56 protein-coding genes and 1 pseudogene are annotated in these 57,280 nt (G+C 66.1%); 38 read left to right on the top strand and 19 right to left on the bottom strand.

The window, feature by feature from the left end; all coding sequences use genetic code 11:
* Both CNO20_RS23125 and CNO20_RS21380 read left to right on the top strand, forming a co-directional pair.
* Positions 1–1,118, top strand: a 1,118-nt coding sequence (locus CNO20_RS23125; protein WP_101298241.1) for a right-handed parallel beta-helix repeat-containing protein, incomplete at its 5' end; no start/stop codon positions are given.
* Between the two features lie 219 nt (positions 1,119–1,337).
* Positions 1,338–1,664: a DdfA family disk-determining factor gene (locus CNO20_RS21380; protein ID WP_158237462.1), complete on the top strand. Its 327-nt coding sequence runs from the start codon at positions 1,338–1,340 to the stop codon at positions 1,662–1,664.
* A gap of 52 nt (positions 1,665–1,716) precedes the next feature.
* Here the strand turns inward: CNO20_RS21380 and CNO20_RS21385 are convergent, their stop codons facing one another.
* Positions 1,717–1,923 carry a hypothetical protein gene (locus CNO20_RS21385; RefSeq protein ID WP_101298242.1) on the bottom strand — a complete coding sequence of 69 codons (207 nt, stop codon included), beginning with the start codon at positions 1,921–1,923 and terminating at the stop codon, positions 1,717–1,719.
* A gap of 208 nt (positions 1,924–2,131) precedes the next feature.
* Here CNO20_RS21385 and CNO20_RS21390 point away from each other — a divergent pair, with 208 nt between their 5' ends.
* Together CNO20_RS21390 and CNO20_RS21395 are read left to right on the top strand one after the other, a co-directional pair.
* Complete coding sequence (locus tag CNO20_RS21390; RefSeq protein WP_233204285.1) at positions 2,132–2,320, top strand: antitoxin VapB family protein; 189 nt, start codon at positions 2,132–2,134, stop codon at positions 2,318–2,320.
* Complete coding sequence (locus tag CNO20_RS21395) at positions 2,317–2,712, top strand: PIN domain-containing protein (protein ID WP_143423313.1); 396 nt, start codon at positions 2,317–2,319, stop codon at positions 2,710–2,712. Before CNO20_RS21390 ends, CNO20_RS21395 begins: the two co-directional genes overlap by 4 nt.
* A gap of 87 nt (positions 2,713–2,799) precedes the next feature.
* Here CNO20_RS21395 and CNO20_RS21400 read toward each other — a convergent pair whose 3' ends face one another.
* The 3 genes from CNO20_RS21400 to CNO20_RS21410 form a co-directional block, all read right to left on the bottom strand.
* Entirely contained in the window at positions 2,800–4,413 is a 1,614-nt protein-coding gene (locus tag CNO20_RS21400; RefSeq protein ID WP_101298244.1) for an alkaline phosphatase family protein, read from the bottom strand.
* A gap of 347 nt (positions 4,414–4,760) precedes the next feature.
* Positions 4,761–6,710: a hypothetical protein gene (locus tag CNO20_RS21405; protein WP_101298245.1), complete on the bottom strand. Its 1,950-nt coding sequence runs from the start codon at positions 6,708–6,710 to the stop codon at positions 4,761–4,763.
* Between the two features lie 176 nt (positions 6,711–6,886).
* Positions 6,887–7,972, bottom strand: a complete 1,086-nt coding sequence (locus tag CNO20_RS21410) for a glycosyltransferase family 2 protein (protein WP_101298246.1) — start codon at positions 7,970–7,972, stop codon at positions 6,887–6,889.
* Positions 7,973–9,002: 1,030 nt separating this feature from the next.
* On the opposite strand from CNO20_RS21410, the gene CNO20_RS21415 reads away from it, so the two are divergent.
* From CNO20_RS21415 to CNO20_RS21425, 5 genes are all read left to right on the top strand, one after another.
* The gene (locus CNO20_RS21415) at positions 9,003–9,296 is read left to right on the top strand and encodes a winged helix-turn-helix transcriptional regulator (protein WP_101298247.1); all 294 of its coding nucleotides are present in this window, start codon (positions 9,003–9,005) and stop codon (positions 9,294–9,296) included.
* A gap of 247 nt (positions 9,297–9,543) precedes the next feature.
* Positions 9,544–9,810 carry a HalX domain-containing protein gene (locus CNO20_RS21420; protein ID WP_101298248.1) on the top strand — a complete coding sequence of 89 codons (267 nt, stop codon included), beginning with the start codon at positions 9,544–9,546 and terminating at the stop codon, positions 9,808–9,810.
* Between the two features lie 39 nt (positions 9,811–9,849).
* Positions 9,850–10,002, top strand: coding sequence for a hypothetical protein (locus tag CNO20_RS23980; RefSeq protein ID WP_233204279.1), 153 nt, complete (start codon positions 9,850–9,852; stop codon positions 10,000–10,002).
* 21 nt (positions 10,003–10,023) lie between these two features.
* On the top strand, positions 10,024–10,230 hold the full coding sequence (locus CNO20_RS24465; protein ID WP_143423323.1) for an ATP-binding protein: 207 nt from the start codon (positions 10,024–10,026) through the stop codon (positions 10,228–10,230).
* Between the two features lie 64 nt (positions 10,231–10,294).
* Positions 10,295–11,650, top strand: coding sequence for a glycosyltransferase family 4 protein (locus tag CNO20_RS21425; RefSeq protein WP_101298249.1), 1,356 nt, complete (start codon positions 10,295–10,297; stop codon positions 11,648–11,650).
* Here CNO20_RS21425 and CNO20_RS21430 read toward each other — a convergent pair.
* Positions 11,647–12,936, bottom strand: a complete 1,290-nt coding sequence (locus tag CNO20_RS21430; RefSeq protein ID WP_143423314.1) for a right-handed parallel beta-helix repeat-containing protein — start codon at positions 12,934–12,936, stop codon at positions 11,647–11,649. The two genes, CNO20_RS21425 and CNO20_RS21430, sit on opposite strands and share 4 nt — an antisense overlap.
* On the opposite strand from CNO20_RS21430, the gene CNO20_RS22790 reads away from it, so the two are divergent.
* Positions 12,901–13,257, top strand: a complete 357-nt coding sequence (locus tag CNO20_RS22790; RefSeq protein WP_143423315.1) for a hypothetical protein — start codon at positions 12,901–12,903, stop codon at positions 13,255–13,257. The genes CNO20_RS21430 and CNO20_RS22790 overlap by 36 nt on opposite strands.
* A gap of 176 nt (positions 13,258–13,433) precedes the next feature.
* Here the strand turns inward: CNO20_RS22790 and CNO20_RS21435 are convergent, their stop codons facing one another.
* The 3 genes from CNO20_RS21435 to CNO20_RS21450 form a co-directional block, all read right to left on the bottom strand.
* Complete coding sequence (locus CNO20_RS21435; protein WP_101298251.1) at positions 13,434–13,754, bottom strand: hypothetical protein; 321 nt, start codon at positions 13,752–13,754, stop codon at positions 13,434–13,436.
* Between the two features lie 967 nt (positions 13,755–14,721).
* Positions 14,722–15,309 carry a metal-dependent hydrolase gene (locus CNO20_RS21445; RefSeq protein ID WP_101298253.1) on the bottom strand — a complete coding sequence of 196 codons (588 nt, stop codon included), beginning with the start codon at positions 15,307–15,309 and terminating at the stop codon, positions 14,722–14,724.
* Entirely contained in the window at positions 15,309–16,322 is a 1,014-nt protein-coding gene (locus tag CNO20_RS21450; RefSeq protein ID WP_101298254.1) for a DUF1616 domain-containing protein, read from the bottom strand. The genes CNO20_RS21445 and CNO20_RS21450 overlap by 1 nt, the downstream gene beginning before the upstream one ends.
* Before the next feature lie 366 nt (positions 16,323–16,688).
* Between CNO20_RS21450 and CNO20_RS21455 the strand changes: the two genes are divergently transcribed.
* From CNO20_RS21455 to CNO20_RS23590, 14 genes are all read left to right on the top strand, one after another.
* Positions 16,689–17,822, top strand: a complete 1,134-nt coding sequence (locus tag CNO20_RS21455; RefSeq protein WP_101298255.1) for a DegT/DnrJ/EryC1/StrS family aminotransferase — start codon at positions 16,689–16,691, stop codon at positions 17,820–17,822.
* Positions 17,823–17,961: 139 nt separating this feature from the next.
* On the top strand, positions 17,962–18,912 hold the full coding sequence (locus CNO20_RS21460; RefSeq protein ID WP_233204286.1) for a Gfo/Idh/MocA family oxidoreductase: 951 nt from the start codon (positions 17,962–17,964) through the stop codon (positions 18,910–18,912).
* A 306-nt stretch (positions 18,913–19,218) separates the two neighbouring features.
* Positions 19,219–19,434 carry a hypothetical protein gene (locus CNO20_RS21465; RefSeq protein ID WP_101298257.1) on the top strand — a complete coding sequence of 72 codons (216 nt, stop codon included), beginning with the start codon at positions 19,219–19,221 and terminating at the stop codon, positions 19,432–19,434.
* 3 nt (positions 19,435–19,437) lie between these two features.
* Positions 19,438–20,022, top strand: a complete 585-nt coding sequence (locus CNO20_RS21470; RefSeq protein ID WP_101298258.1) for an acyltransferase — start codon at positions 19,438–19,440, stop codon at positions 20,020–20,022.
* Positions 20,019–21,416 carry a nucleotide sugar dehydrogenase gene (locus tag CNO20_RS21475; RefSeq protein WP_101298259.1) on the top strand — a complete coding sequence of 466 codons (1,398 nt, stop codon included), beginning with the start codon at positions 20,019–20,021 and terminating at the stop codon, positions 21,414–21,416. Before CNO20_RS21470 ends, CNO20_RS21475 begins: the two co-directional genes overlap by 4 nt.
* Positions 21,409–22,737 (top strand): nucleotide sugar dehydrogenase, encoded by a 1,329-nt coding sequence (locus CNO20_RS21480; RefSeq protein ID WP_101298260.1) that lies wholly within the window; start codon positions 21,409–21,411, stop codon positions 22,735–22,737. Before CNO20_RS21475 ends, CNO20_RS21480 begins: the two co-directional genes overlap by 8 nt.
* A gap of 67 nt (positions 22,738–22,804) precedes the next feature.
* Positions 22,805–23,932 carry a DUF354 domain-containing protein gene (locus CNO20_RS21485; protein WP_101298261.1) on the top strand — a complete coding sequence of 376 codons (1,128 nt, stop codon included), beginning with the start codon at positions 22,805–22,807 and terminating at the stop codon, positions 23,930–23,932.
* 9 nt (positions 23,933–23,941) lie between these two features.
* Positions 23,942–24,880: a glycosyltransferase gene (locus CNO20_RS21490; protein WP_101298262.1), complete on the top strand. Its 939-nt coding sequence runs from the start codon at positions 23,942–23,944 to the stop codon at positions 24,878–24,880.
* A gap of 151 nt (positions 24,881–25,031) precedes the next feature.
* Positions 25,032–26,831, top strand: a complete 1,800-nt coding sequence (locus tag CNO20_RS21495; RefSeq protein WP_101298263.1) for an aldehyde ferredoxin oxidoreductase family protein — start codon at positions 25,032–25,034, stop codon at positions 26,829–26,831.
* A complete protein-coding gene (locus CNO20_RS21500; RefSeq protein WP_101298264.1) occupies positions 26,824–27,612 on the top strand; it encodes a DUF7124 domain-containing protein in 789 nt (262 codons plus the stop codon). The genes CNO20_RS21495 and CNO20_RS21500 overlap by 8 nt, the downstream gene beginning before the upstream one ends.
* 94 nt (positions 27,613–27,706) lie before the next feature.
* Entirely contained in the window at positions 27,707–27,967 is a 261-nt protein-coding gene (locus CNO20_RS21505; protein ID WP_101298265.1) for a hypothetical protein, read from the top strand.
* Positions 27,964–28,107: a hypothetical protein gene (locus tag CNO20_RS23130; protein WP_158237464.1), complete on the top strand. Its 144-nt coding sequence runs from the start codon at positions 27,964–27,966 to the stop codon at positions 28,105–28,107. The genes CNO20_RS21505 and CNO20_RS23130 overlap by 4 nt, the downstream gene beginning before the upstream one ends.
* Positions 28,104–28,442 (top strand): hypothetical protein, encoded by a 339-nt coding sequence (locus tag CNO20_RS21510; RefSeq protein ID WP_101298266.1) that lies wholly within the window; start codon positions 28,104–28,106, stop codon positions 28,440–28,442. The genes CNO20_RS23130 and CNO20_RS21510 overlap by 4 nt, the downstream gene beginning before the upstream one ends.
* Positions 28,443–28,506: 64 nt before the next feature.
* Positions 28,507–28,677, top strand: a complete 171-nt coding sequence (locus tag CNO20_RS23590; RefSeq protein WP_199174957.1) for a hypothetical protein — start codon at positions 28,507–28,509, stop codon at positions 28,675–28,677.
* Between the two features lie 10 nt (positions 28,678–28,687).
* On the opposite strand, the gene CNO20_RS21515 is transcribed toward CNO20_RS23590, so the two are convergent.
* The gene (locus CNO20_RS21515; protein ID WP_101298267.1) at positions 28,688–29,917 is read right to left on the bottom strand and encodes a DUF7405 family protein; all 1,230 of its coding nucleotides are present in this window, start codon (positions 29,915–29,917) and stop codon (positions 28,688–28,690) included.
* Between the two features lie 98 nt (positions 29,918–30,015).
* On the opposite strand from CNO20_RS21515, the gene CNO20_RS23135 reads away from it, so the two are divergent.
* The 3 genes from CNO20_RS23135 to CNO20_RS21525 are packed head-to-tail and all read left to right on the top strand — an operon-like array spanning position 30,016 to position 30,727.
* Positions 30,016–30,168: a hypothetical protein gene (locus CNO20_RS23135; RefSeq protein WP_158237465.1), complete on the top strand. Its 153-nt coding sequence runs from the start codon at positions 30,016–30,018 to the stop codon at positions 30,166–30,168.
* A 36-nt stretch (positions 30,169–30,204) separates the two neighbouring features.
* Entirely contained in the window at positions 30,205–30,501 is a 297-nt protein-coding gene (locus CNO20_RS21520) for a hypothetical protein (protein ID WP_199174958.1), read from the top strand.
* Positions 30,494–30,727 carry a hypothetical protein gene (locus CNO20_RS21525; RefSeq protein ID WP_101298268.1) on the top strand — a complete coding sequence of 78 codons (234 nt, stop codon included), beginning with the start codon at positions 30,494–30,496 and terminating at the stop codon, positions 30,725–30,727. Before CNO20_RS21520 ends, CNO20_RS21525 begins: the two co-directional genes overlap by 8 nt.
* 14 nt (positions 30,728–30,741) lie before the next feature.
* Here CNO20_RS21525 and CNO20_RS21530 read toward each other — a convergent pair whose 3' ends face one another.
* Entirely contained in the window at positions 30,742–31,371 is a 630-nt protein-coding gene (locus tag CNO20_RS21530) for a TorD/DmsD family molecular chaperone (protein WP_101298269.1), read from the bottom strand.
* Positions 31,371–33,494, bottom strand: a complete 2,124-nt coding sequence (locus CNO20_RS21535) for a hydrogenase iron-sulfur subunit (protein WP_101298270.1) — start codon at positions 33,492–33,494, stop codon at positions 31,371–31,373. The genes CNO20_RS21530 and CNO20_RS21535 overlap by 1 nt, the downstream gene beginning before the upstream one ends.
* Before the next feature lie 243 nt (positions 33,495–33,737).
* Between CNO20_RS21535 and CNO20_RS21540 the strand changes: the two genes are divergently transcribed.
* Genes CNO20_RS21540 through CNO20_RS21555 form a run of 4 tightly spaced genes read left to right on the top strand, consistent with a single transcriptional unit; the run spans position 33,738 to position 39,114 of the window.
* Entirely contained in the window at positions 33,738–36,974 is a 3,237-nt protein-coding gene (locus CNO20_RS21540) for a molybdopterin-dependent oxidoreductase (protein ID WP_101298271.1), read from the top strand.
* Between the two features lie 42 nt (positions 36,975–37,016).
* Positions 37,017–37,655, top strand: a complete 639-nt coding sequence (locus CNO20_RS21545) for a 4Fe-4S dicluster domain-containing protein (protein WP_101298318.1) — start codon at positions 37,017–37,019, stop codon at positions 37,653–37,655.
* The gene (locus CNO20_RS21550) at positions 37,655–38,098 is read left to right on the top strand and encodes a hypothetical protein (protein ID WP_199174960.1); all 444 of its coding nucleotides are present in this window, start codon (positions 37,655–37,657) and stop codon (positions 38,096–38,098) included. The genes CNO20_RS21545 and CNO20_RS21550 overlap by 1 nt, the downstream gene beginning before the upstream one ends.
* Positions 38,095–39,114: a cytochrome b/b6 domain-containing protein gene (locus CNO20_RS21555; RefSeq protein ID WP_101298272.1), complete on the top strand. Its 1,020-nt coding sequence runs from the start codon at positions 38,095–38,097 to the stop codon at positions 39,112–39,114. The genes CNO20_RS21550 and CNO20_RS21555 overlap by 4 nt, the downstream gene beginning before the upstream one ends.
* A gap of 53 nt (positions 39,115–39,167) precedes the next feature.
* Here the strand turns inward: CNO20_RS21555 and CNO20_RS21560 are convergent, their stop codons facing one another.
* A complete protein-coding gene (locus CNO20_RS21560) occupies positions 39,168–39,569 on the bottom strand; it encodes a hypothetical protein (RefSeq protein WP_101298273.1) in 402 nt (133 codons plus the stop codon).
* 110 nt (positions 39,570–39,679) lie between these two features.
* Between CNO20_RS21560 and CNO20_RS21565 the strand changes: the two genes are divergently transcribed.
* The 6 genes from CNO20_RS21565 (at position 39,680) to CNO20_RS21590 (ending at position 46,869) form a co-directional block, all read left to right on the top strand.
* The gene (locus CNO20_RS21565; RefSeq protein WP_101298274.1) at positions 39,680–39,859 is read left to right on the top strand and encodes a hypothetical protein; all 180 of its coding nucleotides are present in this window, start codon (positions 39,680–39,682) and stop codon (positions 39,857–39,859) included.
* 179 nt (positions 39,860–40,038) lie between these two features.
* Positions 40,039–40,692, top strand: a complete 654-nt coding sequence (locus CNO20_RS21570; protein WP_101298275.1) for a DUF7344 domain-containing protein — start codon at positions 40,039–40,041, stop codon at positions 40,690–40,692.
* A gap of 309 nt (positions 40,693–41,001) precedes the next feature.
* Positions 41,002–41,196, top strand: a complete 195-nt coding sequence (locus CNO20_RS21575; protein WP_101298276.1) for a DUF7563 family protein — start codon at positions 41,002–41,004, stop codon at positions 41,194–41,196.
* A 617-nt stretch (positions 41,197–41,813) separates the two neighbouring features.
* Positions 41,814–43,622 (top strand): glutamine--fructose-6-phosphate transaminase (isomerizing), encoded by a 1,809-nt coding sequence (gene glmS / locus CNO20_RS21580; protein WP_101298319.1) that lies wholly within the window; start codon positions 41,814–41,816, stop codon positions 43,620–43,622.
* A 177-nt stretch (positions 43,623–43,799) separates the two neighbouring features.
* Positions 43,800–45,368 (top strand): asparagine synthetase B family protein, encoded by a 1,569-nt coding sequence (locus CNO20_RS21585; RefSeq protein ID WP_233204280.1) that lies wholly within the window; start codon positions 43,800–43,802, stop codon positions 45,366–45,368.
* Between the two features lie 187 nt (positions 45,369–45,555).
* Positions 45,556–46,869 carry a CapA family protein gene (locus CNO20_RS21590; RefSeq protein WP_101298278.1) on the top strand — a complete coding sequence of 438 codons (1,314 nt, stop codon included), beginning with the start codon at positions 45,556–45,558 and terminating at the stop codon, positions 46,867–46,869.
* Between the two features lie 515 nt (positions 46,870–47,384).
* Here the strand turns inward: CNO20_RS21590 and CNO20_RS21595 are convergent.
* The 6 genes from CNO20_RS21595 to CNO20_RS21620 all read right to left on the bottom strand — a co-directional run bounded on the left by CNO20_RS21595 (position 47,385) and on the right by CNO20_RS21620 (position 55,240).
* Positions 47,385–48,032: a DUF7344 domain-containing protein gene (locus CNO20_RS21595; RefSeq protein ID WP_101298279.1), complete on the bottom strand. Its 648-nt coding sequence runs from the start codon at positions 48,030–48,032 to the stop codon at positions 47,385–47,387.
* Between the two features lie 347 nt (positions 48,033–48,379).
* Positions 48,380–49,903, bottom strand: coding sequence for an oligosaccharide flippase family protein (locus CNO20_RS21600; RefSeq protein ID WP_101298280.1), 1,524 nt, complete (start codon positions 49,901–49,903; stop codon positions 48,380–48,382).
* A 67-nt stretch (positions 49,904–49,970) separates the two neighbouring features.
* Positions 49,971–51,152, bottom strand: coding sequence for a bifunctional sugar-1-phosphate nucleotidylyltransferase/acetyltransferase (glmU, locus tag CNO20_RS21605; protein ID WP_101298281.1), 1,182 nt, complete (start codon positions 51,150–51,152; stop codon positions 49,971–49,973).
* Positions 51,153–51,389: 237 nt separating this feature from the next.
* Positions 51,390–52,826, bottom strand: coding sequence for a phosphopentomutase/phosphoglucosamine mutase (locus tag CNO20_RS21610; RefSeq protein ID WP_101298320.1), 1,437 nt, complete (start codon positions 52,824–52,826; stop codon positions 51,390–51,392).
* Between the two features lie 270 nt (positions 52,827–53,096).
* Complete coding sequence (locus CNO20_RS21615; protein WP_158237466.1) at positions 53,097–54,182, bottom strand: polysaccharide deacetylase family protein; 1,086 nt, start codon at positions 54,180–54,182, stop codon at positions 53,097–53,099.
* Between the two features lie 854 nt (positions 54,183–55,036).
* Positions 55,037–55,240, bottom strand: coding sequence for a hypothetical protein (locus CNO20_RS21620; protein WP_143423316.1), 204 nt, complete (start codon positions 55,238–55,240; stop codon positions 55,037–55,039).
* Between the two features lie 169 nt (positions 55,241–55,409).
* Here CNO20_RS21620 and CNO20_RS21625 point away from each other — a divergent pair.
* A pseudogene (locus CNO20_RS21625) lies at positions 55,410–56,055 on the top strand (IS6 family transposase).
* A 193-nt stretch (positions 56,056–56,248) separates the two neighbouring features.
* Here the strand turns inward: CNO20_RS21625 and CNO20_RS21630 are convergent.
* Entirely contained in the window at positions 56,249–56,950 is a 702-nt protein-coding gene (locus CNO20_RS21630) for a hypothetical protein (protein ID WP_143423317.1), read from the bottom strand.
* Between the last annotated feature and the right edge of the window lie 330 nt (positions 56,951–57,280).

Raw genomic sequence — 57,280 nt, forward strand, 5'->3', positions numbered from 1 at the left:
CGATCGAGGCCGCCTGGAACGACGCGCAGGACGGCGACAAGGTCTACGTCCACTCGTCGTACGACGCCCAGGAGGCGGGCGAGCAGTTCCCGATCGTCCTCGACAACCGGGTCAAGGAAGTCACGCTGACCGGCGGTCACCCGTCGGGGACGGTGATCGACGCGGACGACGCCGACGCGAACGTGATCGAGGTCATCGGCCGGGGTCAGAGCGACTACCGCAACAACCCGATCGTCCAGAACCTCAAGATCACGGGCGGGAACGTCGGCCTGCGGATCCGCGCGGCCCCCTACTCGATGTACCAGAACCTCATCCTGTACCAGACGGGGTCCCACGGGGTGCAGATCGACGATTTCACGTCCGAGGACGGCCTCGACAAGAACACGTTCGGCGTCAACTTCCGGTACTGCGTCGCGTGGGGCTGCGACGGCAACGGCTTCCGTCTGGAGACCGCCGCCGCCCCGAACAGCACGACGTTCTACGGCTGTCACGCCATGTTCAACGGGCGGTACGGGAACAGCACCTACCCCGGCGTTCAGATGCGCGGGTTCGCGACGCGGTGGCACGGCGGTACCATCCAGGGCAACGGCGGCTTCGGCGTCGACGCCCGCGGCGGATCGGCGCAGAGCATCTACGGCGCGTACTTCGAAGGAAACGGCGCGAGACGACAGTACCCGAGCGACGTCTACCTCTCCGGAACGGCGGTCGGACACGCGATCGAGGCGTGTTACTTCCAGGGGGCGTTCTTCAGGGATCCGCCGAACGGCCGGTCCCAGGAGTACCGCGCGATCGTCGTCTCCGGCGCGCCGAACGTGTCGATCAAGAACTCGACGTACCGGAACTACGAGGACGCGTTCGTCCTCGTCCGGGACGCCCGCGACGTCGACGTCCACGAAGCGTCGCACGTCGGACTCGACGACACCGCCTTCCTCAGCACGTCGGGAGCGCTGCGGCTGCGGAGCGACGGTGTCGTCCTGGAAACCGATCTGCGCGACGTATCGGGCGTCTATCGGGGCGATCTCGGGATCCACGACGGGTCGGGCGACGCCCTGTGGGGGCTCGCCATCTGGAACGGTCGGAACTGGATCAGCGTCATGGATCCGACCGTGATCGAGTGAGGTGCCGGCGCCCGGTTTCGAAAGCGCGTCGCCCGCGCCGAGCGAGCTAGCGCGACGGCGGAGACCTCGGTTGACTCGCCGGTTGCCGTCCGGCACGGGGCAGAAACAGTATCGATATCCGTCAATCACCCGGATATGTACCAGATAATATATATGGGGGCAGTTCTTTCGGAGTACTGGTAAGTACTCGTGAAATTCAGAACGATAGGGTAGTTTCGAATGACTGGGGGGTTGAATTCGGACCGACGAGGCGGGGGGCTCACGTACGATCAGCGGACGGAGACGTACTCGTTGCAGCACGACTGGCACGGAGACCGGTCGGTCAGTTCGGCGGTCGTCTGGATGGTCGCGGAGATCGAGGGCGTCGATCCGATCGAACTCAATCCGCTGCACGACTGCGTCGATCCGGACGCGCTGGATCGGCTGTTGGCCCCGACGAGGGGCGGTACGCGCCGCACCGGGGCGCACGTCTCGTTCATCTACAGCGGCTACCACGTGACCGTTTACGGCGACGGGGAGATCGCCGTCAGCCACCTCCGCGACTGAGGCCGCGCGAACGCGCCGGTCCGGGCGCCCGCGGCGCGTCCCCGACGGTCGGCTAGCGAATCCGTTCTAACGGAACGTACCAGCCCGCCTCGGCCGACACCCAGTGAGTTCCTCCCTTCTTCGTCGGGTCGAAGACGATCACCTCGTCCGGTTCGAACGTCCCGTCGATGTCAGAGGCCGGCGAGCCGAAGGTGTACCGCAGGGTGAACCGCGGCCACTCGTCGGTCGAGGCCGGCCCTTGCGCCGGGTCGGTGCTCACCCGCGTTCCCCTCCCCGAACGCCGCGTCCTGGTTCGCTCATGGCCCGATCGTCACCTGCACCGTTTCCACAGTCTCATCTCCTTGTCGCCTCCCGGTCGGCCGTTTCTGTCCGACCCACATATATACAAACTAACCGACACGTGATGCGAGGGGCTTACCCGGGGGTAAGCGTCGGAGCCGTCGGCCCTCCGCCGCGTTGGGATCGGCCTGAAACGGCGCAAGAAAGAGGGAGAGTCGTTCTCCGACACCGTCGATCGGCTCACCGACGAGCGATCGCTCCTCGATCCGGTCGGACTGCTCGCCGAAGACGACGTCGACGAGATCGAGGCGGAACTCGCCGACCGATACGAGGGGTACGGTCGGACTCTCCGACGGGAGTGGGGCGACGGCGCGTGATCCTCGATACGACGGTCATCTTCGATCTCCTGAAAGGTGAGATGACTGCCGTCGCGGCGGTCGAGCGCGCAGAGAACCGACGAACGCCGATCCGGCTCTCTGCGATGACTCTCTACGAGATCTACGGGGGAATCGGCTACGGTACCGACGCAGCGGACGAAAAGCGCGAAATCGAAGCGATCGTCGGATCCAAGGAGATCTACGACGTATCGCGGAAAATCACGCGGAAAGCCGGCCGCCTCGCCGGCGAGCTCGCACGGAGGGGAGAGCCACTCGACGACGTCGGCGACGAAGTCGTCGGAGCGACGGGCGTCGTCCACGAGGAGCCGGTCTTGACGCGAAACGTCTCCCGTTTCGAGCGTACTCCCGGGCTCGAGGTCGAATCGTACTGAGGAGGCACCTCACGCGCGAAGAAGGGCGTCCTACTCGCGGTTCGGCTTCTCGCGTCCGGGGAATCGCCGTAACGGCCTCCGAGAAGTTCACTCCAGGTAGCCGAGGTCGGCGAGGCGGTCCTGCACCCCGTCGTCCGCCAGCGAGTCCGCCTCCTCGTGTTCGTACGGATCGTACTCGCGCGCGCCCGCGTCGGCCACGACGGGCAGCGACCGTCCGTCCATCCGGTCGCTGTAGGGGATTCCGAGGGCGGACATGATCGTCGGCGCGACGTCGAACAGGTGCGCGCCCTCCAGGGCCGCACTCCGGTCGATGTCGACGCCCTTCGCCGCGAACACCCCGTCGAGCTTGTGGTTCCACGGTTCGGTCGGCGGGGCGAAGTACCCGTCGAGCACCTGCGCGGAGAGGAACTGCTCGAAGTCGTTCGGGACCGTGACGATGTCGACCGCCTTCTCGACGTACGGGCCGTGGAAGTACTCCTCGCGCGGCGCGACATCCTCGAACATGGGGTCGCCGTCGGGCGTCGACACGCCGCGGAGGTACTCGATGAGGTCCGCGCGGACCGAGTCGTACTCCTCCGCCGGGACGACGCCGTTCGGCTCTCTCCCTTCGAGGTTGATCCGGATCCCGAGCTCGGTTCGGGCCCGCATGTACGCCTTCGAACTGGGGAAGTCGACCTGTTCGTTCGCGGTCCGGGTGACGTTCCTCGGCGCGTACCGTCGGGCGACCCCGTCGAGACCGACCGTTTTCAGCCCCTTGCCGACGCGTTCGGCGGTGAGGCCGAACTTCGCGGCGTAGGCGGCGATGCGCTCGACGGTGCTCGGCTCCCACGTCTCCTCGTGGTGCCCCTCGCGGAGCTGGTTGCGGATGGGGTTCCACGACGGCATTCCCTTGCCGCCCTTCCTGGTTTCGACGTACCCCTTATCGCGGAGGTACTCGTTGATGCGGAACTCGTACTTCTCGTACGGCCCCATCCCGTGGTCGCTCGCGATGAACACCCGCTTCGGGTCGGCCTCCTCCAGGATCTTCCCGATCTCCTCGTCGGTCACCCGGTAGACGCGTTCGACCTTCTCGGCGTCGCCGGCGAACTCGTGGAACACCGTGTCCGTCTTCTGGAACTGCACGAACCCGAAGTCGGGCCGGTGTTTGTCGGCGAGGTATCGGAACGCCCCGCCGCGCATCCGGACCAGCCGGCAGTACTCGTCCATCTTCTCGTCGTCCGTCACCTTGTCGTCCCCGCGGGAGTAGGCGGGGTAGACGCGGTACTCGCCGAGTTCGCGCTTGAGTTCGTCCAACGTGCCCTCGGGGTGACAGACCGGGTTCTCCGGCCCGATGAACCCCGGAACGATCGCCCCGTCGATCTCGTCGGGGGGGTGCGTCACCGGAACGTTCACGACGACGCTCGACATGCCGTGCTCGTCGAGCAGCTCCCAGATGGCGTGTTCTCTCACGTCGTCCGCGGTGACGACGCTCCAGTCGTAGCCATCGAAGTCTACGAAGCCGTAGACGCCGTGTTTGCCCGGATTGACGCCCGTGTACATCGACGGCCACGCGCTCGGCGTCCACGGCGGGATCTGCGACTCCAGCGGGCCGCAGACGCCGCCCTCGCAGATCTCTTTGATGTTCGGGATCGCGTCCTTCTCGTACAGCCGTTCGAACACCGGCAGACAACCGGCGTCGATACCGATGAGGAGTGCCTCCATTCGTTCGCTCACGCCGACTCACCTGCCTCTCTCGGTCGCCACCCGACAGTCGGCTTCGGCGTCACGCACCACAACAGTAGCCCAGCTGGAGCGTGAACGTACCTGCTGTCCCTCCGCGCTCATCGAGTCCGAATTTACCTTCCCCTTCATTTTGTTATGACCCTGTTAATCGACGGTACCGTTTGTTTCGGAACCGGCGAACGTTCAAACTGATTGACCGGAACGTCCGCGCCGCTCGACCGCACCGCTCTTTCCGCTCCCCGACGGGAGGCGCTGCTTCTCGCCTTCGTGATCCGCAGCCGTTCTCGCATTTCCGGCGCGTTCGCCGTCGGAGCGTCCGCGGGCATCTAGCTCGCCCCCGCGCTCGTGCAGAGGCGCACGTCGCCGTTGTTGTACGTCACGTCGCGCGGGCCGCCGCACAGCTGCTCTTCGGTGACCGCGGGCGTAGTGGCCGGTCCGCTCGGGTTCCTGAAGTACGCCGCGCCTTTGCCCTGGTACTCCCGGTAGATGACCGTCTCGTTGACCGCCGTTCCGTTGTCGAGCATCGCCGGTCTCACGTTCTCGTCCTGCCAGCGCTCGTACACCGTGTGGTAGGGGTGGTCGGTGTTCATCCGCTCGCCTTCCTCCTGCACCGTGATGTCGCTGATCGTCTGCGCGCCGGTCAGCTCGGCGTCGGTGTAGCTGTAGCGCGTCTGCGTGTGCTCGAACGGCGGGCTGTCGAGCGTTCCGTGGCTCGCCAGCACGGACACGGTCGGGAACGCGATGATGAACACGAGCAGCAGCACGACCGTGCCGCGAGGCGTGAGGTTTCTGACGAGGAACGCGAGCCCCAGCGCCGCGATGACCGCCATCGGGGCGGCGAGGAACGCGAACCACCTGCCGGGGAGGAACGTCTCGATGCCGAAGAGCGGGAACCCGAACACGAACACGAGCATCACCACGGTCGCGACGACGCCGGTGAACGTCGCGTGCGAGGCGTTCTCCCGCCGGAGGATGTAGATGCTGCCGACGATGGTGAAAAGCAGCAGGACCAGAAAGCCAGTCACGTCGATGTACGTGACGAGCTGCTCCACGAGCGTCGGCGCGGCCTCGGCTCCGACCGCGCTGCCCTCGCCGACGCCGCTGCCGAAGCCCCCGCTCTCCGTGACCGTCGTCACGAAGTAGCTGAAGATCGTCGAGAGGAACGTCCCGCCCTGGTATGGGGTCAGCGACCACATGAAGGTGATCAGCCCGAGGTCGAACGCCAGGAGTCCCGAGAGATTCACCGTGTCCTGGGAGTTGAACTCGAACGGACTCGAAAGCCGGGGGTTGAACAGCCCGAAGCTGAGCGCGAACTGCGCGAGCAGGCCGGCGCCCGTGAACACGAGCATGATGAACGCCGACACCTGGTGCGTGAGGATCGTCCCGACGCTGAAAAACACCACCAGCGCGAAGTCGCGGAACTTGTAGTCCAGGTGGAGCACCCGCGTCAGGCTGTAGAGAATCCCGAGAAAGAACACGAGCCCGAGGCTCGTCGGGATGATGTGGATCCCCCACTCGACGACGTGGCCGGCGATCGAGTAGACCGCGGCCGCGAACACCGCCCAGCGGAGGCCGACGAAGTACCGCGCGGTGGCGTACACGAAGATCACGGACAGCGGCATCGCGACGCCGAGAGACAGGTACAACGCCTGCCGGACCGGCACGTCGAGAAGCAGGCTCGCGCCCACGACGAGCAGGTGGTACAGCGGCGACGCGTAGTACTTCCGGTGGGAGATGGGTTCGAGCGACCCCTGCTCTAAGATCGCCGCCGACCACGTCGGCGTGTGCGTCCAGATGTCGATACCGATGTAGCCGGGCGTCGTCGTCAGCGCCGCGAAACGGACGACGAGTCCCAGAAGGACGATCTGCAACAGGAGAAGGGCGGGCGAGAACTCGCGCTCGTCGGTGAACAGTACCTGCGCGAGCAGGAGCATCCCCGTCGCCGCCGCCACGTCGTAGAACAGGAGCGTCCGCTCCCCCTGGATCGTCGCAAGGAGCGCCAGAAGCGCCATGCCGAACACCGTCACCGCGGGAAGCGCGAGCGCGATGTCCGGCCTGAGCGTCGCTAACGCCTGTCCCCGCTCGTTTCTGGACGCGAGGAGGTACAGGACCGACGCGATGCCGAGGACGATCGGCAGCGTCTGTATGTACACCTGCGAGAGGACGAATCGAAGCGGCAGCGTGACGAGCGCGATCAGGAGCACGAGTGTCGCGCCTATCACGTCTAACCGTCCGCTCCGCAGCATGCCCGTCACCGAGTTGGTCGTGTTGCTCATACCGGGGTGCCTCCGTTCAACGGCGGACCGTCGCCGTCTCGTTCGTCGTGCTGTCCGTCCTCGGCTCGTCCGTCGCGCCGTCCGACGCGACCCCGTTCGTCGCATCGTCCGCACCCGCCTCGGCTGCCCGGACCGTCGCGGCGGGGGGCGCTTCCGAACGGCGCCGTGCCGTCCGCTCAGTCATCGCCTGCGGCCGCCAGCCGCTCCGGCCGCGCGTCGGCTTCCTCTCCGTCGGCGGTCGCGAACGCGTCGTCCGCCGCCGCGACGCCGTCGCGCTCGTCGTCGACCCGGACCTCCCGGTCGCGGTTCTCCTGCATGTCGAACACCATCGCGAAGAGCAGGAGCGAGACGCCGAGGAACAGCGACAGCAGCCAGCTGCCCGTCTCCTCGCGGCGCTTTCGCAGCGACGCGGCAATTCCGGCGAGGCTCAGCGCCGACACGCCCGCCCCGAAGTAGTAGAAGAACGCGAGGGGGTGGAAGTCGCGCACGAGGTACTTGCGGTTCAGCCGCCAGAGGAAGTTCCGAAGGAGCATCGCCGACACCTTCGGGATGTACTCGTCGTACTCGATGTGGCTCTTCCAGTCCTCCTCGTCGTAGACGCTCTCCGCCGAGTGGGCGACGTCCGCCACGCGGAGGTTCTCCGCGTTGAGTTTGACGAGCAGGTCGTTGCAGTACCCGTAGTACTCGTACATCCCCTCGACGTCGATCCGCTCCAGCGCCTCCCGGGAGATGACGGTGTACCCGTTCTGCGGATCGGCGATCTTCCAGTAGCCGCTGGCGATCTTCGTCAGAAGCGAGAGGACGGAGTTGCCGACGAGCCGGAAGCGCGGCATCGCTTCGAGATCGTCGCTTCGCATGAAGCGGTTGCCCTTCGCGTAGTCGGCCACCCCGTCGACGACGGGGTCGACGAACTTCGCGAGGACCTCCGGATCCATTTGTCCGTCCCCGCCCATGACGGCGGCGACGTCGATCCCGTCTTCGAGCGCCTGGAGGTAGCCCGTCTTGATCGCGCCCCCGACGCCGCGGTTCTCCTCGTGTTGGATCGGCACGATACACTCGTCGAACTCCGGCGCTTCGGGCGGATTCTCGGCGTTGTACGACGCCGCGTGCTCCCGTATCTCCCGCCACGTCCCGTCCGTCGAACCGTCGTCGACCACGTACACCCTGTCGACGAAGCCGGGCATGGTGTCGATGACTCCACCGACGTAGCCCTCCTCGTTGTACGCGGGCACGACGACGCCGATCGTGTTGTCTTTGTACATCGTTGATCGCTCTCCGGGTCAATCGACCCGACTATCGCTCGTGCCGACTACTCCCCCCACAGTCGCTTTATAATACACCGCCTAAGCGGGCCGGATCGGAACTATGGTGTGTATAGTCGCCGCGTTCCCGGCCCCGTATTCGGGTTTTGTGCGAGTCGTTCGCAGGGCGACGGGAGGGCGGTGGGTATAAGAAGCGGCGTCGGCGGAACCCGCGGGCGCGAAGGACAACCTTCTGAGACTCATCTATATTTAAGCAGAGAATCCCGGCCTTGAGGCCGGGCGGGAATGCGACTACCTACTGGACAACCGCCGTCAGTGGTCGGGGCGGAACTCGACCGGAAATATTTATCGTGCATGAGAGTGTCTCATGGGTTGACGCAGGCTGTCCTGTGTCGCGTGACACAACCGAACCACCTTCGTCCGGTTCCCCGCCGGATGACGCCTTGGGTGAGAGCCGTCCCGAAAAACCGGACGGCGATGACACGCTTGGCGATGGGAACACTCGTGACAGCGCCACAGGACGCCCACGTGCCGAGGGAGGGACCCTCCCGTCTGAGGCCGTCGGAGAGGGTCCTGAAACCGGCCCGGCATGCTGGGTTCCTGCTGTGCAGGAAGCCCCGTCGTTTACGGCGGGCGAGGATGTCACGAACGTTCGCCGTTTCAGCTCCTCCGATCCGTCGCGTGGGTTGCAACCATTGTTGCTGCCTAAATAACGAAAATATAACATTCAATATTATAGAACAGTACCATTTCGGTAACTCGCCATCCTTACCTGCTGGTACCCCCGCAGATCAGACCCGAGATTGGCGACTCCAAGCGTCTGCGGCGAACGCAGACGCTCGCGGTGCGTCGCGGTGCGTCGACCAATTGAGGGGCGTCGATCGCGTTTACCACCGACGAGGCGGGTTTAGGATGCTCGTAAGGTGGGGTGAGGTAGTCCAGACCCCGCGGTTCCCTCGATCTCGTGGGCTTGTCACCTAGATGGCGAATACGAGATGATGCGTCGCCTCGACAACGGAGCGAATATCCGGTGAGAGGAGACGAAACCGATGCCGAGACGGTCGTCGAAACCGTCAATCTCATCTCGAAGAAGTGGTACCCGGTCATCATCCAGACGCTGCTGCCGGATGGGTCGATCCGGTTCAACGAGTTGAAATGCCGGCACGACATCTCGGTGGAGGTGTTGACCAACAGCCTGGACGACTTGGCCGAGAACGACCTTGTGGACCGCGTCGTGCTGAGCGAGCCGCCCCGGCGGGTCGAGTACGACCTGACCCGCCACGGACGGGATATGGAGTCGGTCATCGAGGCGCTGGCGGCGTAGGGAGAGAGAAAGACACCTCGGAGAGGACACCCGGCCGCTCGTGCTCGTCGTCAACAACGACCCGCGGCTAGTCCGCATGCACAGCGGGCTGGCTCGAAGAGGAGTACCGCGTCGAGCGCACCTACGACGGGAAGGCGGCCCTCACGAAGGAGTCGACATCGTCCTCCTCGACCGGCGCATGCCGGGGCTGTCGGGCGAGTAGGTGCTCGATCGGATCCATGGGCTCCGCCTCGATTGCCGCGTCGTGATGCTCAGTGCCGTCGAGCCGGACTTCGACATCCTGGAGATGGGGTTCGACGATTACGTCGTCAAGCCGGGTGACAGGGAGCGCCTCCTCGAAACGATCGCCGACGTGCTGGCACGGAACGCGTACGACGACGCGGTCTATGAATACCTCACCCTCAGCGCGAAGCGGGCGCTCCTCGAAGCGGGCAAGCCGACGGAGTCGCCGCGCAACGCGATCGTCATAGCGTCCGTACTCGAATCCGAACTGCAGACGGCGGAGCGGCTGTAGGGCGGAATCGAGCTCTCGCCCGACGGCGACGTCCGCGACGTGGTGGTGCGGGCGAATGAGATCCTCGCCTTGATGTTAAGCAACGCTGTCCGCTACACCGGCAAGGACATGCCGGCGGAGCGCGTGAGCGTCAAGGCCGACGTCGGCGTGGATTCTGATTCCGACACCGACGCCGATCGCGAGACTGTCTGAGTCGCGGACAACGGACCCGGGATTTCGGACCGGCGGAAGGAGTCGACCTTCGGCGAGGACGAGCGGGGGCCAGACAGCTCCGGGATGGGCATTGGGCTGTATCTCGTCGAGCAACTGGTCGCGCAGTACGGCGATCGAATCTGGTCGAGGACAACGAACCTGAGAGATCGGTGTGCTGCGTCGAACTCCGGTACGCCTGACGCACGCCGCGTATTACGAGGCCGATAATAATGCTCGCCGGAAGGGTACACCCGGACATGAGAACGCGAAGTGGAACGGGAGTCGGTCCGACGTGACCGAGCGGCTCAACGTCGGGTTCGTCCCGGCGGAGTGTCCTGGCGCGGCCGGGACCGGGGCGGTCCGGACCTCGACACTGCTCATCGAACGGCTCTCGCGGCGGCACGACCTGACGGTGTACGTGTCGAGCCAGATGGACGCCGCCGAGGCGGACCTGCCGGCGCAGGACCGCGTGGAGTACGTGCTCCACGACAACCTCTCGAAACTCCCGCATCCGATCACGGCGAAACACCGGGCGCTGCGGAAGGAGCTCGACGCACTGACCCGTCACGATCTCGTCCACTCGTACTCGTCCGCGTTTGTCCCGGTGCTCGCCGACCTCAACACGCCGACGCTGTCAACGCTCAACTCCTACGTGCCAGTTTGCCCAAAAGGCGACATGATGTATCACGGCGAGCGGAAGTGCGGGGGTCCGTCGCCCCTGAAGTGTGTCGGCTGTGTCGCGGCGACCGGGCTCGAACGGCGGCAGGGGCTCGAACGGGAGCTCCGAAGCGCCTATTCGTCGCTCGGGAAGCTTGACCTCGTCCGGAAGTCGATGGCGCGCGCTGATGAGATCGATGCGTACCACGCGCTCTCGCCGCACATGAAGGCCGACTACGCCGACCTCGGCTTTCCGGCGGACCGGATCACCGTCATCCCGCACTTCTACGACGAGGCGTTCCGCCGCGAGTTCCGCCGATCCATCCCTGCCGACGAAGCATCGGAGGTAGACCTCGACGGCGGTTCTGCCGCTCTCGAAGGCGATTCGACCGCATTCGAAGACGGCCCAATCACGCTGCTGTACGTCGGCGCACTACAGGATATCAAGGGCGTCCACGTGCTCGTCCGTGCGCTCCCGCACATCCGATCGCGCGGGCACAATGCGCGGCTTCAGATCGCGGGCGCGGGGCCGTTCGGCGACCGGCTCCGGGCGCTTGCGCGCGAGGTCGGCGCGGACGAGCACATCGACTGGCTCGGCTACGTCGACCACGGTGACCTCCCGGAAGTCTACGGGTCCGCCGACGCGTTCGTCTATCCGGGCCTCATCGACGAACCGTTCGGACGGGTCGTCTTGGAGGCGCTGTCGACGCGGACGCCGATCGTCGTCTCCGACGTCGGCAGCATGGACTACATCGTTGGCGACGCTGGCGAGCTGTTCAAACCGGGCGACGAGCTGTCGCTCGCGGACGCCTTCGACCGACTCGTCGCCGACTACGACGCGCACTACGGCGCGATCCCCGACGAACTTGACCGATTCGCACCCGAGACGGTCATCGAGAAGTTCTCGGAGTTATACAGGAAAGTCACCGCCGGGAGGCAGAACCATGACGCGCAATCCCGCGGTGAGCTACCGACTTTCGGCGCTCGCTAGGGCGTCTGATTGCCTTCCAGCTGGAGGTTCGTCGTGCCCCGGTCGTCGATGCCGTTGTACAGCACGCTGTCGACGATGGTGACGTCGCTGTTGCCGGCGAGGAGTTTGACCGCCTCGGCACCGTTGTACGCCCGCGCGGTGACGCCGCTAATCGTCGTCCCGCTGGCGTCGTTGACGATCGCGTGGTGCGTCGACTCGTATGTGCCGGACTCGATCGTGCAGTTGTCACCGGTGAGGGTGATCGCGCGGCGGTAGCCGCCGCCGGGCTGGTCCACCGTCAGGCCCACGAACTCGCTGCCGCCGCGATCGCACCGGATTGCGCTGCGGCCGCCAGAGGCGCCGGAGGCGTCGCCCGTGACGGTGACGCCCTCAACTTGGACCTGGCCGTTGCCGTCGCGGATCTGGATGGCCTGCCCGCCGCTGTCCATCGAGATGTCCGTGTCGCTGATTTCAATGTCGCCGCTGCCGTCTTTGAGAACGATCCCGTCGTTGATCACACCACTTGCGATGGTGATCGAACTATTCGCGATCTGCGCCGACGATACCTCGCTCAACACCGAAATCGCGTCCCCGTTAGGCGCGTCGAGCTTAATCGTCGTGTTCTCGACGACCATGTTCTGACCGGCGTCGAGGCGGATTCCCGGCTGATTCTGATCGCGATTCCGATTCTCGTCGATGATGATCGTGGCGTTTCTGACGGCGCTCCCGTCGCCGGCGAGGCGGATGTTCGCGACGTTGCTGTTCTTGAACGTGCCGCCGTCGACGATCACGCGCCCGTTTGTCCCTGAGACGTACAGCCCGTTGTCTGGGAACGCCCCGATCTCCGTGTCACGGACGGTGAGTTCGCCGCGGTGGTAGGGGCTCAGGAGGAGTCCGGTCGGACCGGTTTCAACCGTCGGGTCGGCGTCGTCCGACGCGTTGGCCGTGAACAGTCCACCGTCCGGCATCCGTACCCGCTCCACGAGTCCCGTTCCCGCGGAGTCGACGATGTCGACGAGCATCGGGCCCCACGTCCCGCTATCGTGTTCGCCGATGAACTCCACGTCGTGGATACAGCACCCGTTCACCTGCGCCTGGATGCCGCGGAGTCCGGTATTCGACGCGGTGAAGTCGAACGTGAACCCGCCGACTTCGAGCCACTCGCCCGGGCTGTAGTAGGTGCCAAGCTTGAAGAGGCGGGCCTGCCCCGAGAAGTCGTCCCCAGAGGCCGGAACGATCGTCGTCTCGCCCGCTTCGCCCTGCAACCAGAGATGGTCGAAGTCGGTGAAGCGGATCTGCTCGTCCATATAGTACTCACCCGGCGGGAAGTACAGCTGGACGTTGTCGGCGAGGAGCTCTTGGAGTCCCGACACGATCGATTCATTTCCGGTATTGTCGAGGCCACCGTCCTCGACGACGTTGATGCGCTCGTATCCCCCCTCGGGTTCGACGTCGCACGAGGCCTCTTCCGGGGAGGACGGCTGCTCTTGCTCCGGTTCCGAGTGATCGGGGGTATCGGCCGGGTCCGTCGGACAGAAGTCGGCGGCAGACGCCCGATTCGAAACCGCGCCGGCACCGACTGCCGCGCCCAGTACGCCGAGGAAAGACCGGCGAGCATACGATCGTGAACTCGAGTCCGAATTCCGTTCTGGAGTCCCAGACATAATCGTCTACTGGACACTCTTTCACTGAGAAAAGTGTTTTGGACGAGCGTTCGTATATCGGCCATAAAAGTCATAAGTGATGAAATCTAGCTTATCGTAATCATATAAAATATACAGGAGAAAACGAATTACAACTTCTGCTATCGATAAATTCTCGTAAAATAGCGCGAATCGTGGAGGCCGAGCGACCTGCGCCCGAGCGGTTCGAATCTCGGCGGCGACCGGGCACCGCGCGGCGGCTTCCGCCGCTTAGTCGACGAGTCGCTGTTTCCGTCGAGGAGATTGACGGCAGCGTAGCCGTCGTAGGACTTTACAGTGAGGTCGTAGATGACCGTCTCGCTGGCGTTGTTGACGATCGGATGGTACGTCGACTCGTACTCGCCGTAGACGACAATGCAGTCGTCACCGTTAATACTGAGCGCGTGGCGATAGTCGTCTCCGGGTTGTCTCATCGTGTTCACAGAGAACTGACAGTCGTCGCGATCGTAGCGGATGGTGTTTCGGCCGGCGTCGACGACGTGCCCGTTCGCGCCCGAGACGTACAGGCCGTTGTCCGGAACGGTCCGATCTCGAAGTCGTCGACCCAAAATTTCCCGCTGTAATAGGGGCTCAGGATGAAACCGGCCGGACCGATGTCGACCGTCGGAGTCCCGCCACCGGACGTGTTGATCGTGGACTTTCCACCGTCCGGTATCCGAACCCGTTCGACGGAGCCGATCCAATCGGGATCGACGATGTCGACGAGCATCGGCCCCCACGTCTCGCTATCGTGTTCGCCGACGAACTTCACATTGTGGATGTAATAATCTTTTACCTGTGCCTGGATCGCCTGGAGCCGGGCGTTAGGTGCCGTGAAGCTGAACGTGAGGCCGGCGAGTAGAATCAGTCGCCCAGGCAGTAGCAGATGCCGAACTTAAATAGCCAGGATTCGCCGGAAAACCCGTCCGCCGGCGCCGGGACGGACGTCGTCTGGCCGGCGTACCCTTACAGCCAGAGCTTCTCGAATCCAGTGAAGCGGATCTGCTCGTCCAGGCAGTACTCGCTCGGCGGGAAGTACAGCCGCACGGTGTCGTCGAGAAACTCTCGAAGCCCCGGGACGATCGACTCGCGACTGGTGTTGTCGAGGCCGCCGTCCTCGACGACGTTGATGTGTTCTACCCGCTGCCGGCCGAGGCGCGGCCTGCCGCCGCACCGGCGCCGAGCGTCGCGCCCACCGCTTTGAGGAAGGAGCGACGGCCGAGCGACGGGGTTTCAAGCTCTGTTCTATTACCTCAAAATATTTGATTTTTAAAGCTTCTGCGGCAGAAACCTGCTTCGAAAATGAATCAGTCAAATGACCATAAGAGTAAGAACTAGTGAGAAAGAAGCCGATCGGATCGGAGTGCAAGTGCAGTAGGACGAAACGTGAATTTCGAGGGTTAGAGCTGGTCAGCGTCCACGACAGTCGATCCCGACAACCGCCCGACGTAGCGTTGCGACCCCCGGTGCGCCGTCGACGATCCAAAGCACGAACGCCGCGAGAAACGGCCCGAAGTACACCATCAGAACCCCAATCTGTTCCGAAGTTGAAAGGAGTTCGAGGAAGGCAGAGAGGTAGACGTTCACTCGTTCGAACATCGTGTACTCCGTCCCGTACTCGGGGAGCGTGACGAGCGGCCACAGCACCCGTTCGACGCCGAACCCGTCGCCCGTCGCGAGCGGGGCCACGACGTCGCCGGCGAGGTGCGACCAGTAGCCGATGACGAACGCGACGCCGAGTTCGCGCCGGTCGACACGGACGCCGAGCAGAAGCGCGAGGAGGCCGACCGGAACGGCCACGAACGCCGAGTGCCCGACGGCGTACCCCTGTGGGAACAGCCCGAGTCCCCAGGCGAGCGGCTTATCCACGAGATCCGGTAGCTGCGTCGCGATCAGCAGTACGAACACGGACGGTCCGTCGGGCGGTCGCCCGCGGACGGCGCGCGAGCCCAGCGAGTACAGGATGTAGCCGAAGGCCGCGTGCCCCCACGGCCACATTACGTCCGGGCCTCCGCGGGTGACGAGACCGCCTCACGGCTCTGCGACTGCTGGCCGTCGGGGGGAGTCAGCCAGACGTGGACGGTCCGGTACGCGTCGTCCCGGGTCGCTTCGCCGGGGTCGCCCTTGAACAGGAGGAACGCGACACGCGTCCGCTCCCCGTCGGCGGAGGCGGAAACGTCGTAGGGCACGCGCTTCGTCTGGCCCTCCCGGACGGTGGTGCTGAACCGATCCAGCTCGGACGCCTCGGCGACGCTCCCGTCCGGGTTCACGCGTTCCAGCCGCACGACCGTCGTGTACGTCGTCTCCTCGCCCTCGTGGTTGCCGATCGCCACGTGGACCGTTCCGCCGTTGCGGACGGCCTCGGCGGCGTTCTCGTTCGTGAAGTTGCCGTCCTGTTCTGTGACGAGGTAGTACTCGGTGAGCGGATCGCTGTCGATGGGGCTGGCGATGGCGTACGCGCCCGTCCCCGCCAGCAGCAGCAGGCTCGCAGCGAGCGCGAGGCTGTACACCCCGCCTCCGCCGAGCGCGCCCTCGGCGCTCGCGCCGAGTTCTTCGAATGCGTGGTACCGGTCTGCCGGATCGAGCCACGCGCGTCGCGCCATCGCGACTGCGAGACACATCAGCGTGAACCCGGTGAGCACGTACAGGAGGGGAACGGCGCTGATCCCGGACGGCGTAAAGTTGAGTCCGAGGAGGACCAGCGGGACGATCGCGAGGCTCAGCGCCACGGAGAGCACGGCGCGCTCGCCCGTTCCGATTTGGAAGTACTCGCGCCCGGTCGGATCGACCACCTGCGCCCGATCGAGCGCTCGAAGCGTCCTGGACGGCGCGTATCTGTCGGGGAAGAGGACGGCGAGGAAGGCGTAGCCGGGGACGAACAACACGACCGGCAACAGCAGCACGATGCGGGGGAAGCCGCTGACGCCGAGAACGAGAACCGCGCCGGCGGCCACGAGCGTCACGAGGGCTGCCAGCACGAGGTCTCCGGCCCACCTGTACACAGCTGTCATCGGGTCACAATACCGCGCCGCGCGATAAAAAACCCTTCAGACTGTTTATCTCAGGAGCGTCGATTTCGCCGGTCTAAACGGTACCTAAACGCGATTCGCGCGCACGGACCGCCCCACGTGGTACCGAATAGCACGATACGTCTGCGGCACACATGATCTGTATCTGTCACCTATTCCCCCTCTTATCGAACGGATATCCGCCCTCTTAGCGGACCGATAATAAAGCGCCTGTGAGGGCAGCGACTAGGTGATGCAAGGACTGGGTCAATCGGGCGCACCGCCGTCGCGGACCGGCGGTCGGCGGCGCGCTACGTTCCCGGCACCGACGGGCGGGAACCGGCGCGGAAACGACGGGGGGGTGGCCCCGTGACCATCCCCATTGCGGATCCGGACATCGGCGACGCGGAGCTGAAGGGCGTCGTCGACGTGCTCGAATCGGGCATGCTCGCCGACGGCGACGTGGTTCGGGAGTTCGAGGACCGCTTCGCCGAGTACTGCGGGACGGAGTACGCCGTCGCCACCTCGAACGGGACGACGGCGCTGCACGCCGCGCTGGTCGCCGCCGGAATCGGCGAGGGCGACACGGTCGTCACGACGCCCTTTTCGTTCGTCGCCACGGCGAACACGATCCACTTCGCCGGGGCGACACCGCTCTTCGCCGACGTCGATCCGGCGACGTACAACCTCGATCCGCGCTCGGTCGAGGAAGTCGCGCGCGAGCGCGGCGGGGACGTCGACGCCATCCTCCCCGTCCACCTGTACGGGCTGCCGGCCGAGATGGATCGCCTCCGCGAGATCGCCGACGAGTACGACGCGACGCTCGTCGAGGACGCGGCGCAGGCGCACGGCGCCGAGTACCGCGGCCGTCGGGCCGGCTCGCTCGGCGACGCGGCGTGCTTCTCGTTTTATCCCACGAAGAACATGACGACGGGCGAAGGCGGGATCATCACCACCGACGACGAGGAGATCGCGCGGGCCGCAGCGAGCTTCGTCAACCACGGACGCGGCCCGGACGGCGGCTACGCGCACGTCGACCACGGGCACAACTTCCGGATGACGAACCTCGCGGCCGCGATCGGTCTCGGCCAGCTCGACCGGCTCGACGAGTTCGTCGAAGCGCGGCGAGCCAACGCCGCCGCCCTGACGGACCGACTCGACGAAACGCCGGCAATCGCGCCCGTCGAGCCCGACGACCGCCGCCACGCGTACCACCAGTACACGGTCCGGTGCGGCAACCGCGACGCCGTCCGCGACGCGCTTGGGGAGCGCGGGGTCGGCAGCGCGGTGTACTACCCGACGCCCATCCACCGGCTCGAAGCGTTCGAGTGGTACGAGGGACCCGCCGCGCCGGTTGGCGACGCTGTGGCGGAGCAGGTGCTGTCCCTGCCGGTCCACCCGAAGCTCTCGAAGGGGGACCTGGAGACGATCGGCGACGCGGTCTCGGAGATCGAGATCGAACCGGCGGCCGCCGCCGACGAAGCGGAGGCGCACTATGTCTGACGACGGCCGTCTCGATCGGGAGACAGCGGGCGGCCGTCCCGATCGAGAGTCCGAGGAGGGTGGTCTCGACCGAGAACCCGAGGGCGACTGCTTCGACCGAGAGAGGGAACTCCGCGCCGGAGTCATCGGCGTCGGGAGCATGGGACAGAACCACGCCCGGGTGTACCGTGATCTCCCGGGCGTGACGCTCGAAGGCGTCTACGACGCCGACATGGAGCGGGCCGAGGAGGTCGCCGCGGAGTACCACACCGAGGCGCTCAAACTCGGCGACTTGCTCGATCGGATCGACCTCGTCTCGATCGCGGTCCCGACCCAGTACCACTACGACGCCGCGCGCGAGTGCATCGACGCCGGCGTGCACGTGCTCGTCGAGAAACCGTTCGTCGACGATCCCGAGGACGGCCGACAGCTCGTCGAGTTCGCCCGCGAGCGCGGCGTGGTCCTCCAGGTCGGACACATCGAGCGGTTCAACCCGGCCGTGCTCACGCTCATGGACCTCGTCGACGACCTCGATATCATCGCCATCACCGCCGAGCGGCTCGGCCCGCCGCTCGACCGGGAGATCGACGACAGCGTCGTGCTGGACCTGATGATCCACGACGTCGATGTCGTGCTCTCGATCGTCGGCGACAAGGTGACGGACGCGAACGCCGTCGGGACGCGCGACGGCAACTACGCCGCCGCGAACCTCCGCTTCGGAAACGGCGTCGTCGCCGAACTCACCGCCAGTCGGGTGACCCAGGAGAAGGTCCGAAAGCTCACGATCTCGGCGGCCGACTCGCGCGTGAAGGTGGACTACATCGACCAGACCATCGAGATCCACCGCCGGTCCGTCCCCGAGTACGTCCGGGACAACGGCGACGTCCGCTACCGCCACGAGAGCGTCGTCGAACAGCTCACGGTCGATCGGGGGGAACCGCTCAAAAAGGAGCTGACCTCGTTCGTCGAGGCCGTCCGAACCGGCTCCGAGCCGGCCGTCACCGGCGAGGACGGCCTGCGCGCGCTCGAACTGACCCACCGACTCGACGAACTCGCGCTCCCGACCGATCCCGACCCGGACGAAAACCGCCCGCCGCTCGTCCGGGACTGAGCCGCGGGGGAGTTTCCCCTATTCATATTGTGATATTTCATCTTTTTATATTGTGATATTATGGAATCGACTACCTCGCTGCGATTGCAACCGTGAAGAGCCTGTTGTGAATTAGAATCAAACCGGAGATCGGTCGTGAGAAACGCCTCTGTGCCTCCAATGCGACCCCCGAACGAGGAGTGGCGAAATACCACCATTCGAAACCGCCGCTAAAACCCTCCTAAGCCCGTTTACCACGCCTATAATAAAGCCGCTTCCTCCACACTGATTGGGCTGAGAACCGCGTATGAACGCAGTGATCCAGCCATGAACGGAAAAACGAAACTTCTCGTCGCGGTCGGTCTTCTGGCGGTGGCGCTGACGGCGATCGGGTTCGTCGTCAGCCGACGCGACTGGGCGGCGGACGACGCCGACGGCAGAGACGCCGCCGCCGACGGGGACGACTCCGACGGCGGCGAGGAGACGACGGACGGTTCCGAGGACAGCGCGGGAACGAGGGTCGCGGAGGGCGCGGAGGCGTAGGCGATGGGCTGGTACCACGCGGGCACCGACTGCCAGATAGACGACGGCGCGACCGTCGGGTACCTCCACCGCGAGGACGTGTCGCCGGCGGAGCTGGGCGACAGAGCGCGGGTCCGGCAGGGGACGATCATCTACGCCGACGTGCGGATCGGCGACGACTTCGTCACCGGACACAACGCCCTGATCCGGGAGGACACGACGATCGGCGACGGCGTCGTCGTCGGGACGGACGCCGTCATCGACGGCACGACGACCGTCGGGTCGCACGTGAGCATGCAGACCGGCGTGTACGTGCCGACGCACACGACGATCGGCAGCAACGTCTTCCTCGGCCCGCGGGCGACGCTCACGAACGACCCGTACCCGGTCCGCCGCGACGTCGAGATGCGGGGGCCGACCATCGAGGACGGCGTCTCGATCGGCGCGAACGCGACGATCCTGCCGGGCGTGACGGTGGGCGAGGGCGCGTTCGTCGCCGCGGGGGCGGTCGTGACGAAGGACGTCCCCCCGAACGCGCTCGCGGTCGGCGCGCCGGCCCGGCACGAACCGCTTCCGGACGAACTCGACGCGGAGAACACGCTCGCATGAGCGAGGCACGAATCCACGAAACGACGGCACTGTACGGCAACGACGCCCCGGCGGACGAACAGCGCCGCGCGCTGACGAGCGGCGAGGTGCCGGTCGCGGTGTACGGCCTCGGCAAGATGGGCCTGCCGCTCGCGGCCGTCTACGCCGACGTGACCCGGAACGTGATCGGCGCGGACGTCGACGAGTCGGTCGTCGAATCGGTCAGCGCCGGGCGGAGCCATATCGCCGGCGAACCGGGGCTCGACGACCTCGTCGGCGACCTCGTCGACGCGGGCGCGCTCCGGGCGACGAGCGACACAGTCGCGGCCGCCCGCGACGCGCGGATCCACGTCGCGATCGTCCCGACGCTGATCGACGCGGACGGGTCGCCGGATCTGTCGGTGATCGAGTCCGTGATGTCGGACGTCGCCGCCGGGCTCGAAGCCGGCGATCTCGTCGTCGCGGAGTCGACGCTCCCGCCGCGGAGCTGCGTCGACCGGCTGCTCCCGCTTTTGGAGCGCGAGTCGGGGCTCGAACTCGGCGAGTTCGGGCTGGCGTTCTGCCCCGAGCGCACGTCGAGCGGCCGCGCCCTCGAAGACATCCGCGGCGCCTACCCGAAGATCGTCGGCGGGGCGGACGAGGAGAGCGCGCGCGTCGCGACACTCGTCTACGAGCAGATCAACGAGAACAAGGTCATCACCGTCTCCGACACGACGACCGCGGAGGCGGTCAAGGTGTTCGAGGGAGTCTACCGCGACGTCAACATCGGGTTGGCGAACGAGCTGGCGAAGCACGCCGCGGAGATGGAAATCGACGTGACCGAGGCGATCGAGGCGGCGAACACCCAGCCGTTCTGCGACATTCACGCGCCCGGCGCGGGCGTCGGCGGTCACTGCATCCCCTACTACCCGCAGTTCATCATGAAAGGGTTCGAGACCGAGACGCCGATCATGTCGGCGGCCCGGGAAACCAACGAGAGGATGCCCGTGTACACCGCCGAGCACGCCATCGACGGCCTCCGGGCCGAGGGCGTCGACCCCGCAGACGCGCGGGTACTGGTGCTGGGGCTCACCTACCGACCCGGCGTCGACGAGATCCGCGCGACGCCGTCGCTGCCGCTCGTCCGCCGGCTCGTCGAGGACGGCGTCGACGTGACGGCGGTCGATCCGGTGAACACCCACGCTGAACCGTTCGAGGAGGCCGGCGCGACCCTCGCGGACCTCGACGAGCTGGACGAGACGTACGACGCGGTCGTGCTCGTGACGCCGCAGGAGGCGTTCGACGGGCTCGATCTGACCGCGTTCGGGCCGGACGGCGGGGATCGGCGGCTGGTCGTCGTGGACGGCCGCCAGGCCCTCCGAGAGCTGCGCGATCACGACGCGGTTCACTACAGGGGGATCGGAATCAATGTCTGAAGCGACCGCGAAGCGGACCGAATCGGGAGAATCGTGCGCCGAAACCGCCAGCATCTGCGTGGTGGGGCAGGGGTACGTCGGCCTGCCGCTGTCCGTCGCGTTCGCGGACGCGGGACACCGGGTCGCCGGCTACGACATCGACGAGGACAAGATCGACGCGCTGTCGAGCGGCGTCGACACGACGGGCGACCTCGGAGACGACGCCGTCGCCGAAAGCGGCGTGGACTTCACGACCGACCCGGCCGTCATCGCCGAGGCCGACTACGTCATCGTCACGGTGCCGACGCCGGTCGACGAGATGAAGAACCCGAACCTGGCGTTCATCGAGGGCGCGGCGAGAACCGTCGGAGAGCACGTCTCGCCGGACACGACGGTGGTCCTCGAATCGACCGTCTACCCCGGCGTCACCCGCGACGTCCTCGGCCCGATCCTCGAAGCGGAGTCCGGGCTGACTATCGGCGAGGACCTGTTCCTCGGCTACTCGCCCGAGCGCCTCGCGCCCGGCACCGACCGCACACTGCAGGAGGTCGTGAAGATCGTCAGCGGTTCGGACGACGAGGTGCTCGCGGACCTCGCGGCGCTGTACGAGTCGATCGTCGACGCGGGCGTCTACCGCGCGCCGAACATCGAGACTGCGGAGGCCGCGAAGGTGACGGAGAACGTCCAGCGCGACATCAACATCGCGCTGATGAACGAGCTGTCGATCATCTGTGACCACCTCGACATCGACACGCACGAGGTGATCGAGGCGGCCGGGACGAAGTGGAACTTCCACAAGTACCACCCCGGCCTGGTCGGCGGCCACTGCATCCCGGTCGACCCGCTGTACCTCGCCCACGGCGCGGAACGAGCCGGCTACCAGCCGAAGCTCATCCTGCAGAGCCGCGAGATAAACGAGTACATGCCGAAGCACGCGGCGGAGCTCGCGCTGAAGGCGCTGAACCGCCAGGGGAAGGTGCTCAGGGACTCCCGCCTGCTCGTGCTCGGTCTCGCGTACAAGCCGAACGTCGGTGACATCCGAACCTCCGAGGTGAAGGGCGTCGTCAACGCGCTCGCGGAGTACGACGTCGAGGTCGTCGGCTACGACCCGCACGCGGACGACGACGCGATGCGCGACTACTTCGGCATCGACGTGCAGGAGGAGCTGTCGCTCTCGGGGTTCGACGGCGTCGTCCTCGCCACCCCGCACGACGAGTTCGCGGACCTCGACGTCGAGACGATGGCCGCGGCGCTGAACGAAAGTCCCGTGCTCCTCGACGTGATGAGCGCGCTGAACGAGGAGGAGGCCGCGTCCGCCGGCTTCGCCTACGAGAGCCTGTGATCCGAGAGCGCTGGACCGCGGACCCGAGCGTGCGGGAGCGCGAGAGCGCGAAACCGTGGGGGACGAGATGGACTACGTGATCACGATTCAGCACCCGGCGCACGTCCACTTCTTCAAGCACGTGATCCGGGCGCTCGAAGCGGACGGCCACGACGTGCACGTGTTCGCCAGGGACAAGGAGGTCGCCATCGACCTCCTCCGGGCGTACGACATCGACCACGAGGTGCTCGTCGGCGGCCAGGGCGGGGGCGTCGTCGGGATGGTCCGGTCGCAGCTCCTGTACGAGGCGCGGCTGCTCCGGCGGGCCCGCGCCGTCGACCCCGACGTGATGGCCGCCATCGGCGGAACGGCCGTCGCCCACGTCGCGCCGCTCGTCGGCGCGCGGAGCGTCGTCTTCACGGACACAGAGCACGCCCCGGCGAACCGCATCACGTTCCCTTTCGCGGACGAGGTGTGGACGCCGGAGTGCTACGCGGACGACGTCGGGCCGAAGCAGGTCCGCTACCCCGGCTACCACGAACTCGCGTACCTCCACCCGAACCGGTTCGAGCCCGATCCCGACGTGTTGACGGCCCGCGGCATCGATCCCGACGAGCGGTTCGTCGTGCTCCGACTGGTCTCGTGGGAGGCGTCCCACGACGTCGGGCAGGGTGGCTTCGACGACATCCGGGACGTGGTCGAACGGCTGGAGGCGACGGGCGCGCGCGTGCTCGTCACCTCCGAGGCGCCGCTCCCCGAGGAGCTGGAGGATCGACGCGTCACCGTCGAGCCCCACCTGATCCACGACGTGCTCGCCTTCGCCGACCTGTTCGTCGGCGAGGGGGCGACGATGGCGGTCGAGAGCGCCGTGCTGGGCACGCCGGCGCTGTACGTCAACACGCTCCGGATGGGGTACACCGACGAGATCGAGGCGAAGTACGGCCTCTTGTACAACTTCCAGGGGGCGTACCGTCACGGCAACGCGCTGGACCGGGCGCTTTCGATCCTCGACGGCGAAGAGAGCGCCGACTGGGGCGCTCGGCGGAGCCGACTGCTCGCCGACAAGGGGGACACGACCGAGGTCGTCCTCGCCGCGCTCCGCGGCGACGGCCGGCCGCCGGCGCTCGAACGTCCGACGGAGGCTACCGAGCCGGAGACCGCCGAAGGGGAAGTGGCCGGAGCGGCCGAACCGGCCGCGCCCGAAAGCGACGACTGAGCCGGGACCATGACGGGATACGACGGCGAGGGCGAAGAAAACGGCCTCCGCGTCCTCCAGCTCGCCACGTCGCCGCGGTCGTTCTTCACCCAGCAGGTCGAGGCGCTCGAAGCGCGGGGCGTCGACTGCACGACGATCACCGTGCCGACGCCCGAGGAGGGCGGGCGCTCGCCGCGCGAGTACGCCCGCTTCTACGCCGACGTGCTGCGCGAGGGAGTGGGCTCGTACGACCTCGTCCACGCGAACTACGGGCTCGTCGGGCCGGCCGCGCTCGCCCAGCCGACGCGGCCGATCGTGCTCACCCTCTGGGGGTCCGACGTGATGGGGCCGGCGTGGCTGAAGCGGTTGAGCGCGTTCGTCGCGCGCCGCTCCGACGCGGTGATCGCGCCCTCCCGGCCGCTCGCGCGCGAACTGACCTGCCCGCACCACCTCATCCCCTTCGGCGTCGACACGGACCTGTTCCGCCCGATCGACCGCGCGGAGGCGCGCGAGCGCGTCGGCTGGGACCCCGACGCCCGCGTCGTGCTCTTTCCGTACGACGCGGGGCGGGCGGTGAAGAACTACGACCTCGCGCGGCGGGTGGTCGACGGCGTCGGTCCGGGCGTCGAGCTCGAAACCGTCTCCGGCGTCGACTACGAGGAGATGCCGTACTACATGAACGCGAGCGACGCGCTGCTCGTGACCTCGGTCCGCGAGAGCGGACCGATGGTCGTCCGGGAAGCGGCGGCCTGCAACGTTCCGGTCGTCTCGACGCCGGTCGGCTTCGTCCCCGACGTGCTCGCCGGGGTGGAGAACTCGGTCGTCGCCGACTCCGAGGCCGACCTCGTCGCCGGGCTGAAGGCGGTGCTCGCGTCGGACGGGCGCTCGAACGGGCGCTCCGCCGTGGCGGGGCTCAGCGTCGACGAGATGGCCGACCGGCTACTGGCCGTCTACCGCGACGTGTGCTGAGCCGCATCGGGGCGCGTGCCGAGCCCCGGCGGGGACGGTCAGCTCGATCTGAAGCGTGGTACCTCGCGGACGGAACCCGTCCGCCTCGACGCCTCCGCTCGGTAACCGGTTGGCGAACCCTTATCACCGTGAGCGCGATACGTGGCACGTAATGGCACACCGGACGCGAGACCGCGTCCTCCGGGTCGACCTCTCCGACGGGACCGTCCGGCGCGAGCGTGTCCCGCAGTCGTGGCGCCGACGGTTCGTCGGCGGGAAGGGGCTCGGTGCGCGGTACCTGTACCGGGACGTCCCCGCCGGCGCGGATCCGCTCGGGCCCGAGAATGTCCTCGGATTCATGCTCGGTCCCCTGTCGGGCTACCTCCCGGGAGAATCGCGGTACGCGGCGGTGACCAAGTCGCCGCTCACGGGGGCGTTTCTCGACTCGTACAGCGGCGGGGAGTTCCCCGACAGGCTCGCCGGAGCCCTGGCCGACTGTCTCGGGCTGCTCGTCGCGGGGCGGGCGTCTGATCCCGTCGCGATCGAGGTCGAAAACGGGACGGCGACGGTCGAACCGGCGGACTGCTGGGGCGAAGACGCCGTCTCGACGGACGAGCGCTACCCCGACGCCGCCGTCGCGTGCGTCGGACCGGCCGGCGAGCGGACGGTGAGCTACGCGACCATCGCCTCCGACGGGGGCGACCACCACGCGGGGCGCGGCGGCGCTGGCACGGTCATGGGCGCGAAGCGGCTGAAAGCGGTCGTCGCCCGGGGAGAACCGCCGGAGGGGCTACCCCGGCTCAGGGAGGCGTACGACGAGGCGTACAGGGAACACGACACCGGGCGCTGGCAGGCGGCGGGCGCGACCATCGAGAGCGTCGACTTCGCCAACGAGGTCGGCGTGCTCCCCACGAGAGGGTGGCAGACGAGCCAGTTCGACGGGGCGTCGGACATCGGCGTCGAGGCGGCGCGGGCGGCCGCGATGGGGCGTGAGCGCGACGGCGCGGTCCCCGGCGGTTTTCGCGTCGAAACGGACGACGGCGAGAGCGTCCCCCGCGGCGCGACGCCGATGACGCTCGGGGCGGGTCTCGGAATCGACGAGTTCGACGCGGTGGCGACGTTAGGCGCGGCCTGCGACCGGCTGGGCGTCGACGTCATCGACGCCGGCAGCGCCGTGGCGTGGGCCATGCGGGCGAGCGAGGACGGGCTCGTGGAGCGCGATCTCGCGTTCGGCGACGCCGCGGGCGCGCGCGACCTCCTCGAAGAGATCGCCCACCGCCGGGGACCGCTCGGGGACGCGCTCGCGGACGGCGTCGAGGCCGCAGCGGAGCGGTTCGGCGGCGGGGATCGAATCCCGACGGTCAAGTCGATGGCGCTCCCGGCGTACGATCCCCGGGGAGCGGTAGCGATGGCGCTCGCGTACGCGACGAGCGACCGCGGCGGCTGCCACCGTCGCGCTCGACCGATAGAGCGGGAGGTGTTCGCGGCCGACTCGTGGGACGCCGACGATCGCGTGACCGCGGTCGTCGACGCGCAGGACGCGCGATCCGTGCTGTGGAGCCTCGTCGTGGACGACTTCGCGGGCGAGACGCTCCGCGAGGACCTCGGAGCGGAGTGGCTGTCGGCGGTCGGTCTGTCGTACGATCCCGACGACCTGCGGACGGCCGGCGAACGGATCTGGACGCTCGTGCGCCTGTTCAACGCGCGCGAGGGGTTCGCGCGCGACGACGACAGGCTTCCCCAGTTGCTGCGGGAACCGCTCGCCGACGGACCCGCCGCGGGGCGCGCCCTCGATCCGGACGGCTTCGAGAGACTGCTCGACGCGTACTACGCGGCCCGGGGGTGGAGTCCCGACGGTGTCCCCGCGAGGCGGACGGTCGAACGACTCGGCCTCGACGGCGTCGTCGACGCCGACACGCCGGTCGCGGACACCGTGGCCGTCGATCCGACGGAGGTGGCGTCCGGTGACTGATCGGATCGACCTGGACGAACTCGACGCCGGCGGCGAGGCGGACGAGAAGTCGACGCTGAACCGGGGCGACTGGTTCTGGAAGGGCGAAGGAGATCCCGAGGACGAACCCGCTCCGGAGACCGGGTCCGCTCCCGAGAACGAACCCGCACCGGAGGTCGAATCCGATCCGGAGGGCCGAGTCGATTCGGCGGACTCCGAGGAGGGGACCGACCCCGGGACGAGGAGGGGGACGACTGACGCGACGACCGGCGCGGAACCGACGCACAGACCCCGCCCCCGCGTCCCCCGACGGAACGACGACAGGCCGGTCGGAATCCCGATCGAGCGAGGCGGAGGCGGCGGATCGGCCGCGGCGGAGCGCGAGCGGCGGTCCGAGACGGCTCCGCAAGCCGAGGCGAGCGGACCGCACGGCGGGGGAGCCGACGGGATGACGCTGGCGTTCACCTACGGGGCGCTCAGACGGCTCTCGAATCCGCGAGCGGCGCTCGCCGACGCCGAGCGGTGGACGGACTGGATCGGGCTCGTCGGCGGCGTGGACGCCCACGTGCTGAACAAGTTCCAGCGGGACAACGGTGTCGACGTCGACTTCTTCAACGGAACCGGAACCGATCCGGTGGAGCGGCTCGCGGAGATCGACGAGCGCTCGATGTTCTTCGCCGAACGGATGGCGCTCGTCGGGGTGACGGAGTCGGACGAGCCGATCGCCGACGCCGCCGGCTGGGAGTTCGTCCCGCTCGAAGTCGCCGCGGAGAAGGCCGGGTGGGAGGTGCTCGACGATTGAGCGCCACCCGCTGACCGGGAAGCGCCGGCGACGGCGGCGGGACACGCGTACCTTTTTGTTCGTGCGTGCGACATCATCACACAGGTGAGTCAGAATGAGTCTCAAAACCGCGCTCGGACAGTCCCGCGTCCTCACCTTCGCTGTGCTCGCGATCGCGGCGTGGCTCCTCCTGACGACGTTGAACGTCGTCGAGTCGATGGAGTCCGTCTGGAACCCCACGACCGTCGGCCAGACGGCCGCGGGCGGAATCGCGGGGGTGCTGGTGATGGCGGGCATACTCGCCCTGCTCGTCTTCCTGTACAGCGAGATCGGCGAGTCGTCGCCGGCCCCGCAGCGGTGGCCGCCGGAGGAATGACGCGGTTCGAGTGCGCCGAGTGCGGCCAACTCGGTCGCTTCGTCCACCACGAGACCGCCGGGTTCTATGCCGACTGTCCGGTCTGCGAGCGGACGACACAGTGGGAGTTCGCCTTCGAGGGCGAGGGGGTGTCGTTTTGACGATCGCCGTCGACGTCGACGACCGGTTCCTCGACGCCGTCGGGGAGTTCGCGGACGCGCGGATGATGGACGAGGAGGAGGCGCTCGCGGTGAAAGCGGAGCAGGCGCTGTTGGAGATCGAACACCTCGTCTCGGGCGCGACCGAGGTGGCGTTCTCGGTCGACGGACGGACGATCCGACACGAGCCGAGCGACGAGCTCCGCGCGTTCCTCGGCGCCCAGGCGGCCGAGACCGGCCTCGGAGAGGACGAACTCCTGAAGCTGCACGTCGATCTGTTCGCCCGCACGTTCCTCGACGACGACACCGTCCGACCGTCGAACGCCCCGCCGAAGTGAGCGGTCGCTCGATCGACCTTTTCCGGGGACAAGCACTAAGTCGGAGCGCGGCCACCGTGCGAACATGTCGCACAAGGATTCGGGCTGGAAACCGAAGTGCGGGCTGGAGAGCTACCGCGGCCACGACGTCTGGGAGTACGAGTGCGGGCCGCACGAGGTGAACCAGGGCGAGGTCGACGGCGTCATCGAGTTCGAAGCGGAGCTGAAGGACGGGCTCCGGGACCGAACGCGGTAGCGGGCGGGAATCAGTACAGCGGAAACGACCGCCGGTTCCGCGGCGGCACGTAGAAGTTCGCCCGCGAGGCGACCCTGATGAACTCGAGGATGCCGTTGTTCTTGCGGTCCGTGATCCCCTCGTGCTCCTTTCTGACGTACCAGCCGTTCATCGCCTTCCGAGTCCGCCGGAAGTCGTCGAGCCGCCGCTGAAGCGAGACGAAGTGGACGCCGGCCCGGCCGCCGTCGACCGTGTTGAAGTCCCGGCGGAGGACGATCGGCTCGCCGTCGCGGCGGACCTGCGCGACCTTCTCGTGGTGACCGACGACGCCGTGTTCGCGGCCGTGGTCCCGGACGCGGTCGCTGAACGGAACGTCGTCGCCGAAGCTCGACACGTCGGCCGGCGAAAACTCGGGCGAGAACATCCGCGCGACCCGCCCCGCGTCGGCGAGCCCCTCCCACCACGCGTCGAGGCGCTGGCGGAGGTGGCTGACGTGCATCGTCGTGCCGTCGGCGAACGGTTCCGAGTCGATGGCGACGCGGTCCTCGCCCGCCTGCGTGCGCCGACGCCCCGAGAAGAAGCCCATGAACATCGGCGCGTCGTCCGGGACGCCCCACTCCGGAATCCCCTCGGCGTCGGCGTGCGCCGCGGGCAACCCCTCCCCCAGGAACCCCGTCCGGCGCTCGGAAACCGAGAACACGTCGCCGAGGCGGCGTTCGACGGCGACGCCGTTCAACGTCGAGCGCGATCCGAACATGGCGCCGTCGACGGCCGTCAGGTGGGAGGGAACGTCGCTCGAAAGGACGAGCGCGGCGTCGAACGCTAGGAGGTCGGGGTCGTCGGTCCGCGAGAGGACCTGCGGCGGCTCGATCGGCGCGCGGTCGAGGGCCCCGACCCGCTCGAAATACGAGGTCCCCCACGCGAGCGCGTGAAAGACCCCGGCCGGCCGCCAGTCGTAGGCGGATTCCAGCGTCCGCATCGCCCGCTCGACCGTCCGGGCCGCCTCGGTCGAGGGTTCGGCGTCGAGCCGGAGCAGGAGGAGCCGCCGGTGGCGCGGCTGGACGGCGTTTCCCGCGTCGTCCGTCGGAAGCCATGCCTCCTGTGCGAACTGCCTGCGCGGCAGCCGCTCCGCGTGCGGGTTCGGCGGCAGCCCCTCCACGCCCGGTTCCGGATCGGGCCGAAGGAGTCGGCTACAGCCGGATAACCCCGCCGCCCCGGCTGCGGCCGCCAGGCGACGGAGCGCCTTTCGTCTGGTCTCCATCGTGCTACTGTATGACACGGGCAGGGTGGACAAAAGCGTTGTTTCCGCCGGAAGGGGCACCCGACAGTTTATTTCTGTGGCCCCCGAATCCGCCGGTAATGCTGTCTGCTATCATTCATCAAGGAGCGGGCACCGCGCTGGACCTTCCGCTCCCGCTCGACGTCGCACTCGCGCTGGCCGGCGTCGGGGCGGTGGTCGTCGCGGTCGTCGCCTACGACGCGTACCGGACCTACGCGGAGGTAGTCGCGTGAGGCCTCGGCGGAAGCCGTTCGACCGGGGGTGGCGCGATGGCGTCGGGTGAGGGCGAATCGCGGTCCGCGGCGTCAGCCGCGCGATTCCTCGACGGGCGGGCGGCGCTGCACTACCTCCGCGTCACCGTGTACGTTCTCGCGTCGCTGGTCGGGCTGTCGCTCCTGGTCATCGGAACCGTCGCGGTCATCGCCGAGGTGAAAGGGACGTGGCACTGGGCGATCCACCTCCAGTCGACGGTCAGCTACATGGGCGCGTTCATCGGCGCGGTCCTGATCGTGCTCGTTCCGTCGACGGCCGCGCTGTTCGTCGGACGGTGGTGGATCGATGGTTGACCGGATCGACGCCCTTCGGGGGCTCGCGCTCGCCTCGTTCGGCGGGCTCTGTCTGGTTCTCGTGGCGGTCGCGACCGTCGCGTTCGTCGCCGAGATGCACCGCACCTGGGAGTGGTACTTCAGGATGGAGCGGGCGATCAGCTTCGCCACGCCGCTTGCGCTCGGTCTGTGCGCCGCCGCGATGGTCGGCGGGTTCGGTCTCGTCTTCCTCGCACCGGAGGAGTGAGGGAGCGACGCGGCCTACGTGACCATCTGCGCGACGAGTTCGTCCTCGAACTCGACGAGCCCGCGGAGCACGTCCGCCCCCGCGAGGAACAGCGGCTCTGCGGTCTCCTCGTGGACGTCCGCCGCGAAGTCGTCGACCCACGTCGACAGGTGCTCGTCGATGAAGACGCGCTCGTATCCGAACGCCTCCTCCGCGCCGTTTCGCTGGCGCTCGACGAGGTGTCTGAGGAAGGCGAGTTCGACTGCGACGAAGTCGTTCTCCTCGCCGTAATCTCCGGGCGGTACCCAGCCGGCGGCGCGGTAGCTCGCCTCGACCTTCGCCAGCCCGGGGCCGAGGAAGTCGGTGTCCTCCCGGTAGTACGTCTCGTTCGGGAGCACTGGAGGGCGCGGGCCGACGAACACCCGCGTGTACTCCGTCCTGAGGTCCTCCCGAACCTCCGCTATCGGACGGTCGCGGTTCCCCTCGACGAACGAGTCGAGCGCCGCGAACCCGGCGTCGAGGTGCTCGTTGACCGAGTCCTCGGGCACGAGCACGTCGCCGGTCAGCACCGAGTCGAGGAACGCGGCGGTCGGGACGTCCCAGAACACCTCGATGACGAAGTCGATCAGTTCGAGGCGGGCGTCGTAGACGGCGGCGGCATCCATCACCGACCACCCCGTTCGAAGAGCAGCGTCGCGCGACACTGCCCGCAGTACTCGAAGATACTCCGATCGGCGTCGGGCGCGATTCCCTCGACGAGATCGCCGACCTCGTCGCGGATCTTCTCCGCCGAACCCCGACTCGTGAACGGCGTGCCGCAGCGGGCGCACTCGAGCATCTCGCCTTCGAAGACCGTGACCCACCGATCGCCGTCGCGGTTCTCCGGGAGCAACGACAGGTCGAGACCCGACTCCATCGTGATCGCCGTCTCCGGGCATCCCGACTCGCACAGCCCGCAGTTGACGCAGTCTTCGTGGTCGAACTGTAGGTCGCCGTCGGTCGTCCGGCGTATCGCGTCGGCCGGACAGAGGTTCGAACACGTCGGGGTGAGGTTGCACGCCTCGCTCACCTCCATCCGTCCGAAGGTCTCCAGCCCGCGGATGACGCTCCGCTCGGGTTCGACGCGTTCGAGGAGCGCACGGACGCTCTCGAGCGCCCAGTCGTGGGTGTTGAACGGCGGGTTCGGCTCGTCCGCGTCGACCCCGCCGGTCGCCTCGTGGTCGCCCGCCGGAACGGGCGACGGGTCGAGCCCCGCCTCGAACGCCGAGATCGCCTCGACGAACGAGTCCGGATCGTCCGACTCCGGCGCGAAGAAGGCGACACGCTCGCCCAGTCCGAGGTCGGCCGTCGCGACGTTGAGTCGGTCGACGAGGTCCGCCTTCGGATCCGGTCCAGAGTGCAGACACGCCTCGCCGCAGCCCACGAGCGCGACGCCGTCGGCGCCGGCCGCGAGCGCGTGGAGGACGTGCGCTTCGCCCGCGGTGTCGGCGCAGTTCACCCGGACCGGGAGGATCGGCGGGTACCGGACGTCGGCACCGCTCGCGGCCTGTCGCCCGTAGGCGCGGAGCGCGGCGGCGGCCCGCTCGGAGCAGACGAACGCCACGACGGGGGTTTCGATCCCGCTCCGTCCGCGGGAGAAGAGCCAGCCGCCGCCCTCGTCCGTCGGGTCGAGGAGCGCCTCCACCTCCCTGGCGATGCGGCGGTTCGAGGGCTCTCTGAGCGTCACCGCGCCGGTCGGACAGGAACTGGTGCACGCCCCGCAGTTCTGACAGGCCACCTTGTCGAACGCCACGGAGTCGATCGTCGGGCGGTCGACCGCCTCGTGCGGACACGCCTCGACGCACGCGTTACAGCCCACCTGGCTGGACTCGCCCGCCGCGCAGACGTCCATCTCGAGGTCGAGGAAGTCCGGCTTCGTCACCCCGCCGAGCAGGCTCTCGACGGCCGCGATCGTCGCCCCGTCGACGGGGCTGGCGTAGAAACCGACACGGCCGCCGCGGGAACGCCGCGCCGCGCCCGGGTAGACGACCTGGTCGGCCGAAATCGTCCGCTCTACACCGTCCAGGTCGATGGCGTCCGTCGGGCAGACGTCGACCCAGTCGCCGCCCTCGGCCTCCGGATCGACGTCGACCGGGTAGCTCGTGAGCGTCCCGTCGGGGCCCTCGCGGACGCACTCCATGCAGGAGATGCAATCGTCGGTGACGCGCGAACGGAGCGTCAGCTCGAAGTCCCCGAACTCGCCCTCGACGGAGACGACGCGACCGCGCTCGACCGCCACGTCCGAAAGCGAAACGTCGGCGTCGGCGAAATCGCGGCCGTCGGCGACGAGCGTGACGTCGGCGGTGTCGGCGAGCGCCGCCGCCGTCTCGGCGTCGCCGACGACGGCGACCCGATCGCCGGCCTCGCGCGACACCGACCGCGAGACGGCCTCCTCGGCCAGTCCGGCGGACGTCGCGTTGATCAGCCGCGCCGTCTTCGCGCTCGCGGCGGCCCGTTCGTGAACCCAGCCGGCCCCCTCGCGGTGGTCCACGAACGCCGTCGCGTCGGGGTGAAGCCCCTTCTCCTCGGCGAGCGCCCGGAACTTCCGCTGACACCGCGGCTCCGGGGTCGTGACGATGAGCTGATCCAGCTCGTACTCGTCGATGAGCCGCCCCATAGCCGGGAGGCCGTCCTCGCAGAGTAGACTAGAGCTGGCCACGACGTCGACGTTCTCGACCCCCTCTCGGACGCCCTCGAGGTCGATGTCGCAGGTGTCCCCGCAGGAACAGACGAATGCTCCGACGTTCATTGGTACGTGACCAGTGGTAGCACGGTGAAAGGGTTTGCGCAAAAGGAAGTGCGCGCAAAGCCGCCGGATGCGGCGGGAACGGGTGTCTTTTCGCCGATAGGACGATTGAGAAGCTTTCGTCCGGGATGAAAAAATCTACGCTACCGGAACACGAACATTAATGATCTTCTATGCTATACTATGCCATAGTATGGACATCGAACGGCACAGGAGGGCGACGGCCGGCGTTTGGGAGGACGCTCCATGAGCGCCGAGCCCGTTTCGCTCGACCTCGACAGGCGGTCGTTCATGAAGGCAAGCGCGCTCGCCGGCACGGTCGCGCTCGGCGGCGGCGGTGCCGGACAGGTGCTCGCGCAGGGCGACGACGGGGAACCGGACGGGACCGACACGGAAGGGAAGCTCACCAAGTCCGTCTGCAACTTCTGTGCGGTCGGGTGCGGGTTCCGCGGCGAACGGAAGGGGAGCGCCTTCGTCGGACAGGAGCCGTGGTTCGAAAACCCCATCAACAACGGCTCGCTCTGCTCGAAGGGCGCTTCGATCTACGGGAGCGAACACTCGCCGAAGCGGCTGAAACACCCGATGAAGAAGGAGGGCGGCGAGTGGAAGAAGATCACCTGGAACGAGGCGTACGACACCATCGTCTCCGAGCTGAAGCGGATCCGGAAGGAGTTCGGGCCGGACAGCACGATGTGGCTCGGCAGCGCCCACCACTCCAACGAGGAGGCGTACGCCTTCAGGAAGTTCTGTTCGCTGTTCGGGACGAACAACTGCGACCACCAGGCGCGCATCTGCCACTCCACGACGGTCGCCGGGCTGGCGAACACGTGGGGCTTCGGCGCGATGACGAACACGATCAACGACTACCGGAACTTCGATCTCAACGTCATCATCGGCCAGAACCCCGCGGAGGCGCACCCGATCGCGATGCAGCACATCCTCGAAGGGCAGAACCGGGGCGGCACCATCGCCTCCGTCGACGCGCGGTTCACCAAGACGTCGGCGCATGCCGACCACTTCTACCGCATCAGGCCGGGAACCGACGTCGCCCTGATAATGGGGCTCATCCGGTACCTGCGCGAGCAGGGCGAACTCGACCGCGAGATGCTCGACGGGCGCGTGCAGGGGTGGGCCGACGTCGACCGCGAACTCGACCGGTACGACCTCGACACGGTCGCGGACATCACCTGGATCTCGAAGGAGGATATCAGGGAGCTGGGCGACCTCATCATCGAGAACAAGCCCAACGTCCAGATCGAGTGGGCGATGGGCGGAACGCAGCACAACAACGGCACGCAGAACATCCGATCGTACGCGCTCTTGAGCCTCGCGTCGGGGAGCGCCGCGAGGAGCGGCGGCGGCCTGCAGGTGATGCGCGGACACGCGAACGTCCAGGGGGCGACGGACCTCGCGGTCGCCAGCCACATCCTCCCGGGGTACTACTCGGTCTCGTCGCCAGGATCGTGGCAGTACTGGGCCGACGTCTGGTCGAAGAGCCCGTACACCAGCGGGACGATCTCCTTCCGCGAACTGTACGACAAGTACGACCTGATGCCCCGGGACCTGTACACCAGACAGGACGAGTACGTCAACTACGAGAAGGACGGGGGCGAGGGCGACGCGGCCGGCTCCACGAGCGAAGGCATCGACGACTCGTTCCCGAGCGAGCGGTCGATGATGTTCCAGAACGGGTTGACCGTCGCCCGCTGGTTCGAGGCCGCGATTCCGAAGGAAAAGCGGCTGGGGAAGTCGGAGCTCTACCAGCCGAACCCCGTGAAGGCCGCGATCTTCTGGGGGCACTCGGCCAACTCGATCAGCGAGATGGACAGGATGCGTCAGGCGATGGAGAACCTCGACCTGCTCGTGGTCGTGGACCTGTTCCCGTCGCTGGCGAGCGTCATGGCCGACCGCGACGAGGGCGTGATCCTCCTGCCCGCGGCGAGCCAGTACGAGCACTACCGGTCGGTCACGAACTCGCACCGATCGGTGCAGTGGAGTGAGCCGGTGCGCGAACCGTCGCACAACACCAAGCCGGATCTCCAGATCATCCAGGAGCTCGCCGACCGTCTCGGGTTCGGCGCCCACTTCGACTGGGGGAACGGTCCGGAGCTCTACAGCGGGAAGAGCACGTACCAGGACGTACTTCGGGAAATTAACCTCGGCGTTCGCACGATCGGCTACCAGCAGGATCCGGAACGGCTGGAGCGACAGCACGAGTACGACTGGGCGTTCAGCACCGAGGACCTGAAGGCGAGAGAGGGCCCCGTCGCCGGGGAGTTCTGGCAGCTGCCGTGGCCGTGCTGGGGCCAAGGCCACCCGGGGACGCCGATCATCTGGCGCGACGATGTCGATCCGCGCGAGGGCGGCCACGACTTCCGCACCCGGTGGGGCGTCCAGGCGCCGACGCCGGAGGAGTGGAACGGGATGACGACCCCGACGAAGAACTACCCCCTGCGGGCGACGTTCGACCGGCAGGGACAGAGCGGTCTCGACCTGGTCCGGACGCCGTACCAGCCGAACTGGTGGAACGGCGGGGAGGTCCAGGGCGTACCGCAGTACCCGGGCTACACGACCGCGCTGCCGGACGACCCGCGAAACTCCGACGCGATCGCGCTCCCGGTTCAGTACGCGCTCGATCCGACGAAGTCGGTGTACGACGCGGCGCAGGCGGTGAACGAGAAGTACGACTGGGCCGACTACGACCTCGCCCAGTACGAGCCGTACGACAACCCGCAGCCGGACCCGCCGACGGGTCGGGGGCGGGCGCGAGCCGTCGCGTGGAACTTCCTAGATCCGATTCCGGTTCACCGCGAGCCGATCGAGAGTCCGCGGCCGGACCTGGTCGAAACGTGGCCCGCCAACGGCCAGCAGCGGAACTTCTACCGCCTCGATCAGAACAACGCGCCCGTCCAAAAGCGGGCGACGACGAGAGCCGCCGAGGAGAACTTCGACGTGATCATGACCACCGGCCGGCAGGTCGAACACCAGGGCGGCGGATCCGAGAGCCGCTCGAACGTCTTTCTGGCGGATCTCCAGCCGCACATGTACGCCGAGATCACGCCGAAGATGGCGGACGAACTCGGCGTCGACGGCGGCGACCTCGTCGTCGTCTCGACCACCAACCGCGGCTCCGTGCTGGTGAAAGCGAGGGTGACGAACCGGCCGAACGACAGGGAGACCTTCCTCCCGTTCCACTGGGGCGGCGTCTTCAAGGGCAAGAACCTGGAGGAGCGGTACCCCGACGGGACCGTCCCGTTCGCCATCGGCGACAGCGTCAACATCATCACGTCGCCGGGATACGACGTCGAAACCCAGATGCAGGAGACGAAGGCGGCGATGGTGAAGATCCGCCCGGCGACGCAGGAGCTTGTCGACGAACTCAACATGGACGTCGATCTGTCGACGTTCGAGTTCCCGCAGGACCGCGACGGCATCGGCACGCAGAAGGACTTCGACGTTCGCGACTCGAAAACAGTTCAATGAGGCGATAAAATGTCAGCGGAAAACCCGAAAGACAGGGAGGTCATGCGGCAGGGCGTCCGGAGCGTCGGCGAGGGGACGCGGATCTTCCCCGACGTCGAGGCCTGCATCGACTGCGGCGGTTGCGTCGTCGCCTGTAAACGCACCTGGGACATCGGTCCGGGCGAACAGCGGATCAGCATCTCGACGATGCTCGAGGGTGAGGAAGCCGCGGCGGGACTGAACGCGAGCAGCGCGAAGGCGATCCAGCAGGGGAAGAGCCCCGGCGAGACGAGCATCCCGATGCAGTGTTACCACTGCGAGAACGCGCCCTGCGTGTCCGTCTGTCCGACGGACTCGCTCCTCAAGAAGGACAGCGGCTTCGTGGAGGTCCGCGACAACCTCTGTATCGGCTGTCAGTACTGCCTGTCCGCGTGTCCGTTCGGGGCGCCGCAGTTCCCGAACGCGGACGACGGGGCCGCAAAACTGTTCGGCACCGGCGGGACGATGGACAAGTGCACGATGTGCGAGGAGCGCCAGGAGGTCGGGAAGGGGCCGGCCTGCGCCGAGGAGTGCGCGACGGACGCCATCCTCGTCGGAACGTCGGAGCAGATCGCCGAGGAGCTCGACCGCCGGGACAGCGGGACGTTCTTCAACGACGCGGCGATGGAGATCATCTTCGGCGAGGACGCGGAGGTGTTCTGATGGACCGCGATCTCCCCGAAACGGCCGGCTACAGCCCGCTCGCCGTTCTCGGCAGCGCCGTCGGCGGGCTCGTCATCGCGTTCCTCTCGGTCTGGTGGGCCGCCGGCAACGCGGTGTCGGCCGAATCGCTCTTCCGGGTCGCCCCGACGGTCGAAAACAGGGGCGTCGGGTCCGACTGGGTGGCGGGGAACACGATCGAGTGGTTGGATTTCCTCATTGCGCTCACCCACGCGGCCGACGTCATCATGGGCGTGTTCATCCTCGTGATGGTGTTCGTCCACTGGGCCGCGTTCCGTCGACTCGCGGGACGGATGCGTCGACCGGGAGAACCGAACCGGGGCGACGGCGTCGCCGCAGACGGCGGCGGGACGGCCAAACCTGTCGACAGTAGCGGGACGACCGAAAACGCCGGCGGGGACGATTCGGGGGGTGAACGGCCGTGACGAATCTCGACCACGGGAAGTTCACGCACGTGACGACCGTCTTCCACTCGCTTCTGGCGCTCGACGTGTTTGCGCTGTTCTTCACGGGGTACGGTATCATGTTCAACGACGAACTCTGGTGGCTCGTCGTTCTCCTCGGCGGCTATCAGGGGGTCGCCGCACTCCATCGGATCGCCGGATTCGGGCTCGTCGCGCTCATCGGCTTCTGGATGCTGCTCATGCTCACTACCTCGACCGGACGGGGGAACTTCCGCGAGATCGTTCCGACCGGCGACGACGTCGCGGCTTTCGTTCAGGACGTCAAGTTCGTGCTGGGGCGGGCCGACGAGCGTCACCCGAACGCGCGGCAGTTCGCCGGGTACAAGGCCGACGAGGTGCCGCTCCTGTCGTACGTCGGGAAGGGCGTCGTGTTCATCTTCTCCGTCGAACTGACCCTGCTCACCGTCTCGGGGTTACTCATCTGGAGTAAAACCGGCGTGATGCAGTTCTTCGCGACGAAGACGGCGGCCATGGCGTTCGTCGTCTTCCACGGGCTGCTCGGCGTCATCATGCTGATGGGCGTGATGTTCCACATCTTCGAACACGGCTTCCACCCGGCGTTCTACCCGGTCGAGACCAAGGCGTTCATCCCCCGGAGCATGATCCCGGAGGCCCACGGCCACGAGGGGGAACGCGAGGCGGACACGACCGGGATCGAACGGCTGACGCTTTCGCCCTCCTGGAGCTGGGTGACGAACCTCATGGGCGCCTTCGTCGTCATCGGAATCGTGAGCGTCCTCATGGGGAGTATCTTCGACGAAGGCTACCCGGTGCCGAACGAACTCGCCGTGGGTGGCGGGCCGTCGAACCTGCTTCTCACCGTCGGGATCAACATCGGCGTGTTCGTGCTGTTCGTCGGCATCGTCCTCTCGATGTACGGAAACCTCGTCCGAATCCGCTGGGAACGACAGCTGGAACGGGAGCGTCCGCGGACGACGGCCGACGGCGGACGAGTCGCTGAGAGTGGAGAGGACTGATCGACCGGGGGCGGAAGCCGGTACCGCCGGAGCGGATTCGGCCCGGCGGCGAGTCAGGTCGAGATGAGTTTGGCGCCCTCGTCGGAGAGTTCGACCGCCACGTCCTGCCTCGTGTGCTCGCGTATCTGGTCGATGTTGCGGGTCAGCACTTCGAGGATGTCCTTCGGCTCGGGGTAGACGAGCACGTTCCCGTCGCCGTCCTCCATCACCAGTTGCGTGTCGGCTAACTGGATCTGGCTTCCCTCGATGCTCGCGACGATCACGGGGAGCGCTTCGGCGCCGCCGGGGTCGCCCTCCTCGACCATGGTGATGTAGAGCGAGTCCAGCCCGATGAGGTCCTTGTACTCGCGGACCCGCCTCGCACACGCGACCATGTCCCCGGTCACGTCCGCCTTCTGTCGGTTCCCGTGCTCCCCCTCGTAGCAGTGCTTACAGACCCGAAGTTCCATCCGCATGCGCCCGTTCGTTCGACCCGGTGACGTGATATAACTTGTCACCCTCGCCACCGCGTTCGGCGGAGTTCGACTTTCATAATTTTTAGGCACTTACGGCGAGAAGGAGACGTATGGCCGGAGTACTCAACACCGTCTACGCGGCCGTCGTCGTACTCGTCGCTCTCGGAGGTATCGGTGCGGTCATGTGGCTCACCCCCTCGGACAACGAATCCGGCGGATTGACCGGCGCGATCGTCACGACCGCGGTCGCCGTGTTCCTGCTCGCGATGATCGGGACGCTCCTCGTGTGAACGGACCGGCCGGATCCGGTCGTGGGGCCCCGTAGCGGGCGCCACCGGGCCGGACTGTGAAGCGCCGCGGCGACCGTCGCCACGGTGTCGCAAACCGGATAGTCGCCGAAACGAAACTGTCCGGGAGAGAAGATTGATTAGGCGTCAGCGTCTTCATAGTGATAGCCAGGTGAAATCTGATGAGCACGGCGGAACCTATCGACGACGCTGTCGAGGCGGGTGGAGCGGCCGGCGGTCGCGACGCCGACGAGTCGGCCGGCGAACGGAGGGAGCGTTCGGAGCGGGCGTCCGACCTCTCCAAGGACGACCTGTTCCACGTGCTGCAGAACCAGCGTCGCCGCCGTGTCCTGAAGTACCTGCAAGGGCGGGAAGGGCCGGTCGGCATGCGCGACGTCGCGGAACAGGTGGCCGCGTGGGAGCACGACACGACGGTCGAGGCGCTGGCGTCCGACGAGCGCCAGCGCGTCTACATCGCGCTGTACCAGTCGCACCTCCCCAAACTCGACGAGAAGGGCATCGTCGACTACAACCAGAGCCGCGGCCTCGTCGAACGCACCCCCCTCGCCGACCAGTTCGACCCCTACCTCGAAGTCGGCGGTGCCAACGACGGAGACGGAGCCGACGGGGCGGCGCTCGAACCGGCGAAGCGGACGCCGACCCCGAAGCGATTCGATCCGGTGGGATACTACGGCGGCGCGACCGCGCTCAGCCTGCTTCTGACGGGCGCGTCGTGGCTCGGCGTCGTGCCGGCGGTGGTTTCCAGCTATCTGGCGGCGATCATCCTCGGGATGTTCGCCCTCATCACGGCGGGCGCGCTCTACCGCGGGCGGTAGTCGACTCGCGTCCGATCGTTTGGCAACCCGGTTCTGCTTTCGGCGTCCGTTCCGTGGGAGTCGGGACGACGCACCGCCGATCAGCGATCGACGGAGACGAGCCGTCGCCCCGGGGCCCCGTTAAGCACCGATTAGCCGGCTGAACCGATCGGTGCGCCGTCAGCGCGCGGGGTCGCCGCTCAACCGTCCGACCGGTGGAGACGCGGAGCCGCGGAGAAAGGAGTCCCATACTCACGGTAGACGGCGTGACACCTCGCTTATCAGGCAGATAACAAAGTACGCCGGACGAGAGCGGGCGATCGAAGCACCATGAGTTCGCGGACAAACTCGGGGGCCGGAGCACAGAGCACGTGCAAGAACTGCGGGGCGTTCGTCACGCGGCGGTTCGCCCGCGTCTACGGGAACAACGCCGACGAGGTGTACGGCTGTCTCAACTGCCAGCGCGCCCGCGACCTGCGCGAGGGCAATCACCTCGACGCGCGCCACAAGCGTGCGACGACGTGAACGGGCGCGGTCGGCCCGTTCCCCCTCTCCGGTTTCTGGCGGTCGCGTCGTCCCCTCACCATCTGCCCGTCTCTTTTGTCCTCCTCTCGCATCGCGATCTCACCGTCCCTCTCCCGCATCGCCACCTCTCGATTCTCTCCGACTTCTCTCGGGTCTTCCCGTCCCCGAGCGCGTTCTGCGAACTCGGACCGCCGGTTCCCCGATCGGTTCCGTCTCGCTCGCCGGACGGCGGGGCCCCCTCGTCCGGCGGTACCGCTGAGACGCAAACCGCGATTTCGGCTGTTTGAGGCGGGTTTATCTGATTCCTAAGCCGATTCGACCGTTCGGGCGACGAAGCGCGCCTGCGAACAGGGGTGTGCGTAAATCGCAGGACTGCGCCGGGTTCGATCGTCCGAAGGTGTCGCGAAATCGTCGGGTTCGGCACCCGAGGCGTTAGCCCGCGTATAATAATGGGCGTATCAGAAGTACCGACTTTCACGGAATCGCGGCTTCCCGGCGACGGGAGGCGCGGAAGGAAAACGTGAACGTGAAACCATGATTCGACGGGGCACCCAGCAGAACGCCGGCGGGAAGACCGCCGTGACGGCGACCGAACCGATCAGGAAGGAGGGTCGATGATGTGTGGGATCATCGCGTGCATCGGATCCGACGACGCGGTCGGCGAGTTGCTGACCGGCCTCGAGAACCTGGAGTACCGCGGCTACGACTCGGCCGGCATCGCCGTCCAGAACGGCAGCGGCATCGCCGTCCGGAAAAAGGCCGGCAAGATCAGCGAGCTGAAGGACACCATCGCGAGGGACGTATCGAACGGGACGATCGGCATCGGTCACACGCGCTGGAGCACTCACGGGCCGCCGACGGACAAGAACGCCCACCCGCACACGAGCCGCACGGAGCGCGTCGCCGTCGTCCACAATGGGATCATCGAGAACTACGAGGCCATCCGCCGGAAGCTGATCGCCGAGGGCTACGAGTTCCGAAGCGAGACGGACACCGAGGTCATCCCGCACCTGGTCGAGTACTACATCGACCAGGGGATGGGCGTCGAGGAGGCGTTCAAGACCACGGTCGGCGAACTCGACGGGAGTTACGCCGTCGCGCTCATGGTTCACGGAACGGACACCGTCTACGCCGCCCGGCAGGACTCCCCGCTGGTCGTCGGCGTCGACGACGGCCGGTACTACCTCGCGAGTGACGTGCCGGCGTTCCTCGACTTCACGGACGAGGTCGTCTACATCGAAAACGGCGAGTTCGCCCGCGTCCGGCCGAACGAGCTGGTGATCACGGACCGCGACGGCAACGTCGTCGACCGCGACGTCGAGACGGTCGAGTGGAGCGCCGAGGAGACTGGCAAGGGGCAGTACGCCCACTACATGCTCAAGGAGATCAACGAGCAGGCCGACGCGCTCGCGAACACCATCGCCGGGCGGATCGGCGAGGACGGCACGGTCGAACTGGAGGCGTTCCCGCCGGGAACGTTTGGCGGGATCGACGAGGTCGAGTTCGTCGCCTGCGGCACCTCCTACCACGCCGCCCTCTACGGCGCGCAGCTGCTTCGCCGCGCCGGCATCCGGACGTACGCGAGCCTCGCGAGCGAGTACGACACGTCGACGGTCAGCGATGGGACGCTCGTCGTCGCCGTGACCCAGAGCGGCGAGACCGCCGACACGCTGACCGCGCTCCGGGCCGCCCAGGACGCCGGCGCGGAGACGGTCGCGGTGACGAACGTCGTGGGATCGAGCGCCGCGCGCGAGGCCGATCACGCGCTGTACATCCGCGCCGGCCCCGAGATCGGCGTCGCGGCGACCAAGACCTTCTCGTCGCAGGTCGTCACGCTCGCCCTTCTCGGCCACCAGCTCGCCGAAGACCTCGAACAGGGCAGGCCCCGGGAGGACGCCGCCGAGTTCTTCGAGGAACTCCGGAAGCTCCCCGACCACATCGCGACGGTCCTCGAGACGACGCGGGCCAAGGAGATCAGCGAGGAGTACTTCGACAAGAAGTCGTACTTCTTCATCGGCCGGGACAACGAGTTCCCGGTTGCGCTGGAGGGGGCGCTGAAGTTCAAGGAGATCACCTACGAGCACGCCGAGGGGTTCGCATCGGGGGAGCTCAAGCACGGCCCGCTGGCGTTGGTGACGGAGGAGACGGCGGTGTTCGCACTGTTCACCGGGCAGAACGGCCGGGAGACGCGAAAGAACGCGGAGGAGGCGCACACGCGCAGCGCGGACATCGTCGCGGTCGCGACAGACGGGACGGACGTCGGCGAGTTCGCCGACAACGTGCTGTGGGTGCCGAAAACCCACCCCGACCTCGCCGGATTGCTGGCGAACGTCCAGCTCCAGCTCGTCTCCTACTACACCGCAGACCTCCTCGGGCGCGAGATCGACAAACCGCGGAATCTCGCAAAGAGTGTCACAGTTGAATAACTGCAAGACGGGGGCGATCGATACCATACGATGAGGAACGAACTGTTCGGCGTATTCGGCGATCGGGAGCAGTTTGCGCGGTTCTGCAGTCCGCACCGGTTCACCAAGGTGGTGTTGTCAGAGCACGCTACGATCGGAATTAGAGATCTGGGCTACGGACTCCCTGGAAGGAGCGACTTGTATCATGGCGAAGAGGGGACGTGCGTCATCTGGGGCGAACTCATCCCCGAGAACGGCATCGGATCGCCCGCGGAGCGGCTGCTGAAGCGGTACGCGAAAGTGGGAACCGACGCGTTCGACCAGCTGAACGGATCGTACCTAGTGTTTGTTGACCACGACGGTGACGCGGTGCTGGCGACGGACGCCATTCGGTCGTGGGAATGTTACTACACCGACGCGCCGGGAGTCCGCGTGTTCGGGACCGATGCGGCGAACGTGGCGCAGACAATCCCAGACCCGACGTTGAATGGTCGCACACTCACCGAAGTCACCCACTTCGGTATCGCGTTCGAGGACAGAACCGCGTTCGATGAGCTGCACCGGGTCCCGTTCGACGGCTACCTCACGGCCGACGGAACGGACGAGCTACGGCGCTTCGTCTACGAGCCGCGCGAGTTCGATTATGCCGACGAACTCGCTCGCCGGCTCAGACGGGCGATCAAACGCCGCGTCGAACTACCTGGCCGCAAGGGGCTCCTCCTGAGCGCCGGTTACGACTCGCGGGCAATCCTCTCACAGCACCCGCGACTCGACGTCGGCTACACCATTGGTACGCCCGGCTGCGCCGAAGTCGAGATCTCGAAGCAGCTGACGGACCAGTACGGGATCGAACACCAGACCCTGCCGGTGACGAACCGGTATCTGGATATGCGGCCGGAGATTATCCAGTACTCCCAGGGAATCAGAGAGTCACTGCACATCCACCACCGCGGCAACGTCGACGAGATCGACGTCGACACGATTTACCACGGAATGCTGTTTGACACGCTGTTCCGTGGTTTCTTCCTCCCGAAGAGGGGGATCGAGCTGTTCGACCGGACGTTCCCGCTGCGGGGGCTCGAACCGAATCCCGACGTGCCGAAGCACTTCTCGAAGAAGTTCGGTTTCCTCGGGGACGACGACGCCCTCTTCGCCGGGTGCGGCATGATCGGGGCGGACACGGCCGAGGAGTTCGCCCATAACGTCATCCAGCCGCAGTACGAGGCGTGCTTCGACCGCACCGACTCGAAGTACAACGCGATGGAGCTGTTCGCCATCAAACAGAAGCCGACACTCCCGTTCCGCGAGCACCTGGCCGACAACTACGTCGAGAGCTTCGTGGCGGTCGACCGCGAACTCCTCGAGTGGCACCTGCAGACGCCGCCGGAACACCGGAACAACCGGACGTTCCTGAAGGCGCTCAGGAAGCTCGATCCGGACATCCTCCGCTACCAGCCGCCGGACCGGCCGCACGATTCCTTCCGGCTCAACCAGATCGAGAAGTTCCTGCGCGAGAAGATCCCGGGCGTCCCGAGCTTCGAGAGCCCGTGGCCCGACAGAAAGGAGATCTACGACCGGAACAACCTCGATCAGAAGCTCTTTCCGGGATACGAGGAGGTGCACCGGCTCCCGCCGCGCGTCAAACTCCGGATGAACGACCTCACGACGTGGATCGAGTTCGCGACCGGCGAATCGCGCTGTACGCCCGATCAGATCCTCTGTCCGCCGGAGTACGGGGTCGAGGAACGCGATGTCACGTCGGACTGACGGGGTCGGCTGTTCGCCGCCCTCTCCGGACGACAGTACGGCGGCGCGTTCGCGGTTTGCGGGGAGCGGCCGTGGCGAACACCGCGGATGCAGAGGCGGCAACCAACGTGTCTGAAAGCAATCAGCACGCCTACAACCAAACAACGCGCCTAAGAGGAACGAACGGAGTTTGTGTGCAACGAGTGATATGGCGGTGACAACGTGCGACAGGGTCACGCTAGCCGACGGAGACGAGGAGTGGTCGGTCCTCCTGGCCGGCGACTGCATCTACCGAGATAAGCGAGCGAGCCGACCGATCTCCGAGCCGCTCGTCGACCGCATCTCGCGGGCTGACCTCTCCGTCGTCAACCTCGAAGCCCCGATTTCGGGGCCCGGGGAGCCGATCGACAAGTCCGGGCCGGTGAAGCAGTCCGACCCCGAGGTGCCGGAGCTCCTCGTCGACGCCGGATTCGACGCGGTCACACTGGCGAACAACCACATCATGGATCACGGCGCGGAGGGGCTCGAAGCGACGCTCCGAGCTTGTCGGACGGCCGGGCTGTCCGCGGTGGGCGCGGGGGAGTCGGCTGAAGACGCGCTTGAGCCGCTCACGGCGACCGTCGGAAGCGGTCGGACGCTGTCGATCGTCAACGTCTGCGAGCGCGAGTTCGGCGTTGCCGACGAGGATGAACCCGGGACGGCCTGGATCGGACACCACTCGGTCGAACGGCGGATCTCGACCGCGGCGGACGAAGCCGACGCCGTCCTCGTCGTCGCCCACGGGGGCGTCGAGTACGTTCCGCTGCCGCCGCAGCAGCGACAGGCCCAGCTACGGGCGCTCGTCGACGCCGGCGCCAACGCCGTCGTCGGCCACCACCCTCACGTCCCGCAGGGGTGGGAGGTCTACGACGGGAGCCCGATCTGCTACAGCCTCGGAAACTTCCTCTTCCGGCAGTCCTCGCGGCCGAAGACCCAGTGGGGGCTCGCGGTCGAGCTCGGTTTCGACGGCGGGACGCCGACCGGCTTGGAGCTAATTCCGACTGAACAGGTCGACGGGGTCGTCGTCCCGCTCGGGGCCGAACGGTCCCGCGACGAGCACCTCGAATACCTCCACCAGGTGTCGGAGATCACCGCGGACCGGAGCCGGCTCCGCGCGCACTGGCAGGAGCTCGCCGTGCGCCTGTTCGCCCAACGGTACACGAGTTGGCTGCGCGCCGCGACCGGCGCGGGGCTCCTGCAGCTAGTCCGAAACCCGCGCGCCGCGCTCGGCGGCGGAACGTGGGACGTCGCTGACCGGCAGTCGGAGCTCCTCACGCTGCTCAACCTCGTCCGCAACGAGTCCCACCGGGACGTCATCGAGACGGCGCTCGCGGTGAAAACCGGCGAACAGACGGACCGGCGGACGCCGGCCGTCCGCCGAAACGTGTGCGAACTCCTCTCGTGGACCGAGGACCAGGCGGTGTACGACCGGCCGTCGGCGGTAAGGCGGACACTGAAAGCCGTCTTTGATCAGATCAGGTGAGTCGGAACCGGGACTCGTCGGATGTGACCACCGATCAAAGGGCAGGTTTCGCCGTTCATGACCCCGAACACACCTGATTTCCGGTGTCCATACTCATCAGGGTCATTCGCTTGCGCGTTCACCCACACCCCTCGTTTCAGTGAATGAGTCCGGTTGATAGCTTAGTTTACAGAACTGGGAGGTTTCTTCGAAGGCGTTTCGTAACGATAGCATTTGTCATTTACCCATAATTTTAGCTGTGAGATCAAACGTGGGACTCCCTATCTGACCACAGAGGATCGTAGGCAGTCTGACTTCCTCCCACGACTTCAGTCGTGGGCTTTCTCCTCGAACCTCTGTAATCGCCACTCGGGTTCAGCGTCCCGTTGGTCGTCGTACACCTTGTCGTGTGTTTTCAACTATCAATGTCGATAGCGAACTCTCAGCGCCGCTATGACGTCGAGACAACGCTGTCGAATCAATGTTCGGGGGTCTCGATAGGGTTGATCGGTTACAAGTCGAAAACCGGATCAGTCCTAGCGGCCGTCGAACAGTTGACCGACCGTGAGCGCTGCGAACAGAGCGAGGATCGCCGCGCCGATCGCGAGATCCGAGACGGCCGAGAACGCCGCCACATTCAACCGCGCGGCGGTGATCAGGGCCATCCCGACACCTGTTGCGCCGAGATAGTACCCGAGCCAGCGCGCGTCAGAGTCGGCCGGAGTTGCCTCGGTCGCTTCCAACGTGTCGTACTCGGAGGCGGCCGGAGCGTCGTCGTGGACTTCGTCCGTCTCGTCGTCGACGGTCGCGTCGAGGTAGGGGTCGAGTTGGTCGGCCAGCTGCGTGCGGACGATGTGGCCGCGGGCCTGGTTGTACTCGATCACGTCTTCGTCTGCAAGTTTGGGCAAATGACACTGGTACAGCGATATGTAGACGCGCTGGCGCTCGTCGGTCGTCAGCGCCTCGACCGTCGTGTCGTGCTCCCACGCCGCCACTTGCTCTGCAACGTCGCGCATGCGAACCTGCCCCTCCGTCTCCTTGAGGTATCGCAGCACGTACCGCCGCCGCTGGTTCTGCAGAATATGGAACAGCTTGTCCTTCGAAAGTTCCTCCTGCTGGGTCGATTCCTCCTCCTCCCTGGTAACCGTCGCGGGGGACGTACCACCAGTCTGCGTGGCAGTCATGCGTAGTGGTACGTTTACATGACGGGTATTAAACCAAGCGGTCGCTCCCGACTGTTGCAGTCCGTTACATCAAATGTCTGTTCCCGTGAACGGTCCACCGCTGTCGGTCGATAATCGTTTATCGCAGTTCAAAATAGTCGTGATTCTGAAACTAGTATGCCGTGAGTCAGACGATGACGATTGCCGTCAGGTATCCGGTATGACAGTATTCCGAAACGGACAATTAAGACCCGCGTCAGCAGCATGCAAGCGATCCAATGTCGGCCGAAATGACGGTTTAGAACGTATCGCCGATTCGAGGGAGAGTGACGGGAAGCGAGTAGGCGCGGTGGCGAGCACGAGAAGCATCACTCCCCGCTCGAACCGACGCGAACCCTGAGAGCGGCCGCCTTCGAGGAGATCGGTTCGGGTAGCGCTCCGAAGATGTCGAACACCTCGTCGAATGAGATCGCGCCGGTCGCCACGGCCAGTGCGGAGTAGATGACGAATCCGACGGGCGGGACGATGACGAGCGACAGGAGCGAGTTGTCGATGAGAAGAGGGAGACCGATGATTGGAACGCCCGCGCCGATCGTCGTCAGCGCAATGCGCCCCAGGCGAACGTCCGCGAACGGATCGTACCCGAGCCGATGACCGACCCATGCCTGGAAGAAGGGAAGCGATCCGTACCCCGTGCTGGTCGCGATCGCCGCGCCGATCATCCCGTATCGGGGGATGAGAAGCAGGTTGAGCGTGACGTTGATCGCGGCAGCCGCGCCGGTAGCGAGGATGAGGATCTTCATGTCGCCCTTCGCGTGGTTGATGGAGAGCAGCGGCCGCGCTATGGCGAACCCGATCACACCCGGGAGGAGCAGAATCAGCGGAAGCACCATCTCCGAAGCGCCGTCGCCGTAGTAGAACGGGACGAAGTCCGACGCGAGCGCGCCGAGTCCGAGGCCCATGAGCGTCGTCAAGAGGAGGGCGTACCGGGTCGACCGCGAGGCGATTCGCTGAATCCGGTCGGTCCGTCCCTGGACCCAGAGGTTGGATGTCGACTGGATCATCACCGACTGCACCGACCGGGGAACGAACCAAAGGAACTCGACGAGGACGAGCGCGGCCTTGTACACCCCGGCCTGCTCGTTGCCGACGAGCGTGTCGAGGAAGATCACGTCAACATGGTACATCGACGTGAGGAGGAAGATGTAGACGATCGACGTGTGATTGAAGCTGAAAAGCTCCTTCTTCGGGAAGTCCTCGGGGAGCGGCTGGAAGAGGTGTGTGAGCGAGATGTACCTCGTGACGAACGTCAGCGAAATGATGAACACGAGCGTGCTGGCGAAGATGTACCCGACCAGCACCCCGGCGACGCCATAGCCGAGTGCGGCTAACCCGACCGCGGTGACGCCGAAGGCGATCCGGTGGACAACATTCAGCGGCTCGCCGATGTGTTCGAGCTTCAATCCCATCAGCGCCCGGCGGGAGTACTCGCGGAACTGCGCCGCGAGCACCAGCACCGCGAGCAGGTAGAAGTACACCGTGTAGTCGGGCTTCATCAGCTGACCCATGATACCGGTGTACGCGCCGACCGCCAGCGCGACGGCCGCGACGAGCGACAGCGCGAGCGCGAGGCGGAAGTAGTAGGCGAAGACGTAGTCCTTCCAGTCGCTCTCGGCGCGCTCTTCGGAGATATACTTCCGGACGCCGCTGTTGATCCCCGAGCTCACGAGGATCATGAGCAGGTTGAAGACGGCGATGACGGCCGCGTACTGCCCGTACTCCCCCTTCCCGAGGATGCGGAACAGGAGCGGCGTGATGAGCGCCGACACGAGCGCGTCCAGCATCCGCGATCCGGCGATCGAAGCGAACGCGGTGACTATGTTCCGTCGCACTGAAATCTGCTCCCTTGGTAATCCGTCGTGTGTTTGATCCCTCGGTGAACGGTCGCCGGTCGGTTCCTCACCGGTCTCTCGTGACCGTCTCGCCGGGCAGCGTCGTCGCGCCGAGCGAGAGCGTCAGACCCGGGCTGAGGCTGGTGTTGATTCCCGTCTTCGCGCCGTGACCCGCGACGACGCCGAACTTCCGACGGCCCGTCGAGACGCGCTCGCCCTTGACCGTCAACTTCACGGGATCGTCGTCGTGCCGCAGGTTGGCGACGTTCGTCCCCGCGCCGAAGTTGACGTTCCGGCCGAGGAGGCTGTCGCCCACGTAAGAGAGGTGCGAGACGTGCGCCTCCTCCATCAGGACGCTGTTTTTGATCTCGACGCTGTGGCCGACGCGGACGTCCGGCCCGACGAGCGTCGCGCCCCGGACGTACGCGTTCGGACCGACCTTCGCGCCGGAGCGAATTAGGGCAGGGCCCTGGATGACGACGCCCGGCTCGACCGTCGCGCCCTCCTCGACGACGACGTTCCCGCGGACGTCGGCGTCCTCGGAGACGTCGCCGGCGAGGTCGCGCTCTAGCTCGCCCAGGAAGAGCTCATTCGCCTCCAGGAGCTCCCAGGCGCGTCCGACGTCGAGCCACCGGTCGACCGTCACCGCCGTCACGTCGTGGTGGTCGATGACGCGTTCGACGACGTCCGTGATCTCGTGTTCGCCGCGCTCGCTCTCGGGCACGTCGAGGTACTCGCGCGCGTCCTCGGGGAAGATGTACGCGCCGGCGTTGGCGAGGTTCGTCGGCGGATCGGCCGGCTTCTCGACGATCGCGGTGACCGTGTCGCCGTTCGTCGAGAGGACGCCGTAGTTCGTCGGGTTGTCGACCGTGAACGCGCCGATGCTCGGCGCGCGTTCGAACAGCTCCGCGACGCTTTCGGGGTCGTAGAGGTTGTCGCCGTTGAGGACCGCGAACGTCCCGTCGATCCACTCCCTCGCCGCGTTGACGGCGTCCGCGGTGCCGAGCTGTTCCTCCTGTTCGACGTATCGGACGGGGACGCCGGCGTACTCCTCGCCGAAGTACTCGCGCACTTGGTCGTCCAGATACCCCACGACGAAGATGAGCTCGTCCGCATCGCCCTGAAGGGCGGCGTCGGCGACGTGAGCGACGATGGGGCGGTCCGCGACCGGCAGCATCGGTTTTGGAATCGTCTCAGAAAGGGGTCGAATCCGGGTTCCCTGGCCAGCTGCAAGGATGACTGCCTGCATAGTCTCGATACTCGACCGATACTATTCACGCGCCCATTATTATGGGCCGGCTAACGGAATGACGGGAACGAAACGGGCGAAAATCGATAGATAGCACGCACCTAAGCGGGTTTCGCTACTCGGGTGTGGTTGCATTCGGAGTCGATTGCGCTCCGCATCGATTGTATCCGTGACGGTCCCTAAACCACCGGCACAGGAGGTAGTTATTATACGGTCGAAGAGCGCGCGAGAACCACGCTATCGAACGCCGTCGATCAACCCCGCCGCTTGGTCCAGAAGCTCCTCGGTCCGTGCTTCGTCCCGCGCCTCCGCAGTGAGCCGAATCAGCGGCTGCGTCCCGCTCGCGCGGACGAGGAACCAGCCGTCGTCGAAGGCGACGTGGACGCCGTCGGTGGTTGTCAGCCGATCGTCGGCGTACTCGGCCACGGCGGCCTCTTCGATGCGCGCCATCGCGCCGTACTTGTCGTCGAGTTCGACGCTGCGCCGCCGGAGAGGATACGACGCGATCTCCGAGACCAGCCCGTCGAGCGACCCGGCCGCCGCGACGAGCGCCACGAGCTTGCACGCCGCGAGCGGACCGTCCGGGCAGAGCGTCTCGTCGGGCCAGATCCACGCGCCGCTGGACTCGCCACCGAAGACGACGTCCGGTTCGGTCGCCCGCTCGGCGACGAACACGTCACCGACCCGCGTCCGGGTGAGCGACGCCCCTCGAGCCTCCAGTTCGTCGTCCACGGCAAGGCTGATGTTGACCGGAGCGGCGACGCGCTGTCCCTCGGAGACGACCGCGCGGGCGAACAGCGCGAGCTGCACGTCACCCTGGACGAACTGCCCGGACTCCGTCACGGCGCGCATCCGGTCGGCGTCGCCGTCGTGGGCGATCCCGAGGTCCGCGTCGGTCTCGGCGACGAACTCGCACAGCGCCCGGCAGTTCTCCCGCGTCGGCTCGCTCGGTCGACCGGGGAACCGCCCGTCCGGCTGGGCGTTCAGCGTCAGCACGTGCGCGCCGAGCGCCGCGAGCGCGTCGGCCGTGAGCCCCCCGGCGCCATTGCCGACGTCGACGACGACGGTGAGCCCAGACAGCGGTTCGTCGTTCCCGCCGTCTTCGCCCCCGTCGTCCGCATCCCTGTCGTTCACAACCCTCTCGTCCGTGCTTCCGTCGTCTGCGTCCTCATCACCCGCGCGTCCGTCGTCCGCCCCGCGCCGGATCGTTTCGACGAGCGCCTCGACGTGGCGGTCGGTCGCGTCCGACTGGGTCGACTTCGAGCCGATCCCGTCCCAGCGTTTGAGCTCGTAGTCGCCGGACTCGATGCGTCGGCTGATCGCCTCCCGCTGGTCGGTGTCGAACGCCTGTCCGGACGGGTTCCAGAGCTTCAGCCCGTTGTCCGGCGTGGGGTTGTGCGACGCCGTGACCATGATACCGGCGTCGGCGTCTAGCCAGCCGACGGAGCGGGCGAGTGTCGGCGTGGCGACCATCCCGAGATCGATCACGTCGGCGCCGCACTCCTCGGCGCCGGCCATCGCAGCGTCGGCGAGCAGCCGCCCGCTGACGCGGGGATCGCGCCCGACGACGATTCGGGTCGCCCCCTCCGATGCGACCGCTCGACCGACCGACAGCGCGAGGTCGGCCGTCACCTCCTCGCCGACCGGCCCTCGTATGCCGCTGGTTCCGAACAACGTCATTACGCGTACACTGGAAATCCGGCACCTTGGTTATGATAGCCGTAAGCGATTAGCTGCGAATCAGTCGTTTGCAACGTTCGTGAGGAATCCGTGCGGATCGACGTACTGCGAGCCGATCCGCGCTCGGACTCCTTCGCCGGGACCGCCGCCGACGGACGCGACTACGACATCCGGTGGGACGTCGCGTCCGGCAGTTCCTCACGAAGGAAACGTTGCCGTTCGGTGGATGATCCGAATCGACGACGAGGGGGAAGGGGATGTGCGCTACTCGTTCGGGATGACGTCCGACGGACGAACGACCTCGAGTTCGCCTGAATCGCGCTTGTCGGCCACGAACTCGCAGATCCGCCGGAACTGGTCCGCGTTTATCACCGCGTCGTCGTTGACGTAGTGGAGGTACATCGTGTACAGGCCCCTGTACTGAATCGCCGGATCGACCTGGTTTATTACAGCCTGGTCCGTGTTCGGTCGCGATCGGTTCACGAAATGCGGATTCATGAGGGCCGACTGCGAGAGCCCCTTCTCGGCCCCTTTGAACGTGAGGAAGGCGACGTCGTGCAGCTCACTGACAAGTTCAAGCGTATTGTTGTCGCATGCACCGCCGGGGTACATGAACGCGGGGGCGTCGCCGAAGCCGCGACCCTTGATGATCTCCTTCGCTCGCTCCAGCTTCTTCCGCTGTTGTTCGCGCGGGAGTCCGTAGAGCCCCTGCAGGTCGTCGCTGTGGCTCGCGATCTCCCAACCGACACCGTGCATCTCCTCCAGCTGATCCTGATTGATGCGATTTCGGTAACCGATGACGGCCGGCGGGACGGCGAGCGCACCCTTCAGGTCGTACTCCTGCATGATGGGGAACGCGGTCTCGTAGACGTCGGTGACGATGTCGTCGAAGGTGAACATGAACTGCCCCTTGTTCGTCCGCTTGTCGTGGAAGCGGATGTCGTCGAGCCAGTAGCGCTTCCCCTCCCCGTCCCCGTCAAGCGTGATCAGGATCTCCTCGACGCTACTCAGGTCGGCGTTCACCGAGTTGATCGAGGGATTGATCCGGATCCACCCCCCCGGGTGATTCTGGTTGATCTGCTGGATAAGCCGCGTTTCGTTGCCTCTAGAGTCTGTGAACCAGATTCGGAGGTTCGTCGGCCGCGGCTTTTCCACCTTGACGGCGATCGAGATGTCCTTCTTCGAGAGGTCAAGCGGGATGTCGAAATTGCCCACGATCGTTCCGCTGTCGCCCTCGACCCGTGCGGACTGGCTGCCGCTGTAGACGGTGTCGGTGTCCGCCTCGAGCGTTACGTTCGCTTGCGGCTGCCACACGGAGTGGTCCTCGAATCCGGCTACGGCGGAATCCATGGGTGCGGGCGACCCGGGGTCGCCGCTGTCTCCGCCGGAATTTCCGCCCGGCATCTCGGTCTCGGCTTCGTTTTCGGAAGCCGTTCCCCTCGTCCCGGTGGGGGTCTCAGTCTTGTTGGATGATTCGCCACCGATTCCCCCACATCCCGCGATGAGGACGCTCGTACCCGCGATGCCTGCTAGGAAGGATCGTCGACGGAATGTTCGATCTGATGCCATCTCTTAGGGAATTCTATTGAATGTAGACACGATAACTATGAAGAAGATAAATCCACTTCTAAGCCGCCGGTAAGCGGCCTTGGGGAGAAGTTAATAAAGGTACAAGTCAGTAATAGATAATGCGTCCGCCGGTCGATGGTATGATGGGGTCAAACTCAGGCCGTTTCGGGTCAGAGTTCCGAACTCCCCATAGAGATTGACACATACGCACTTAACCGTTTGCGGAAACCGTGCTGTGCGAGTTGGTACACAGCGGAGGGTGAATGCGAGGGATCCATTGCCTTCGGTTTTCGTCTCCGAACGACGGCGCATCGGTTGACCGATACGGTCTGTAAACGGCCGTCCTTTGGGACGTGACGCCACCATCCGGCATCGTAGCGACGCGGAACCCGCCCTCTGCGTGCCCGCTCAGCGGTGACGTATACGGATAATTGATGTAGATCGGCTCGCCGTCCCTGGTCATTGTCTCGCGGATCGTCTCTACTGCGGTCAGTTCGTACTCGTTGAGGTACTCCGTCGGTTTCGCGGTGGCTGACCACCGGGTAACGGTGTACACCGACGGGAACGTCGCTGTCAGACCGACAGTACACGAGAACGAGGCCGGTTTCGAGGCCGAAGACGGGTGAAAAAGGCGTCTACCGCATTTCGTCGACCGCGACGTACGATTCGCGCTTTCCCGAGATCCAGCGCGTGCCGATGGCGCCGCCTCTCGGTTCGAAGATCACGACCTCGTCGGGGTCGAATCGGTCCTTGAGCGTCGAGTCACGCGGATTGAACGTGAACTCGAGCGTGAAGTTCGGCCATTCTTCGGTTATCGCCTTGTGGATGTTTCGGCTCATGTCGTTCACCCCATCGGTACGCGTTTCCGGTCGGCAGACCGGCAGAAGCGGTCCCCAGCCGCCTCCAATCGAGCCTGTCGTGTCTACTCCTACGCAACGAATCCCTTAAACCTTCGGTGAGAATTGAGGGTCGTATTTAGTCAAGGATGAAGGATGAGGCAATGTGATTGTGTGGTGCTCTAGGCCAAAAATCACCCGCCTTAGTGGAGGCACGGACTGGATTGATTTGGATTTTGTGGAGCGGCAGCGGACACCCAAGCGTGCGATGAAGCTCGGTATTCAACTGCAGGTTAACGGGGCTGTCGCTATTGAATACCGTCTCCATCCTCGAAGATTGGATGTCAAGCGATCTCGCAAAGCAATCCATGATTGGGTCCAAAAGGCCGATTTACAGCCCACAGAGGGTCAGAGCCCCAATCACGTAGCGGTTGACGAAACTGCGATTCGAATCAAAGAGCAGCGATTCTGGCGTACGCTGCAGCCGATCTCGACACAAACGATCTGCTGCATTTGCGGTTAGTTTCGATAACAACGACCGCATTAACTGAGATCTTTTTCCGAGAGCTCCGCCAAAAACACGATGTCGAATCCGCTGTGTTTCTTGGTCGATAACACTCAACACCTCCAAACTGCGCTGACCAGAGTAGCGCTCCGATTCCAAACGGAACGGAAGGGAAATCGGAACGCCATCGAACGCATTTTCGGGATCACAAACGCCGCACATCCTCGTTCCAAACTGTTTCAGCCACGTTGAGCCTCAGACCGCTGAAAATTGGCTCCAAGCATTTGCCGCCTGGGTCAATGCTCCAAACTAAACACGACCGGATTGAGAGGTTTGCGTCGGAGAGGGGCGTCGTGCAGCGGCGTCCGAACCGGAGCCAGCGTGCGCCGAAGTTGTCGGCGCGGAATCCCTTCTTACAGAGAAAACGAGCTCGTAAATTCAAGATCAGCCACCGAGGGAACAGTCATACGGTTTCCGGAGGCTATCAGTAGCCTATCGAGCCGGTCTCATCCCGACGAGTTGTTTGTCGACTGCTGCAATCCGCCTGTGTTCGACGAGTTCGTCGAGAAGGAGCCATTCTGCTGGGGCTGAGTAGTCGGCGGCAACGCCGTCGTACTCATCGGCTCTTGCGTGGTCTCGTTACCCGGGAAGCTGAAACCGTCGTCGTCATTCCCGTTATTGTTGTTTCCGTCGTCGGTGTTATTACCGCTGTTATTATTGTTGTTATTGTTGTTATTGCCGTTGCCATCGGTTCCGTTATTATCGTTGCCTGGGAGGCCGAAACCGTCGTCCGTAGTCGTAGGCTCCGGCGTCGGCGTTGGCGTTGGCGTTGGCGTTGGCGTCGGCGTCCTCGTTGTCGGCTGTTCGGTCGGCGTCGTTGTCGGCATGGGTGTCTGCGTGTTCTCGTTCGGCGTCTCAGTGGTTGTCGGCGTGGGCGTCTCAGTCGTGGCGTTGTCGATGTTGTCGGTCGGTGTCGGTGTTCCGGCATCGGGGCCCGGAATTAAACCTGATGAGCCTGGAACGCCGAGAACGATGGCGACGCCTCCGAGAAAAAACAACAGCCCAGCGACAAACAGCCCGGCCTGTATGAACCGACCGTCGGTCTGCAACCGGTACGACGGCCAGTCTCGAACTGATCCACCGGCGGACGGGCGAATCTGCGCCCACTTTGGCAGCCGCGCGATCGTTCGTGAAACTGCGGTCGACATAGTGGCTCCTGATCGATGCTTACCCGACGGCCACCATTATTAGATGGTAAATAAAGGGCAGTCTCCCTACGCGCGGGAGAACAATCTTTCGCAGATCGACAACCTTCCGCGGATCAGCAAACCACGTGAGCGTGAGAGGCTCGCACGCGCTCAAGATCTCGATTGATCACCACGTGCGAAGACGGACCGATCGACGGCTACCGACACTCGACGACTGTGGTACAGCTCTGGTGTTATCATTGACACCGGCATGTTGTCCGCTAGTGGAATAGTTTCGAAAAGACTGCCAGAAACGGTACGGGTGGGAGGGGAGGGAGGTGGCTGGCAAGG

The organism is Halegenticoccus soli (assembly GCF_002844195.1).
Classification (GTDB): domain Archaea; phylum Halobacteriota; class Halobacteria; order Halobacteriales; family Haloferacaceae; genus Halegenticoccus; species Halegenticoccus soli.

Coding starts and splice junctions, on each gene's coding strand:
- glmS (WP_101298319.1), top strand. CDS start 41,814: ATGTGTGGGATCATCGCGTGCATCGGATCCGACGACGCGGTCGGCGAG.
- CNO20_RS21405 (WP_101298245.1), bottom strand. CDS start 6,710: ATGAGCAACACGACCAACTCGGTGACGGGCATGCTGCGGAGCGGACGG.
- CNO20_RS21540 (WP_101298271.1), top strand. CDS start 33,738: ATGAGCGCCGAGCCCGTTTCGCTCGACCTCGACAGGCGGTCGTTCATG.
- CNO20_RS21475 (WP_101298259.1), top strand. CDS start 20,019: ATGAGCGAGGCACGAATCCACGAAACGACGGCACTGTACGGCAACGAC.
- CNO20_RS21570 (WP_101298275.1), top strand. CDS start 40,039: ATGAGCACGGCGGAACCTATCGACGACGCTGTCGAGGCGGGTGGAGCG.
- CNO20_RS21490 (WP_101298262.1), top strand. CDS start 23,942: ATGACGGGATACGACGGCGAGGGCGAAGAAAACGGCCTCCGCGTCCTC.
- CNO20_RS21535 (WP_101298270.1), bottom strand. CDS start 33,494: ATGAACGTCGGAGCATTCGTCTGTTCCTGCGGGGACACCTGCGACATC.
- CNO20_RS21615 (WP_158237466.1), bottom strand. CDS start 54,182: ATGGATTCCGCCGTAGCCGGATTCGAGGACCACTCCGTGTGGCAGCCG.
- CNO20_RS21620 (WP_143423316.1), bottom strand. CDS start 55,240: ATGAGCCGAAACATCCACAAGGCGATAACCGAAGAATGGCCGAACTTC.
- CNO20_RS21495 (WP_101298263.1), top strand. CDS start 25,032: ATGGCACACCGGACGCGAGACCGCGTCCTCCGGGTCGACCTCTCCGAC.
- CNO20_RS21460 (WP_233204286.1), top strand. CDS start 17,962: ATGGGACAGAACCACGCCCGGGTGTACCGTGATCTCCCGGGCGTGACG.
- CNO20_RS21575 (WP_101298276.1), top strand. CDS start 41,002: ATGAGTTCGCGGACAAACTCGGGGGCCGGAGCACAGAGCACGTGCAAG.
- CNO20_RS21410 (WP_101298246.1), bottom strand. CDS start 7,972: ATGTACAAAGACAACACGATCGGCGTCGTCGTGCCCGCGTACAACGAG.
- CNO20_RS21445 (WP_101298253.1), bottom strand. CDS start 15,309: ATGTGGCCGTGGGGGCACGCGGCCTTCGGCTACATCCTGTACTCGCTG.
- CNO20_RS21565 (WP_101298274.1), top strand. CDS start 39,680: ATGGCCGGAGTACTCAACACCGTCTACGCGGCCGTCGTCGTACTCGTC.
- CNO20_RS21465 (WP_101298257.1), top strand. CDS start 19,219: ATGAACGGAAAAACGAAACTTCTCGTCGCGGTCGGTCTTCTGGCGGTG.
- CNO20_RS21450 (WP_101298254.1), bottom strand. CDS start 16,322: ATGACAGCTGTGTACAGGTGGGCCGGAGACCTCGTGCTGGCAGCCCTC.
- CNO20_RS22790 (WP_143423315.1), top strand. CDS start 12,901: ATGGTCGAAGTCGGTGAAGCGGATCTGCTCGTCCATATAGTACTCACC.
- CNO20_RS21630 (WP_143423317.1), bottom strand. CDS start 56,950: ATGTCGACCGCAGTTTCACGAACGATCGCGCGGCTGCCAAAGTGGGCG.
- CNO20_RS21380 (WP_158237462.1), top strand. CDS start 1,338: ATGACTGGGGGGTTGAATTCGGACCGACGAGGCGGGGGGCTCACGTAC.
- CNO20_RS23130 (WP_158237464.1), top strand. CDS start 27,964: ATGACGCGGTTCGAGTGCGCCGAGTGCGGCCAACTCGGTCGCTTCGTC.
- CNO20_RS21505 (WP_101298265.1), top strand. CDS start 27,707: ATGAGTCTCAAAACCGCGCTCGGACAGTCCCGCGTCCTCACCTTCGCT.
- CNO20_RS21550 (WP_199174960.1), top strand. CDS start 37,655: ATGGACCGCGATCTCCCCGAAACGGCCGGCTACAGCCCGCTCGCCGTT.
- CNO20_RS21470 (WP_101298258.1), top strand. CDS start 19,438: ATGGGCTGGTACCACGCGGGCACCGACTGCCAGATAGACGACGGCGCG.
- CNO20_RS21485 (WP_101298261.1), top strand. CDS start 22,805: ATGGACTACGTGATCACGATTCAGCACCCGGCGCACGTCCACTTCTTC.
- CNO20_RS21560 (WP_101298273.1), bottom strand. CDS start 39,569: ATGCGGATGGAACTTCGGGTCTGTAAGCACTGCTACGAGGGGGAGCAC.
- glmU (WP_101298281.1), bottom strand. CDS start 51,152: ATGCAGGCAGTCATCCTTGCAGCTGGCCAGGGAACCCGGATTCGACCC.
- CNO20_RS23590 (WP_199174957.1), top strand. CDS start 28,507: ATGTCGCACAAGGATTCGGGCTGGAAACCGAAGTGCGGGCTGGAGAGC.
- CNO20_RS21420 (WP_101298248.1), top strand. CDS start 9,544: ATGCTCAGTGCCGTCGAGCCGGACTTCGACATCCTGGAGATGGGGTTC.
- CNO20_RS21480 (WP_101298260.1), top strand. CDS start 21,409: ATGTCTGAAGCGACCGCGAAGCGGACCGAATCGGGAGAATCGTGCGCC.
- CNO20_RS21515 (WP_101298267.1), bottom strand. CDS start 29,917: ATGGAGACCAGACGAAAGGCGCTCCGTCGCCTGGCGGCCGCAGCCGGG.
- CNO20_RS21400 (WP_101298244.1), bottom strand. CDS start 4,413: ATGGAGGCACTCCTCATCGGTATCGACGCCGGTTGTCTGCCGGTGTTC.
- CNO20_RS23135 (WP_158237465.1), top strand. CDS start 30,016: ATGCTGTCTGCTATCATTCATCAAGGAGCGGGCACCGCGCTGGACCTT.
- CNO20_RS21590 (WP_101298278.1), top strand. CDS start 45,556: ATGGCGGTGACAACGTGCGACAGGGTCACGCTAGCCGACGGAGACGAG.
- CNO20_RS21520 (WP_199174958.1), top strand. CDS start 30,205: ATGGCGTCGGGTGAGGGCGAATCGCGGTCCGCGGCGTCAGCCGCGCGA.
- CNO20_RS21530 (WP_101298269.1), bottom strand. CDS start 31,371: ATGGATGCCGCCGCCGTCTACGACGCCCGCCTCGAACTGATCGACTTC.
- CNO20_RS21525 (WP_101298268.1), top strand. CDS start 30,494: ATGGTTGACCGGATCGACGCCCTTCGGGGGCTCGCGCTCGCCTCGTTC.
- CNO20_RS21430 (WP_143423314.1), bottom strand. CDS start 12,936: ATGGACGAGCAGATCCGCTTCACCGACTTCGACCATCTCTGGTTGCAG.
- CNO20_RS21595 (WP_101298279.1), bottom strand. CDS start 48,032: ATGACTGCCACGCAGACTGGTGGTACGTCCCCCGCGACGGTTACCAGG.
- CNO20_RS21545 (WP_101298318.1), top strand. CDS start 37,017: ATGCGGCAGGGCGTCCGGAGCGTCGGCGAGGGGACGCGGATCTTCCCC.